At 61.1% G+C, this 55451-nt stretch carries 55 protein-coding genes and 2 pseudogenes (1 of these 57 running past the window's edge); 29 read left to right on the top strand and 28 right to left on the bottom strand.

Annotation, left to right across the window (positions count from 1 at the left end; translation table 11 throughout):
* Both ACWGPT_RS14280 and ACWGPT_RS14275 read left to right on the top strand, forming a co-directional pair.
* A protein-coding gene (locus ACWGPT_RS14280; RefSeq protein WP_452606279.1) for an ATP-binding protein crosses the window boundary here: on the top strand, positions 1-1348 show its 3' portion. Its footprint begins 1343 nt before the window's first position; the window shows 1348 of its 2691 coding nt (coding positions 1344-2691); the start codon falls outside the window, past its left edge; its stop codon occupies positions 1346-1348.
* Positions 1345-2034: a response regulator gene (locus tag ACWGPT_RS14275; protein ID WP_452606278.1), complete on the top strand. Its 690-nt coding sequence runs from the start codon at positions 1345-1347 to the stop codon at positions 2032-2034. The genes ACWGPT_RS14280 and ACWGPT_RS14275 overlap by 4 nt, the downstream gene beginning before the upstream one ends.
* A gap of 10 nt (positions 2035-2044) precedes the next feature.
* Here the strand turns inward: ACWGPT_RS14275 and ACWGPT_RS14270 are convergent, their stop codons facing one another.
* The 7 genes from ACWGPT_RS14270 to ACWGPT_RS14240 all read right to left on the bottom strand — a co-directional run bounded on the left by ACWGPT_RS14270 (position 2045) and on the right by ACWGPT_RS14240 (position 10790).
* On the bottom strand, positions 2045-3718 hold the full coding sequence (locus ACWGPT_RS14270; RefSeq protein WP_452606277.1) for an ArnT family glycosyltransferase: 1674 nt from the start codon (positions 3716-3718) through the stop codon (positions 2045-2047).
* Entirely contained in the window at positions 3715-4797 is a 1083-nt protein-coding gene (locus ACWGPT_RS14265) for a glycosyltransferase (RefSeq protein WP_452606416.1), read from the bottom strand. Before ACWGPT_RS14265 ends, ACWGPT_RS14270 begins: the two co-directional genes overlap by 4 nt.
* Before the next feature lie 444 nt (positions 4798-5241).
* Positions 5242-6615, bottom strand: coding sequence for an ATP-binding protein (locus ACWGPT_RS14260; RefSeq protein WP_452606276.1), 1374 nt, complete (start codon positions 6613-6615; stop codon positions 5242-5244).
* The gene (locus ACWGPT_RS14255; protein ID WP_452606275.1) at positions 6615-7352 is read right to left on the bottom strand and encodes a response regulator; all 738 of its coding nucleotides are present in this window, start codon (positions 7350-7352) and stop codon (positions 6615-6617) included. The genes ACWGPT_RS14260 and ACWGPT_RS14255 overlap by 1 nt, the downstream gene beginning before the upstream one ends.
* A 121-nt stretch (positions 7353-7473) precedes the next feature.
* A complete protein-coding gene (locus tag ACWGPT_RS14250) occupies positions 7474-8613 on the bottom strand; it encodes an amidohydrolase family protein (RefSeq protein ID WP_452606274.1) in 1140 nt (379 codons plus the stop codon).
* A gap of 346 nt (positions 8614-8959) precedes the next feature.
* Positions 8960-10075 carry an ATP-binding protein gene (locus ACWGPT_RS14245; RefSeq protein ID WP_452606273.1) on the bottom strand — a complete coding sequence of 372 codons (1116 nt, stop codon included), beginning with the start codon at positions 10073-10075 and terminating at the stop codon, positions 8960-8962.
* A 16-nt stretch (positions 10076-10091) separates the two neighbouring features.
* Entirely contained in the window at positions 10092-10790 is a 699-nt protein-coding gene (locus tag ACWGPT_RS14240; protein ID WP_452606272.1) for a response regulator, read from the bottom strand.
* 70 nt (positions 10791-10860) lie between these two features.
* Between ACWGPT_RS14240 and ACWGPT_RS14235 the strand changes: the two genes are divergently transcribed.
* Complete coding sequence (locus ACWGPT_RS14235) at positions 10861-11628, top strand: phosphatase PAP2 family protein (protein WP_452606271.1); 768 nt, start codon at positions 10861-10863, stop codon at positions 11626-11628.
* 126 nt (positions 11629-11754) lie between these two features.
* On the opposite strand, the gene ACWGPT_RS14230 is transcribed toward ACWGPT_RS14235, so the two are convergent.
* Positions 11755-11994 carry a hypothetical protein gene (locus ACWGPT_RS14230; RefSeq protein WP_452606270.1) on the bottom strand — a complete coding sequence of 80 codons (240 nt, stop codon included), beginning with the start codon at positions 11992-11994 and terminating at the stop codon, positions 11755-11757.
* 3 nt (positions 11995-11997) lie between these two features.
* Here ACWGPT_RS14230 and ACWGPT_RS14225 point away from each other — a divergent pair, with 3 nt between their 5' ends.
* The 7 genes from ACWGPT_RS14225 to ACWGPT_RS14195 all read left to right on the top strand — a co-directional run bounded on the left by ACWGPT_RS14225 (position 11998) and on the right by ACWGPT_RS14195 (position 17415).
* On the top strand, positions 11998-13026 hold the full coding sequence (locus tag ACWGPT_RS14225; protein ID WP_452606269.1) for a LacI family DNA-binding transcriptional regulator: 1029 nt from the start codon (positions 11998-12000) through the stop codon (positions 13024-13026).
* Between the two features lie 97 nt (positions 13027-13123).
* On the top strand, positions 13124-13792 hold the full coding sequence (locus ACWGPT_RS14220; protein ID WP_452606268.1) for an amino acid ABC transporter permease: 669 nt from the start codon (positions 13124-13126) through the stop codon (positions 13790-13792).
* A 10-nt stretch (positions 13793-13802) separates the two neighbouring features.
* Positions 13803-14459, top strand: a complete 657-nt coding sequence (locus tag ACWGPT_RS14215; protein ID WP_452606267.1) for an amino acid ABC transporter permease — start codon at positions 13803-13805, stop codon at positions 14457-14459.
* A 49-nt stretch (positions 14460-14508) separates the two neighbouring features.
* Positions 14509-15309 carry a transporter substrate-binding domain-containing protein gene (locus ACWGPT_RS14210; protein ID WP_452606266.1) on the top strand — a complete coding sequence of 267 codons (801 nt, stop codon included), beginning with the start codon at positions 14509-14511 and terminating at the stop codon, positions 15307-15309.
* A gap of 23 nt (positions 15310-15332) precedes the next feature.
* Positions 15333-16112 carry an amino acid ABC transporter ATP-binding protein gene (locus ACWGPT_RS14205; RefSeq protein WP_452606265.1) on the top strand — a complete coding sequence of 260 codons (780 nt, stop codon included), beginning with the start codon at positions 15333-15335 and terminating at the stop codon, positions 16110-16112.
* Between the two features lie 31 nt (positions 16113-16143).
* Entirely contained in the window at positions 16144-17082 is a 939-nt protein-coding gene (locus ACWGPT_RS14200) for a 2-hydroxyacid dehydrogenase (RefSeq protein WP_452606264.1), read from the top strand.
* 12 nt (positions 17083-17094) lie between these two features.
* A complete protein-coding gene (locus ACWGPT_RS14195) occupies positions 17095-17415 on the top strand; it encodes a hypothetical protein (protein ID WP_452606263.1) in 321 nt (106 codons plus the stop codon).
* Between the two features lie 78 nt (positions 17416-17493).
* Here ACWGPT_RS14195 and ACWGPT_RS14190 read toward each other — a convergent pair whose 3' ends face one another.
* The 3 genes from ACWGPT_RS14190 to ACWGPT_RS14180 all read right to left on the bottom strand — a co-directional run bounded on the left by ACWGPT_RS14190 (position 17494) and on the right by ACWGPT_RS14180 (position 19748).
* Positions 17494-18570, bottom strand: coding sequence for a linear amide C-N hydrolase (locus tag ACWGPT_RS14190; protein WP_452606262.1), 1077 nt, complete (start codon positions 18568-18570; stop codon positions 17494-17496).
* A gap of 181 nt (positions 18571-18751) precedes the next feature.
* Positions 18752-19204, bottom strand: coding sequence for a linear amide C-N hydrolase (locus ACWGPT_RS14185; protein WP_452606261.1), 453 nt, complete (start codon positions 19202-19204; stop codon positions 18752-18754).
* Positions 19161-19748 carry a linear amide C-N hydrolase gene (locus tag ACWGPT_RS14180; RefSeq protein WP_452606260.1) on the bottom strand — a complete coding sequence of 196 codons (588 nt, stop codon included), beginning with the start codon at positions 19746-19748 and terminating at the stop codon, positions 19161-19163. The genes ACWGPT_RS14185 and ACWGPT_RS14180 overlap by 44 nt, the downstream gene beginning before the upstream one ends.
* 298 nt (positions 19749-20046) lie before the next feature.
* Between ACWGPT_RS14180 and ACWGPT_RS14175 the strand changes: the two genes are divergently transcribed.
* Positions 20047-20598: a transglutaminase-like cysteine peptidase gene (locus tag ACWGPT_RS14175; protein WP_452606259.1), complete on the top strand. Its 552-nt coding sequence runs from the start codon at positions 20047-20049 to the stop codon at positions 20596-20598.
* A gap of 215 nt (positions 20599-20813) precedes the next feature.
* The gene (locus ACWGPT_RS14170) at positions 20814-21341 is read left to right on the top strand and encodes a DUF995 domain-containing protein (protein WP_452606258.1); all 528 of its coding nucleotides are present in this window, start codon (positions 20814-20816) and stop codon (positions 21339-21341) included.
* Positions 21342-21787: 446 nt separating this feature from the next.
* Here the strand turns inward: ACWGPT_RS14170 and galE are convergent, their stop codons facing one another.
* From galE to ACWGPT_RS14130, 8 genes are all read right to left on the bottom strand, one after another.
* On the bottom strand, positions 21788-22780 hold the full coding sequence (gene galE, locus ACWGPT_RS14165) for a UDP-glucose 4-epimerase GalE (RefSeq protein ID WP_452606257.1): 993 nt from the start codon (positions 22778-22780) through the stop codon (positions 21788-21790).
* Between the two features lie 283 nt (positions 22781-23063).
* Positions 23064-24077: a glycoside hydrolase family 26 protein gene (locus ACWGPT_RS14160; RefSeq protein WP_452606256.1), complete on the bottom strand. Its 1014-nt coding sequence runs from the start codon at positions 24075-24077 to the stop codon at positions 23064-23066.
* Positions 24074-24574, bottom strand: coding sequence for a DUF995 domain-containing protein (locus tag ACWGPT_RS14155; RefSeq protein WP_452606255.1), 501 nt, complete (start codon positions 24572-24574; stop codon positions 24074-24076). The genes ACWGPT_RS14160 and ACWGPT_RS14155 overlap by 4 nt, the downstream gene beginning before the upstream one ends.
* Before the next feature lie 83 nt (positions 24575-24657).
* Complete coding sequence (locus ACWGPT_RS14150; protein WP_452606254.1) at positions 24658-26061, bottom strand: UDP-glucose dehydrogenase family protein; 1404 nt, start codon at positions 26059-26061, stop codon at positions 24658-24660.
* 16 nt (positions 26062-26077) lie between these two features.
* The gene (locus tag ACWGPT_RS14145; protein ID WP_452606253.1) at positions 26078-28039 is read right to left on the bottom strand and encodes a glycosyltransferase family 2 protein; all 1962 of its coding nucleotides are present in this window, start codon (positions 28037-28039) and stop codon (positions 26078-26080) included.
* 4 nt (positions 28040-28043) lie between these two features.
* Positions 28044-29018 (bottom strand): UDP-glucuronic acid decarboxylase family protein, encoded by a 975-nt coding sequence (locus ACWGPT_RS14140; protein WP_452606252.1) that lies wholly within the window; start codon positions 29016-29018, stop codon positions 28044-28046.
* 345 nt (positions 29019-29363) lie between these two features.
* Positions 29364-30185 carry an acetoin reductase gene (locus ACWGPT_RS14135; protein WP_452606251.1) on the bottom strand — a complete coding sequence of 274 codons (822 nt, stop codon included), beginning with the start codon at positions 30183-30185 and terminating at the stop codon, positions 29364-29366.
* A gap of 194 nt (positions 30186-30379) precedes the next feature.
* On the bottom strand, positions 30380-31255 hold the full coding sequence (locus ACWGPT_RS14130) for a DMT family transporter (protein ID WP_452606415.1): 876 nt from the start codon (positions 31253-31255) through the stop codon (positions 30380-30382).
* Between the two features lie 189 nt (positions 31256-31444).
* Here ACWGPT_RS14130 and gcvA point away from each other — a divergent pair, with 189 nt between their 5' ends.
* Positions 31445-32344, top strand: a complete 900-nt coding sequence (gene gcvA, locus ACWGPT_RS14125) for a transcriptional regulator GcvA (protein WP_452606250.1) — start codon at positions 31445-31447, stop codon at positions 32342-32344.
* A gap of 424 nt (positions 32345-32768) precedes the next feature.
* Here the strand turns inward: gcvA and ACWGPT_RS14120 are convergent, their stop codons facing one another.
* On the bottom strand, positions 32769-33371 hold the full coding sequence (locus tag ACWGPT_RS14120; protein WP_452606249.1) for a TetR family transcriptional regulator: 603 nt from the start codon (positions 33369-33371) through the stop codon (positions 32769-32771).
* Between the two features lie 116 nt (positions 33372-33487).
* Between ACWGPT_RS14120 and ACWGPT_RS14115 the strand changes: the two genes are divergently transcribed.
* A complete protein-coding gene (locus ACWGPT_RS14115; protein WP_452606248.1) occupies positions 33488-34546 on the top strand; it encodes an NAD-dependent epimerase/dehydratase family protein in 1059 nt (352 codons plus the stop codon).
* Positions 34543-35169 carry a class I SAM-dependent methyltransferase gene (locus tag ACWGPT_RS14110; RefSeq protein WP_452606247.1) on the top strand — a complete coding sequence of 209 codons (627 nt, stop codon included), beginning with the start codon at positions 34543-34545 and terminating at the stop codon, positions 35167-35169. Before ACWGPT_RS14115 ends, ACWGPT_RS14110 begins: the two co-directional genes overlap by 4 nt.
* Before the next feature lie 189 nt (positions 35170-35358).
* Here the strand turns inward: ACWGPT_RS14110 and ACWGPT_RS14105 are convergent, their stop codons facing one another.
* On the bottom strand, positions 35359-36282 hold the full coding sequence (locus ACWGPT_RS14105; RefSeq protein WP_452606246.1) for a LysR family transcriptional regulator: 924 nt from the start codon (positions 36280-36282) through the stop codon (positions 35359-35361).
* Between the two features lie 120 nt (positions 36283-36402).
* Between ACWGPT_RS14105 and ACWGPT_RS14100 the strand changes: the two genes are divergently transcribed.
* Positions 36403-37095, top strand: coding sequence for a type 1 glutamine amidotransferase domain-containing protein (locus ACWGPT_RS14100; RefSeq protein WP_452606245.1), 693 nt, complete (start codon positions 36403-36405; stop codon positions 37093-37095).
* 325 nt (positions 37096-37420) lie between these two features.
* The gene (locus ACWGPT_RS14095; protein WP_452606244.1) at positions 37421-38449 is read left to right on the top strand and encodes a linear amide C-N hydrolase; all 1029 of its coding nucleotides are present in this window, start codon (positions 37421-37423) and stop codon (positions 38447-38449) included.
* Between the two features lie 795 nt (positions 38450-39244).
* Here ACWGPT_RS14095 and ACWGPT_RS14090 read toward each other — a convergent pair.
* Positions 39245-40132, bottom strand: coding sequence for a benzoate/H(+) symporter BenE family transporter (locus ACWGPT_RS14090; protein WP_452606414.1), 888 nt, complete (start codon positions 40130-40132; stop codon positions 39245-39247).
* A 919-nt stretch (positions 40133-41051) separates the two neighbouring features.
* On the opposite strand from ACWGPT_RS14090, the gene ACWGPT_RS14085 reads away from it, so the two are divergent.
* The gene (locus tag ACWGPT_RS14085) at positions 41052-41852 is read left to right on the top strand and encodes a DUF2243 domain-containing protein (RefSeq protein ID WP_452606243.1); all 801 of its coding nucleotides are present in this window, start codon (positions 41052-41054) and stop codon (positions 41850-41852) included.
* A gap of 118 nt (positions 41853-41970) precedes the next feature.
* Positions 41971-42501 (top strand): DUF4142 domain-containing protein, encoded by a 531-nt coding sequence (locus ACWGPT_RS14080; RefSeq protein ID WP_452606242.1) that lies wholly within the window; start codon positions 41971-41973, stop codon positions 42499-42501.
* A gap of 77 nt (positions 42502-42578) precedes the next feature.
* Here the strand turns inward: ACWGPT_RS14080 and ACWGPT_RS14075 are convergent, their stop codons facing one another.
* Together ACWGPT_RS14075 and ACWGPT_RS14070 are read right to left on the bottom strand one after the other, a co-directional pair.
* Complete coding sequence (locus ACWGPT_RS14075; protein WP_452606241.1) at positions 42579-42950, bottom strand: DUF6766 family protein; 372 nt, start codon at positions 42948-42950, stop codon at positions 42579-42581.
* A 217-nt stretch (positions 42951-43167) separates the two neighbouring features.
* Entirely contained in the window at positions 43168-43923 is a 756-nt protein-coding gene (locus ACWGPT_RS14070; protein ID WP_452606240.1) for an SDR family NAD(P)-dependent oxidoreductase, read from the bottom strand.
* Positions 43924-44019: 96 nt separating this feature from the next.
* Between ACWGPT_RS14070 and ACWGPT_RS14065 the strand changes: the two genes are divergently transcribed.
* From ACWGPT_RS14065 to ACWGPT_RS14055, 3 genes are all read left to right on the top strand, one after another.
* On the top strand, positions 44020-44967 hold the full coding sequence (locus ACWGPT_RS14065; protein ID WP_452606239.1) for an AraC family transcriptional regulator: 948 nt from the start codon (positions 44020-44022) through the stop codon (positions 44965-44967).
* Positions 44968-45589: 622 nt separating this feature from the next.
* Positions 45590-46414 (top strand): manganese catalase family protein, encoded by an 825-nt coding sequence (locus ACWGPT_RS14060; RefSeq protein ID WP_452606238.1) that lies wholly within the window; start codon positions 45590-45592, stop codon positions 46412-46414.
* 199 nt (positions 46415-46613) lie between these two features.
* Positions 46614-46871 carry a hypothetical protein gene (locus ACWGPT_RS14055; RefSeq protein ID WP_452606237.1) on the top strand — a complete coding sequence of 86 codons (258 nt, stop codon included), beginning with the start codon at positions 46614-46616 and terminating at the stop codon, positions 46869-46871.
* A gap of 6 nt (positions 46872-46877) precedes the next feature.
* On the opposite strand, the gene ACWGPT_RS14050 is transcribed toward ACWGPT_RS14055, so the two are convergent.
* The 3 genes and pseudogenes from ACWGPT_RS14050 to ACWGPT_RS14040 all read right to left on the bottom strand — a co-directional run.
* Positions 46878-47312, bottom strand: a complete 435-nt coding sequence (locus tag ACWGPT_RS14050) for a hypothetical protein (protein ID WP_452606236.1) — start codon at positions 47310-47312, stop codon at positions 46878-46880.
* Positions 47313-47557: 245 nt separating this feature from the next.
* Positions 47558-48097: a GXWXG domain-containing protein gene (locus ACWGPT_RS14045; protein WP_452606235.1), complete on the bottom strand. Its 540-nt coding sequence runs from the start codon at positions 48095-48097 to the stop codon at positions 47558-47560.
* 382 nt (positions 48098-48479) lie between these two features.
* Positions 48480-48665, bottom strand: a pseudogene (locus ACWGPT_RS14040) (GMC family oxidoreductase N-terminal domain-containing protein); the annotation flags it as partial.
* A gap of 14 nt (positions 48666-48679) precedes the next feature.
* Between ACWGPT_RS14040 and ACWGPT_RS14035 the strand changes: the two are divergent.
* Both ACWGPT_RS14035 and ACWGPT_RS14030 read left to right on the top strand, forming a co-directional pair.
* Positions 48680-48921, top strand: a pseudogene (locus tag ACWGPT_RS14035) (SulP family inorganic anion transporter); the annotation flags it as partial.
* Between the two features lie 621 nt (positions 48922-49542).
* Positions 49543-50580, top strand: a complete 1038-nt coding sequence (locus tag ACWGPT_RS14030; RefSeq protein WP_452606234.1) for a fatty acid desaturase — start codon at positions 49543-49545, stop codon at positions 50578-50580.
* A 180-nt stretch (positions 50581-50760) separates the two neighbouring features.
* Here the strand turns inward: ACWGPT_RS14030 and ACWGPT_RS14025 are convergent, their stop codons facing one another.
* Entirely contained in the window at positions 50761-51555 is a 795-nt protein-coding gene (locus ACWGPT_RS14025) for an AraC family transcriptional regulator (RefSeq protein ID WP_452606413.1), read from the bottom strand.
* A gap of 53 nt (positions 51556-51608) precedes the next feature.
* Between ACWGPT_RS14025 and ACWGPT_RS14020 the strand changes: the two genes are divergently transcribed.
* The 5 genes from ACWGPT_RS14020 (at position 51609) to ACWGPT_RS14000 (ending at position 55241) form a co-directional block, all read left to right on the top strand.
* Positions 51609-52526 (top strand): NADP-dependent oxidoreductase, encoded by a 918-nt coding sequence (locus ACWGPT_RS14020; RefSeq protein ID WP_452606233.1) that lies wholly within the window; start codon positions 51609-51611, stop codon positions 52524-52526.
* A gap of 999 nt (positions 52527-53525) precedes the next feature.
* Positions 53526-53735 carry a cold-shock protein gene (locus tag ACWGPT_RS14015; RefSeq protein WP_452606232.1) on the top strand — a complete coding sequence of 70 codons (210 nt, stop codon included), beginning with the start codon at positions 53526-53528 and terminating at the stop codon, positions 53733-53735.
* A 131-nt stretch (positions 53736-53866) separates the two neighbouring features.
* A complete protein-coding gene (locus tag ACWGPT_RS14010) occupies positions 53867-54145 on the top strand; it encodes a hypothetical protein (RefSeq protein ID WP_452606231.1) in 279 nt (92 codons plus the stop codon).
* A 549-nt stretch (positions 54146-54694) separates the two neighbouring features.
* Positions 54695-54949, top strand: a complete 255-nt coding sequence (locus ACWGPT_RS14005; protein WP_452606412.1) for a DUF1488 domain-containing protein — start codon at positions 54695-54697, stop codon at positions 54947-54949.
* Between the two features lie 34 nt (positions 54950-54983).
* The gene (locus ACWGPT_RS14000) at positions 54984-55241 is read left to right on the top strand and encodes a hypothetical protein (protein WP_452606230.1); all 258 of its coding nucleotides are present in this window, start codon (positions 54984-54986) and stop codon (positions 55239-55241) included.
* The last annotated feature ends 210 nt before the right edge of the window (positions 55242-55451 follow it).

Genomic DNA, 55451 nt, shown 5'->3' with positions numbered 1-55451 from the left:
TGCGGCCTTTGCCGCGGCCGCCTTATCGGCGCTGGCTTACAATTTCCTCTTCATCGACCCCTTGCACACCCTTGCGGTCGCCACCCCGCACGAGGTCTTCGCGCTTCTCGTCTTCTTCGCCGTGGCGATGATCGCCGGCGGCTTTGCCTCGCGCATCCGGGAACAGGCCGAGGTGGCGCGGGTGCGGGCAAGGGCGCTGCAATCGCTCTACGATTTCTCCCGCAAGCTCGCCAGCACCGCCAGCGGCGAGGATGCGATATGGCTCGCCGTGTCGAAATTGCAGGCGACCCTGAGGCGCAACGTCGTGCTGCTCGTGCCGCGCGCCGGTGACCTCGGCGTCGCCGCCGCCTGGCCGCCGGATACGGAGCTCGACGTGACCGACCTGACGGCTGCCCGATGGAGCTTCGACAAGCGGGAGCCGGCGGGCCACGGAACCGGCACGCTGCCGAACAGCCGTTTCGAGTTCCGTCCCCTGCTTGGGCCGCATGGCATCGTCGGCGTCTGCGGGGTCGAACATGCCGGCGCGCGTCTCGACCAGAATGCCGAACGCGCGCTGACCGCCATCCTCGACCAGACCGCGATCGCGCTCGACCGCGCGCGGCTGGCGGATGAAACGGTGGAGCAGGCCGCAAGGCTCGAGGGCGAGCGGTACCGCGAGGCCCTGCTGTCCTCGATCTCGCACGATCTCCGCACGCCGCTCGCGACGATCACCGGTGCCGTTACCGGGCTTCGCCAGTTCGGGGAGAAGATGGCGCCCGAGAACCGCGACGACCTGCTGCAGTCGATCGAGGAGGAGAGTGGCCGCATGAGCCGCTTCATCGCCAACCTCCTGGACATGACCCGGATCGAGGCCGGCACGCTGATGCCGAAACGCGACTGGGTGGATGTCGCCGACGTCGTGCAGTCGGCCGTCGAGCGCACGCGAAGACACGCACCCGATCGCCGCATCGAAACCGGCATCGCGCCCGACCTGCCCCTCATCCGCGGCGACAGCGTGCTCCTGGGGCAAGTGTTGTTCAATCTGCTCGATAATGCCGTCAAATATGGCGGCCGCGACCCCGTGAACGTCTATGCCCGTCGCGACGGCAAGGATGTGATGATCTCGGTCACTGATCTGGGAAAGGGAATCCCATCGCAGGATCTGGACCGCGTCTTCGAAAAATTCTATCGCGGAGGGAAGACGGATGGCCGCGCGCCCGGTACCGGGCTCGGGCTTTCCATCGCCCGCGGCTTCGTCGAGGCCATGGGCGGCAATATCCATGCGGAAAGCCCGGCCTTGAAAAAGCGGGGCACGCGCATCGTCTTGCGCTTCCCTGAGATCGAAGAGCCGAGGGGCGAGGCCCGATGAACCAGTCGCGTATCCTGGTGGTGGACGACGAACCGCAGATCCAGCGCTTCCTGAACCCATCGCTCAAGGCTGCCGGCTATGACGTCGTGGTGGCCGGCACCGGCGCGGAAGCGCTGAAATCCGTTGCCACCCAGGCACCTGATCTCGTCATCCTCGATCTCGGCCTGCCCGACATGGACGGCAAGGAGGTGATCGCGAACCTGAGGGGCTGGTCGGACATCCCGATCGTCATCCTCTCGGCCCGTGACCGCGAGAGCGAAAAGATCGCGGCGCTCGATCTCGGCGCCGACGACTATGTCGAAAAACCGTTCGGCATCGGCGAACTGACTGCCCGGATCCGCACCGCACTTCGCCATCGCGGCCGCCGCGATGCGATCCCGGTCGTGATGGAAATCGACGGCCTCGGCATCGATCCCGTCAGGCGGCTCGTCTCGCGAGACGGACAAACCGTGCACCTGACGCCGAAGGAATACGACCTGCTGCTGCTGCTCGCGCGCCATGCCGGCCGGGTCGTGACCCACCGCACCTTGCTGACCTCCGTCTGGGGCCCGGCCCATGGCGACGACCTGCATTACCTCCGCGTCTTCATCGGCCAGCTGCGGCAGAAGATCGAGCGCGATCCGACGCAACCGAACATTGTCCGCACGGAACCGGGCGTCGGCTATCGGATGGCCGAGCCGGAGTGAAGCCGCCCGATCACCGGCCCGGATAGGGCGACGAAAAGGGTGATTTCAGCCGCCGGCCCAATGCAACGTCCACCTGGAACAGGGTTTGGTCGCCGATCAGGACCGGGATGGGTGCCTTGCGGTCGATGCGGGCAAAATGGGGTTCTACGGCCTCAAGACCGCGCGTTAAGGTGCCGGGGCGACCGATGAACAGGACGTCGCGGCCGAGCCATTCGACCGAGTCGGCGAGAAAGGCGAATCCGCGAGGGTCATCGCCAATCGCGATAACTGTCGCGCGTGACCCCAGGACCTCGGCGAGGCGCGCGGCATCGATCCAGCGGAAGGCAACGACAAGTGGGCGCTCCTTCGGCATGGTCGTTCGTTGAGATGTCGTCGGAAGCAGGCCTCGCTCCGTCAGGCTGTCCGCGAGCCCGCGCCAGGTCATCGATTCCTGCAGGAAGGTGCCGAGCCCGAGACGCGCGATAACGGTGGGCGACGGCGGGGCGAACCGGATCAGCGTCACGGCGACAATGACGAGCGCAAGCAATGCTGCCGCGGTGGCGGCGAATGACCTTGCCAGACGACTGGGTTTGCGATGGCGGGTTTCAAGCTCCGCGATGGCGTGGCCGAGCACCGGCAACAGGAAGAGCCAGCCCGGCATCTGCCAGTGGGGCAGGGCAGCACCACCCCAGAGTGGCACCATGGTGAAGACGACGATCGTCGGCAGGCCGATCGCCGCCAGTAATGCCGTTGGGCCGCTCCGGCTATCCTCGGCCCGAAGGCGCCAGGACAAGGCGGCGATCGAAGCGACCAGCGTCCATGGGCCGAGATAGGCCAGTTGCCCAAGCAACGCGCGGGCGAACCCCGCCCAGTCCGGGCCGTCTGAACCAAACCCGCGCGACGATTGGAAAGAGAACGAGACCCAGTCATGTTCGGCGTTCCAGAAGAGGATCGGCGACACCGTGGCCCCCGCGATCGCGATTGCCAGCCAGGGTGCCGACGTTTTCAGCTGGCTTCGATGCGGTGTCGCGAGAATGAAGGCGGCCGCCCCGAGGGCGAACAGGAGGGCATGGTATTTCGAAAGCCCGGCAAGTCCGAGGGTCAGTCCGGCAGCCAGCCAAAGGCGTCGTCGACGCGCCGGCTCGGACGCGGAATAGAGGATCTGGTCGAGCAACCAGGCCGTCAGGGCAAGAAACAGCAGCAACGGACCGTCGGGCACCATCCAGCTTCCCGCCGAAACGAGGAAGAACGGCGCCAGGCTCAGCGCCAGCCCCATCCACAATCCGGCCCTCGGCCCCCACCTGCGAAAGGTGAGATCGAACATCACCAGGCTCGTTACGGTGAAGGCGAGGACAAAGGGCAGGCGCAGGACGACAACAGGCACGTCGTCGCCCCAGAACGGCTGGGCCAGCTCGCGCATCGCCTTGACCCACCAGAAGGCCATCGGGGGGTGGTCGAACCAGGAGAGCTGCCATTGCCCGGCGACCGCCATGGCGTAGGCCTCATCGACGCCAGGATCGAGCAGCGCCGCGAGACCCAGTCGGACAAGCGCGCCAGCCACAATGATGATCGTGGCGGCTCGCAGCAGAGCGGCGCGATCGTCCAGATCGTGCGCCATGGAAGGAGGGGGCCCGTCGCCGGCGGGACGGCCGAAGGGGCGGCGGGGATCGTCGGTAGCGTGACGGGCGGTGAATTCCGCGGTCATCTTACGCGCCATGTGAGTGCGGACGTAATGACGTAATTGAAGACGGCCCCCATGCAGGCGCCCGCAAGACCTGCCAGCCACCACCTGGACGAATGGTCGTGGAGGAGTTGCCCGATGCCCACATTTGCAATGACGCCGATGCTGCAGACCACATAGAACGAGGCGAGACCGAAGATCAGCCGACGGCCCTTCAGCCTGCGGTCCCGGTAGGTCAAGGTATTGTTGAGGAAGAAGTTCCCCGTCATCGCGACATAGGCCGCCGTCATCTGCGCCAGCCAGAAGGCGAGGCCGCATGCCAGCGCCGCCTTAAGGGTGATCAGGTGCACGACGACGCCGGCTCCGCCGATGAGCGAGAACAAGAGGAAGCGGAGCGAGAAGACATCGCCCGTCGATTTGGCGAGCAGCAGACCGAGATATTCGACCGCCACGAGATTATCGAGCTTGGAAACGCCGTTCTGACGTGCGCGGAAGCGAAACGGTATCTCGCTCGTTCGCAGCGGGGTGGGCGTCGAAGCGAGGATGTCCATCAAAATCTTGAAGCCCTGGGTGGAAAGGCGCGGGGCGAGCGCTTCGAATACCGGGCGGCGGATGGCGAAGAACCCGCTCATGGGATCGCTGACGTCGATTTTCAGCAGCGTTCGCGCCAGGCGTGTTGCCACGCGGCTCCCTGCAAGACGCGTGCTCGAAAGACCGTCCGAGGCGCCGCCCTCAGCGCCCGGGACATCGCTGAAACGGCTCGCGATGACGAGATCGTCGCCGGACCGGATGCGCCGAAGCATCTCCGGCAACAGCGTCTCGTCATGCTGCAGGTCACCGTCCATGATGACGACGACGGGCGCCGACGAGGAGAGCATGCCTTCGATCGAAGCACCGGCAAGGCCGCGCCTCCCGAGCCGGCGGACGCAGCGCACCCGCGCATCCCGGTCTGCAATGGCCCTTACACGATCGGTCGTGCCGTCGGGGCTGTCGTCGTCGACGAATATCACCTCCCATGAGATGCCGGGCAACGACCTGTCGAGGGCGTGGATCACAAGATGCACGTTAGCGGCTTCGTTGAATGTCGGGATGATGATTGACAGTTCCGGCGGCCGGCGGCCGGGTTCCGATGCCGGCTGCCCAACAAACCCGCAAGCGAAGGAAGCCTGAATTATTTCAGGCTGTTCGCTTCCTGAGACGCTGTGCACCACGCATGCCGACGGCAGACGGCGATCACATGGAAGCAGGCGTGTGGCATCGCAACCGGATGCTCCCCGGATCACCGGGTAGTGGGTGCGCACTCGTCCGACTGTCATTTCCTGCTGAGCGAATGGATGGTCTTCCTGCGAGCCTGTAAACGGCGGTATGGCCATAGTCGCGCCTGCCCTGAGAGTTCAGACGTCGTTATAGGATCGCGCTTTCGACCGGTGTGCTTGGTCTTGTTGAGAAACATTACGAAACATGAAGGGCCGGATGGCGGCCGTGTCCATCGACAGGCCAAGGCTCAGGTCTGCGAGCCTATGTCGTTTTACACGGCGTTCCCGGCCTCACCCGGCGCGGGCAAGATCATCGGCCGACGGCTTCGAGACGATATCGCTCGCCGTGCCGCCTTCGGCCGGAAAATCCATCTGTGCCGCAAGCCCGTGCGGTGTTCTGTTCAGGAGTTCGATCGTGCCGCCGTTGGCCCGCACGATGTCTTCGACGATCGAGAGCCCGAGACCGAAGCCGCTACGATCCGACGTCGTTCGAGCCGTGCTGGCCTTGAAAAACGGTTCCAGCACCCGCGTCCGCAAGCTGTCGGGAAGGCCCGGACCGTCGTCGGCGACAATGATCCGCACGGTGCCGTTTGGGAGGATCGCGAGCTCCACCGTGATTTCATGCGCGAACTTGGTGCCGTTCTCGACGAGGTTGGTGATCGCGCGCCCCAGTGATCGCGGCTTGCAGCGATAGGCGAAGCGCTCCGGGCCGACATACCTCACGTTGAAACCCACATCGGAGAAGTCCGAACAGACGGTCGTCAACAGGCTGGGGAGGTCGGCATTGACCGGCTTTTCGGTCGCCGTTTCCTTGCTGAGATAGGTGAGCGTATCGTTGATCATGTCGCTGAGCGCGGCGATATCCTTCAGGAGTGCTGCCTTCAGTTCCGGCTGGGTGGAGCGCTCCGCCCGCAGACGCAGCCGCGTCAGCGGCGTCCGGAGGTCGTGGCTTATCGCGCGCAGCATGCGCGTCCGGTCATCGATCATGCGGCGCAGGCGACTGCGCATGTCGTTCAGCGATCGCGCCAGCGTTCGAATTTCGGCTGCGCCGCTTTCCTTGAAAGGCCGGTCAGGCCCGTCGTCGGGCTTCAACGTCTCCGCGGCCTTTGCAAAGTCGAGGAGCGGCGCAGAAATCACCCGCGCCGCATAAAGCGACAACAGAACCACCGGCAGGACGAGGACCATCATCTGCAGAACGACGTTGACCTGCTGGTCGCTGATCCAGGCATCGGGAGGAGGTGGCGCTGGAAGAAACGCCAGGGCCCGGTCGGCGTCGATCGCGACGACGAGCACGTCGTGAAGTTTTCCGTTGGGGGTCTCCCCGCGAAAAGCGGTGGTGAAACTCTCCGGCAGGTTCTCCTGCACAAGGTGGCGGACCTCATCGACGAAGATCGTCGTGTCGCGCCTTGAAAGCTCTTCCGCCGCGACCTCTTCGACACGAAGCCCCGTGCTCGACGTCGCCTGAAGAATGGCTTCCATCTGTTCCGGGGAAGTGGCGGCGCGAACCTGGTCGACGACGGTCTCGATCTTCAGCGCCGTCGCGCGGGCATAGGAAACACTCTCCAGGTCTTCGCGCAACAGCCAGTCGGAAATCGCTCCTAGGATGAGGAGGCCGCCGATAGGGCCGATGGCGAGCGCCGCGATCTGCCGGCGGAGAGTGGACATTACCCCACCTCGACTTTCGGGGTGAACATGTAGCCACCCAGCCGTACCGTCTTGATCACGGTCGGCTCGCGGACATTGGGTTCAATCTTCTGCCGGACGCGGCTGATGTGAACATCGATGCTGCGTTCGACCGGACCCGCAAGCCCGGCATGGGTCAACCGGAGCAGCTGTTCGCGCGTCATGACACGACCCGGATTCTGGCAGAATGCCAGAAGGATGTCGAACTCGGCCGTCGTCACGGAGACGTGCACCCCGTCCGGATTGACCAGTTGCCGGAGGATGGAATCGATCTGCCAGCCGGCAAATCGCATTGCCGTGGGCTGCTGGGGTTTGTCCGCCCCATAGGAAGCGCGCCGGAGGAGCCCCTTTATGCGCGCCATGAATTCCCGCGGATGAAAGGGCTTGGTAATGTAGTCGTCCGCGCCAAGCTCGATGCCGACCACGCGGTTGATCTCGTCGCCGAGGGCCGTGAGCATGATAATGGGCACGGTCGAGGAGGCCCGCAGCCGGCGGCAGATACTGAACCCGTCCTCTCCCGGCAGCATGGCGTCGAGCACGATCAGGTCGAAAGTCTGCTTCCTGAGTGTCGCGTCCATGTTGGCGGCGGAGCCGACCGCAACAGCCTCAAGGCCATTTTCCGTCAGCATCTCGATCACCATTGCCGCAATCTCCTCGTCGTCCTCGACGAGGAGGACGCGAGGCACCGTCTCTGGCGCGACGAGATGTTGAGCGGTCATGGGTCATCTCTGCAATACGCTTGATGGGTTCAAGAACGTACATTGTTGCAAAACCGCGCCGAAAGTCACGAGGTGAAGTTGTTTTGATATGTTAAGCGAGACCGGAGGTCGCGACGGTTGCTCAGGCCTTTATGCCGAAAAGTTTTTCGGCATTCCGGTAGGCGATTTTTTCCTTGGCCTCGCGTGGCAGGTCCACTGCACGAAACCAGTCGGTGCCTTCCTTCATGTTCGCAAACGGGTAGTCGGTCGCGAACATCACCCGATCCACGCTGATATACATCAGCAGGAGGTCGAGCAGCTCGTCCTGAAAGAATGCGCTGGTGGTGAACCAGAAATTGTCGTAGAAATACTGCTCGAAGGGCTTGTTCAGCGTGCTTTTGGTCACTTCCCCCATCTTTTCCACCACGCGCTTGTAGAAGAAGGGAAGGCCTTCGCCCATGTGGCCGATAATGATCTGCAGCTTCGGGAATCGGTCGAAGACGCCGGACGTGATCATTCGAAGGCATTGGGTAACGACTTCCTGGTGCCACCCGTAGGCCGAGATGCTGAGAACCTGGTCCTGGTGCTGCCGCTGATATTCCGGCCGCATATTGCTGTAGTAGATCTGGAAGACTTCGTCGGGTGGCAGGCCCGGATGGATGTAGATCGGCACGTCGAGGATTTCGGCACGCGCCAGCAGGGGCTCGAAATCGGGATGGTCGAGAAATTTCTTCCCGATGATCCCATTGGTCAGGCACCCCAGGAAGGCATCTTCCTGAACTGCGCGTTCCAGCTCGTCCGCCGAGGCCTCCGGGTTCTGCAGCGGCAGGGTCGCAAACGCCTGGAACCGCCCCGGATAGGCGGCCATCGGTCCATCGGCGATCATCTTGTTGAGACGATAGGCAAAGTCGATGCCTTCCTGACCCGGGACATTCTGCACGCCCGGCGTATGTGCGGAGAGGACTTGGACGTTGATCCCCGCCTCGTCCATTGCATGGATGCGGCGCGGCCCGATTTCGGCGAGACCGGTATCCTCCAGGAACAGCCGGTCGTTCAGTTCCATCAGTTCACGGGTCGAAAACGTCTCTTCCGTGCCGATGAACAGGAGGTCTCTGTCGCGCGCCGAAATGTCCGAAGTCTCTTTGGCGGCGGCGCGGGCAATGATGGCGGGCGCCGACAATCCTGCCCCGAGACCGAGCGCCGCGCCAAGTGCGACCGCGCCACCCAGAAAATTGCCGCGTCCCATCACCAGTTTCTCCAGGGGGTTAGCCACGAGCTTCATCTCAGTTTCCACTCCGATGGTTGCGCAGTTTCAGTGCGGCTTTCGGCTGAAAGGGAATTCAGCTCGACCCTGACGCCAATGTAACCTGCCGCGCCGCGGGTCAGGCTACATGCCGCCGGTCCCTTCGCGATGCTGGATTTGGCGAGACTACGTCCCATCGTCGTTGGTTTGGGTCTTCTCTTGTTAAGAGATGTTGCGGGCGATGCGACGACCGGTCCGCGGCAGCCATGGGCGATACCCGTCGGCTGACGTCCGGGGGAGCTTGTGAGGCGGCTCTTCTTCAGGGCAGGGGGCGTCGACCTGACCCTTCCGTCGTCGATCGTGGAGGCATCGGAAGGCCGCTTCCTCAGGCCGGGAACACGATCTTGGAATAGGCGCCTCCGTCGCGGTTATTGCCCACTTGCAGCTGCGCATCATGCCCTTCCGCAATTGCCTTGACGACCGTGAGACCAAGACCTGAACCCCTGATGCCCCGGTCGTTGAGGCTCTCGCTTCGCCAGAACATGTCAAAGGAGGAGTGCTGCACGTGGGAGGGCAGTCCCGGTCCTTTGTCCTGGACGGAAATGAATGACCGCCCTTCCTCGTCCACACCGGTGTAGACGTCGATAGGGCCGAAATCGCCCGCGTATTTGCGCGCGTTTTCCAGGAGGGCCAGCAGCGCCTGGCGGAATCGGTCCGGATCGATCTTCGCCGGCGCGGAGCGAAGATGGGTTCGCAGATCGATAGCGTCGCCTGCGGAGGTCTGGAAGAGGGTCACCGTGTCGGAAACATGAAGGGCGAGGTCGGTCGTCGTCGTCGCCGTGACGAAGTTGCCGGTGCCTGCCAGCGACAGGGTATTCAACTGGTCCACGAGACGGGAGATTCCCTGGGTCTGCTCCAGGAGAGCCCGCACTCGCTCCTCGGTGGCCGCAAGTACACCATCGGCCATGCCCTGCAGATTGCCCTGAAGCACGGTCAGCGGCGTACGCAATTCGTGTGCGACGGCGCGGGTGTTGAATTTCAGGCGGGTCTCCAGCGCCAGCAACTCGCTGGCCATTCGATTGATCGTAACCGCAAGGGTTTCCACTTCCTTGGTTGCACCGGGTTCCACCGTGACCTGAAAATCGCCCTGTCCGATCTTTTCCGCGGCAGCCGTCAGGCGGGTCAGCGGTGCGACGATCCGGTAAGCGAGCACCACCCCTATTCCGCTTGTGAAGACGATCAGGATGGAGCCAAAGGCCAGAACGCCCTCGACAGCCGTCGCGTCGGTGGCGTCCTCCAGATACGGATAAAGCGGCGCCAGGGCCGCGAGAGCTCCGGGATCGGGGATCTCGCCATCGTTGATGCTCACCCAGGCGGTCTTTGCATCAGGAGGGAGAGTTTCCAGTGCCACCGCTTCGGCATGGTCGATATACCAGTCGACCAGGATGTAGAGGAGCGCGATCGTTATGAGCTGGATGACGGACACCAGCGCGGCTGTCATCGTTGAAAGCGCCGGTCTAGACACCTGTCGACCTCGCGAAACGATACCCAATACCTCGGACGGCCTTTATGTACCCTTCCTGACCACGCTCCGCCAGCTTTCTCCTCAGATTGGCGATATGCGTATCGATGGTTCGGTCGAAGGCTTCACTTTCGGGCAGGCAGACGTCCAGCAGCGATGCTCTTTCGAAAGTCTTGAAGGGAGCGCGTAGAAAGCAGACCAGAAGACGAAATTCCGTGGCCGTCAGCGGCAGTTCGAAACGGCCGCTCTCCGTTACCGCAATCGCCATGTGCGATTCCAGTTGGACTTCTATTTCCTCGTATCGGATGACCTCGTTGCGGGTAACGCCGGTGGCGCGCTTCAAGACTGCGCCCACCCTCGCCACGACTTCCTGCGGGTTGAACGGTTTCGTAACGTAATCGTCCGCGCCCAGCCTCAGACCCAGCAACTTGTCCGTGCTGTCATCCATGGCCGACAGGAATATGACCGGTACGACGGAGTTCCCCCGGATCTTCGCAAGAAGATCGAAGCCGTCGATGTCCGGCAGGCCCACATCGAGCAGGACCAGGTCCGGCCGAAGCGTCTGGAGATGCTTCAGCGCGGTCTGGCCCGTCGATGCCTTGATCGTCCTGTAGCCGGCCCTGCCGAGATATCTTTCCAGGAGAAGTGCTATTTCGTCGTCGTCCTCGACGACCAGCACGAGAGAAGAAATCATGTTTTGACTCACTGATTTGACATGCCCTTCACCGGCTCTTTGTCGAAGCTTGACAATCCGGCGACAGAACGTGGTCCTCACCGAGGAACCACCGATGAACGTAACTGACCTCAGACAATCCCGAAAGGCGATTTCAACCCCCGCGAGCGACAAGCCGAAGGACTACCTTCCGCAGGCGTTTATACTTCTGGGCTTCGTTTCCCTCATTTTTGCGGCAGTGCCGGAAGTGGACCTGATGGTAAGTCGATTTTTCTGGACCCCGGGGTCAGGCTTTGAGTGGAACAACAGCAACGCCCTCATCGGATTTCGTGACACCAACCGGTTTCTGCCGTGGATCGTGATCGGGATGGCCGCGGCATTGCTCATCCCAAACCCGTTTCTGAGGCATCTGAAGCAGCCTCCCGCACCCCACAAGCTGGTGTTCGTCCTGACATTTTTCGCGGCCGGTCCGGGGCTCGCGGTTCACCTCATCAAGATGCTCGTCGGCAGGGCACGCCCGAGAATTCTCGAGGAATTCGGCGGGCACGCGTTCTTCACGCCTCCGTGGGAACTGACCAACCAGTGCGCAAGGAATTGTTCCTTCATCTCGGGAGAATCGGCAAGTGCCTTTGCGCTCCTCACGCTCGTCGTCTTCGTCAGGCCAAGGTATGCCGGTGTATATCTCGTCGCGATCGGAGTTCTCGCGGCAGCATTTTCGTTCACCAGGGTCATCCACGGGGCACACTTCCTTTCGGATGTGATGATCGCATGGAATGTGATGCTGGTTCTGGCGCTCGTCCTGTGGCGAATATTCTCGCGCAACGCACCCCAGATCGACGCAATGTTCGCCACCAGATAATCTTGGTCCGGAAGTGGGCGGCTTTCGCCCGGCCGGGAACTGATCACCAGGTCGCCTTCACATGCGGCGGCGCGGTCATGAACGCGATCCTCAGGGAGGCCCGGGCAGATGACCCTTTTCGTAGCATCAGGTCGCCTGGGCGCCGCCCGCGTCGCTCGAAAAGGCGAATTGAAGCGCTTCGTCGAGATCGATCGGCTTCGTGTCGCCGAGCCGCTCGATATCGCCCGTCACGATATCGTAGGCGCCGAGCCAGGGGCCAGCCTGGGGTGCGCCTCGAAGGCAGGTCTGGTCTAGAAAGCCGCTGTTGCTGCTCTTGCTGTCCCACGTGACGCCCATTAACGATTGCATCTCTGTGGGGGATGCCATCCGATGTCCATTAAGGATCAGAGGCGGAACAAGGTAACGCTGCTCGATGTTGCGAGACATGCCGATGTTTCGCGGGCAACGGCATCCCTTGTCGTTCGCAAGAGTCCGCTTGTCGGTGCGGAGACGCGACAGCGGGTCGAAGCCGCGATGCGTGAACTCGGCTATGTCTACAACATGGGCGCAGCCAGGTTGCGCGCGGACCGCAGCCATACGGTGGGTATCGTCGTCCCGAACCTCACCAACCCTTTCTTCGCCGAACTGCTCGGCGGCATGGAGGCCTCGCTGGATGCGGCGGGGCTGGTGATGATCATCGCCAATAGCGGGGACACCCCGTCGCGGCAGGCCACAGTCGTGCAGCGGTTGCGCGAGCATGGGGTCGACGGAATCATCCTGTGTCCTGCGGCCGGTACCGCCGGGGATCTGGCAGACCAGGTCATGGAGTGGAAGCTGCCACTGGTGCAGGCGCTGCGCCATGTAACGAACGAACTCGATTACGCGGGGGCGAACTATGCGGCGGGCATGGAGCAGGCCGTCGAGTACCTCGTCTCGCTGGGACATCGCGTCATCTGCTTCGCAGTCCACGGCCCCGTCCACTCGGCCTATCATGAACGCATCCAGGGCTTCCGCGACGCAATGACGCGATTTGGATTGGCGCCTGACCTCGTTACGCGAGTTCCGAACCGTCTCGACGAAATCGCCCGCGGGGCCGATATGCTCTTTGAGCGGATGGCCGGACCGACCGCCGTGATCTGCTTCAACGATCTCGTTGCGCATGGACTGGCAGCCGGTTGCCACGACCGCGGCCTGCGGATCGGACACGACATCTCATTGATTGGCTTCGACGACGTGGCGGATGCCGAAGCAATGAGACCGCGTCTCACGTCCGTTTCGACAGCGCCCAGCGAGATCGGGCGAAATGCCGCCGCACTGCTCCTTGATCGCATGGCGACGCCGTCGCTGCCGCCGCGTCGGCTGATAAACCCGGCGCGCCTCCATGTCCGGAATTCCTGCGGTCACCTGCCGGTTTCGTGATCTTGCGTGCACCATTTTGATGGTTGACTAGGCATCTGCTGAAATTTAGATCGATCTAACAGCGCGCCAAGGACCGCGCTTGCCTCGGGAGTTCTTCGTGTACGATTTCACCTTCGCGCCGGTGCTTGCTTCGTTCGACCAGTTGATGGTCGGCGCTTGGTTGACGGTCCGCCTGTCCTGCGCCGCCATGCTGCTGGGCCTGGTCGTCTCGATCGTCTGCGCCTGGGGAAAGACATCGGGTCCCTTCCCGGTCCGCTTCCTCATCAACGCCTATATCGAGATCATCCGAAACACTCCGTTCCTGGTGCAGATCTTCTTCATCTTCTTCGGCTTGCCCTCGCTCGGCCTCCGCCTGTCGCCAAACGAGGCGGCCTTGCTGGCGCTGGTCGTAAACTTCGGCGCCTATGGCACGGAGATCATTCGCGCAGGCATTGAATCCATCCACAAGGGGCAGGTCGAGGCAGGAACGGCGCTCGGTCTCTCCAAGCTGCAGATCTTCCGCTACATCATCATGAAGCCTGCGCTGAGGACGGTCTATCCGTCGCTTACCAGCCAGTTCATCTACCTGATGCTGACCTCGAGCGTCGTGTCCGTGATCTCCGCGGACGACCTCGCCGCCGCGGGCAACGACCTGCAGTCCTCCACCTTCGCAAGCTTCGAGGTCTATATCGTCATCACGCTGATGTACCTCGCCCTGTCGATCGGCTTCTCGGCGATCTTTGCCGCGATCGAACGGATGGCCTTCAAGTACCCGCTGAGCCGATAGGAGCGCCACGATGATCAGACCCTTCGGCTGGAACGAATTCCTTATCATCGTCATGGCGGCGCAGTGGACCATTGCGCTTTCCGCCATCGCCTTCGCCGGAGGCGGCGTCGGCGGCCTGATGATCGCGCTCGCGCGCGTTTCCGATATCAAGCCCCTCCGGATCGCCGCGCTGGGCTTCATCCGCGTGTTCCAGGGTACGCCGTTGCTCATGCAGCTCTTCCTGGTCTTCTTTGGAATGAACATCATGGGGCTAGCCATCAATCCGTGGATTGCGGCGTCCATCGCGCTGACGCTCCATGCCAGCGCCTTCCTCGGCGAAATCTGGCGGGGATGCATCGAGGCGGTCCCGTCCGGACAGCGCGAAGCCGCGACGGCGCTTGGGCTCCGCTACTACAACCGCATGCGCTACATCATCCTGCCGCAGGCGGCACGCATCGCCGTGGCGCCCACGGTCGGCTTCCTGGTTCAGCTCATCAAGGGCACGTCGCTTGCCGCCATCATCGGATTCACGGAGCTGACGCGGCAGGGCCAGATCATCAACAATGCCACTTTCAGTCCGTTTCTGGTCTTCGGAACCGTCGCGGCGATCTACTTCGTCCTGTGCTGGCCGCTTTCGCTCCTGGCGCAGAGGATGGAAGTGAAGTTTTCCCGGGCAACACAGCGTTGACGGGCCCAGCCGGCGGGGAGGCCGGCAGAGCAAGAAAGGGTAGGAAACAATGAAAATTTCAAGACGCGCAGCAATGGCAGTGATTGGCGCCGGCCTCGTCGCAGGCATGATCTCCGCTCCCTCGATGGCGCAGACCGTCGAGGGCATCAAGTCGAACGGCACGGTCAAGATCGGCATGCTCGTGGATTTCCCGCCATTCGGCATCATGAACGAGAGCAACCAGCCCGATGGCTATGACGCCGATGTGGCGAAGCTTCTCGCCAAGGAACTGGGCGTCGAGGCTGAAATCGTGCCCGTTACCGGCCCGAACCGCATTCCCTATCTGCAGAGCAGCCAGGTAGACCTGCTCGTGGCGTCGCTGGGCATCACCGAAGAACGCGCCAAGAGCGTCGATTTCTCCGAACCCTATGCCGGTATCTCGGTAGGTGTCTTCGGCGCCGAGGGCGTGGACGTTTCCAAGCCGGAAGATCTTTCCGGCAAGACCATCGCCGTTGCCCGCGCCAGCACGCAGGACACCGCCGTCACCAAGGTCGCCCCTCAGGACGCGACGATCCAGCGGTTTGACGATGACGCCAGCGCCGTGCAGGCCCTTCTTTCTGGTCAGGTGGATCTGATCGGCGTGTCCAACGTGGTTGCCGCCCAGATCGAAAAGGCCGCACCCGGCCGCTTCAACCAGAAGATCGAACTGAGCCAGCAGGTCCAGGGGATCGCCGTACGCAAGGGTTCGACGGAGCTTCTCGAAGCCGTCAACGCCTTCATCCAGAAGGTCAAGGCAGACGGCCAGCTCAATGCCATCCATGAAAAATGGCTCGGCTCGCCGCTGCCCAACTTCGTTGCTGAAGCAAACTAACTTAAAGAACAGGAGCTCCTCGCATGACTGAGGTGAACCCCAACACACCGAAAGCAGACCTGCGGGGAGCGTCCGGTCCGGCCGTGACCATGGAAGGCGTCAACAAGTGGTACGCCGAGTTCCATGCACTGAAGGACATCAATCTGTCCGTAAGCCGGGGAGAGCGCATCGTCATCTGCGGCCCCTCCGGCTCCGGCAAGTCGACCCTTATCCGCTGCATCAACCAGCTTGAAAGCATCCAGAAGGGCAGGATTGTCGTCGATGGCCACGACCTGACGGCCGGCGGAAAGAACGTCGATATCGTCAGGCAGGAGACCGGCATGGTCTTCCAGAGCTTCAATCTCTTTCCCCATATGACGGTGCTCGAGAACTGCATGCTGGCGCCCATGAAGGTGCGCGGCATCGCCAAGGCGCAGGCCGAGGCGACGGCGATGAAGTTCCTGGAGCGTGTGCGCATTCCCGAGCAGGCGCGCAAGTATCCTGCCCAGCTTTCCGGCGGCCAGCAGCAGCGCGTCGCGATCGCCCGCGCCCTCTGCATGAACCCGAAGATCATGCTTTTCGACGAGCCGACGTCCGCTCTCGATCCGGAAATGGTCAAGGAAGTGCTCGACACGATGATCGACCTCGCCAACGAAGGCATGACCATGCTCTGCGTGACGCACGAAATGGGATTTGCGCGCCAGGTGGCGGACCGGGTGATCTTCATGGATCGCGGCGAGATCGTCGAGGTCGGTCCGCCGGAGGAGTTCTTCGGCGCCCCGAAGCACGAGCGGACCCGCAACTTCCTCGGCCAGATTTCCTGAGCATAACCCGCCTCGAGACGGAGCATCCAAGATGAAACCGCAAATCCTGCTGGTCGAGCCGATGCTCGACGCGATCGAGGCTCGCCTTGACGAAGCCTATCTCGTCCATCGGCTTTACGACCCCGCCGCGCAGGCCGCGACCGAGGCCGCACGGCCAGACATTCGCGCAGTCGTGACCGGCGGGGGCAGCGGTCTCCCGAATGACGAGATCGACCGTCTGCCGGCGCTTGGCCTGATCGCGATCAACGGTGTCGGGACCGACAAGGTGGATCTCGTCAAGACGCGCGGGAAGAACATCGACGTCACCACGACGCCGGGCGTTCTGACCGACGACGTGGCCGACATCGGCATTGCGCTGATGCTTGCCGTCTTCCGTCATGTCGCGAAGGGCGACAGCTTCGTGCGCGAAGGTCGCTGGGCGAGGGGGGAAGGCTTCCCGCTGGGCACCAGCCCGAAAGGCAAGCGTCTCGGCATCCTGGGACTCGGACAGATCGGGCGCGCGCTTGGACGCCGTGCCGAAGCCTTCGGCATGTCCATCGGGTACTGGAACCGTTCACCGCAGGACGAAACCGGCTGGACCGCCTATTCCACGCCCGTCGAACTTGCTGCCGCCAGCGACGTCCTGGCGATCTGCATTGCCGCAAATGCGGCCACGCAGAGCATCGTCAACGGCGAAGTGCTTGCAGCACTTGGATCGAAGGGCATTGTCATCAATGTCGCGCGCGGAAGCGTCGTGGACGAGAATGCGCTTCTGGACGCCCTGACGAACGGCACCATTGCGGGGGCAGGCCTCGACGTCTTCGTCAGCGAGCCGCGCATCCGCGAGGAGTTCCTGACGGCGCACAACACCGTCCTGATGCCGCATCAGGGAAGCGCCACGCGCGAGACCCGGATCGCCATGGGCGAAATCGTCCTCGCCAATCTCGAGGCATTCTTCAACGGCGAAAAGCCGCCCACAACCGTCAACTGAATCGGATAGATCATGATCATTCGCCAGGCGCTGTTCGAAGGCCGGATTCACGAGGGCAAGGAGGACGCCTTCAAGGAATATGTGGCGGAAAAGCTGATGCCGATGTGGCTGGAGTTCCCGGGCGTTCGTGAAGTCCGGGTGCTTTACGCGGTCGAACGCGATGAGGGCGCTCCCGCCTTTCCGATGGTGCTGTCCACCATGTACGATAGCCGCGAAGCGCTGGCCGAAGCACTGGAATCGCCGGTCCGCTACGCGAGCCGCGACATGACCAAGGGCCTCCTCGCCATGTTCGACGGCGTCATCCATCACCATGTGTTCGAGCTGAAGCCGTAGTTCCTGCCGACGGAACGGCCTTGCCCGCGCGCAGGTTGGCCCTGCACGCGGACATATCGGGGGTGGTTCTCTTCTTCGTCAGTCCTGTGATTTGGCGAGCGGGAACGGCTCCGCTTCCCGGTATGACCCCGTCGCATCACCGGCGAAGACGTTCCGCTGCTCGGGGCCCAGATCCAGCTTCAGCACCTTTCCCGTTTCCTTGGAGAAGTCGATCTGGTTGAGATCGGTCCAGAACGTATTCGGGGAAAGCGCAGATTCGAAATAGTAGAGGCGGTTCTTGTGATCGTAGACGACGCGCCAGCGCGTAGACGAAATCTCCGGCTGCTCGGGCGTCGAGATCCCGAGCGGGACCGAGATGTTGCGGATGATCCCGTACACGCTCGCCAGGAGTTGGTCGGGCGGGCCATCGGGCGCGATCGCCTTCACGTAGAAAGCAGCGCGTGCAAAGCGATCGGAGGCGCGGCTGGTACCGGGCAACATGACGGTGCCTCCTATCTGGGTCCAGTAGGAAGCGAGAGCAAGCTGCTGTTCATAGGTCGGGGAATTGGTCAGCACCTGGAATTGTCGGCCGTGATGGATGACTTCCTTGCCATCGATATACTCGATGATCGCGCTGTCGCCGGTGGAATCGGACAGGGAAAGGTGCACGGTGAAGGGAAGCTGAACTCCTGGAATGTTGCTGGTAACCAGCGTGAAAGGCTTCTTCTCGAATTCCGCGACCGCTTCAGCGACGGTGGCGAAGTTGTCGAGGGCATATTGTGCCCAGGCCGATATCGCCAGCCCTGGAGGTCCAGCCTCAGCCACCTCGGGATACTGCGACTCCTCCAGCCAGAGTATATTGGCCATCAGGCCTTCTTCATTCACGCCGTCCGAGGTGAACGAGTTGAACACCGGCGCGACCAACGATCCGTATTTCGACGTCCATTTGATAGAGTTCGGGCCGACGCCGCCGTCGCGCTCCATGCCGGCGGGAAGGACATAAAGATTGGTATCGATGGGTTTTGCCCAGTCCATCGAACGGGCGGTGAAGATATTGCCGTCGTCGCCAAGGTAGACAAAGCGCGAGCACGCCGCTGCCGACGTGAGGCTCGTCTGAAACGCAGCCACGATCATCAGCATGGATATGGCGATTCGAATTGTCGTTGCCTGCCGCATAGCGATCCTCCTTTTGCAGCCGCCAGGTGGCGCGCAATCTTTCCATGGGTCGAAATCTGGAGCCTCTCGGAGCCTCTGACGTGTTCATCTGTCGAGAAACGACGTCGCGCGTGTGACCTGGAAGAGAGGCCGTCCGTCTGTGCATGCAACCAGGGCGAGGGCAGCGCTGACGTGCAGCGCTTCATTTCGCTTCGTTGAATTTCTGCGTGATGTCGCCCGCAAGCGAAGTGTCGTAGGCGTCCAGCGTCTTCCCGCTGCTGCCCGGCTCGAAGTCGATCTCTTCCAGATCAACCCAGTACACATTGGGAGAAGCGGCAGAATGGAAGATGTAGGTCTTGTTCGTGGAGTCCGACAAGGTGAACCATAGGGTCGGCCAGGCATCTTCGGCCTCGCTGCCGGACGTATCCACGGCGCCGCGGGGGACGGCCACGTTGCGCCCCAGTGCCTGAGCGTCGGCTATTGCCTGCTGCGCGCTGTCGGCAGGCGGCAAGGTCTTCAGATAGGTCGCGGCCCGAACGAACCGGCTTTCCGGATCGATGTCCCCTGGGAGGGCTTTCGTGCCGCCGAACAGCTTGTATTCCTTGAGGTTCTCAAGCTGCGTTTCCAGCGGCGGCTCGAACCACCCTCTGGCCATCGACGAACTCGATGACCGCCGAATCCCCTGAGGCATCGGAAATCGCGAGATGCAGAGGCCACTGCGTGCCGTTGAGGGCAACAGGAACGACCTGGACGGACTCCAGCCCTTCCAGGGCCTCGTTGACGGTACTGAAATTGTCGAGGACGTACTGAGCCCACATGAAATTGGACAGGCCCGGGCGGTCGTCGCGAGGCTCGTAGTCGGTGTCGCCGAGATAGAGCAGGTTGGCGACCAGTCCGTCTTCGTTCATCCCATCGGTTGTCGACGTGCCACGGGACGTGACCGCGACGCTTCCATGTTTGGAGGTCCACTCGAGAGGCTTGCCGTCCCCTGTGTCGGAAACTCGGCTCATCCCGCGTGGAAACACCGCAAGCTGGGCATGATCGGGGCGGTCGAGGTCCATCGTCCGGGCGACAACAGTCGCCTGACCGTTGGCGTTGGAGAGGATGCGGGAGCATGCCATCGCATCCACCGATACTGTCGCAACCGATAAGGCTGCAACCAGTCCTGTCGTGGCGAAGGAATTAAAGCGGGTCGACATGATCGCCTCTTTCATCTCCAAGAGGTTACAGTCCGGAAGTCCTGCCTGATGATGCTCCGATCGGACGATCCAGTCATTGCGTCTGATCAATACTAAACCTGTGACTGCCATCCCTGACACCGACGCTGCCCTGTCTGCGAGGGAAGGTGGCTGCGTCCTCGTCGCAATCCTCGGACGCTGCCGGCTCCTGCGCAGAAAGCGCGCCCCGCTGCTTTCGCACGGTGTCGCCGCGAAAATCCGGATGATTTTGATCTGCCTCAAAAAGCTTGCGTCGCCATCGCGATAGAGCGCCCTTGCCATGCCCATTCGCTACGCATTCAGTCTGCTCTTTGTCGTGCTTTCTCTTTTCGTTTCAGCCGTGTCGGTCGCGGCCGATTCACCCCCGGCGGGGTACCAGATACACTGCCTCAAGTATCGCTGTCCGTCCGGCGGCGCTCCCTGGGTCCGGCTTACACCTTCCCGCGATGCCGAACTTGGCTTCGTCAATCGCTCGGTCAACCGAACGATCCGATATGTTCCGGATGTCAAGGATGAGTGGCGGCTTGGCGTCACTACGGGAGATTGCGAGGAATATGCCCTGGCCAAGCAGCACGCGCTTATCGCGCGCGGTTGGCCGCCTGCAGCCCTGCGCCTGGCGGTCGTCCTGACCAGGGGCGGCGCAAGCCATACGGTTCTCGTCGTAAAGACGGATGCAGGAGATCTGGTCCTGGACAACCGTCGTTCGGTAATCCTGCCGCTTCAGAAGACCGGGTACAAGCTCGTCAAGATGGCTACCGAAAACCCGAGGATCTGGTGGTCCCCGAAAGACGCCGTCTCCGGGGCTGATCACGCCCCAGCCGCCTGGAGCTAGACGTGCCGGGTAATCGTTGAGGTCCCCGGCTGCCGCGAGAGAGTTCTTCCGGAATACTCTACTGGACGCGGGCGGATTTTTTTCCAGCAAGGCTAATGCACCCACGAAGAGGGTATGATTTTCAAGGATGAAGCCAAAGCGGCCATCGTCCTTGTGGGAATCTTGGCCTGCGTGTTATGAGTACATTATCAAGTACTCACAGAAAGGCGACGCCGATGCCCAGGATTTCGTTCGCCCTATTCGCCGGAGTTGGCGGATTTTTACTTTCGCTGGTCGCCACAAACGCCGTCGAGGCGGCAGACATGGTGGAAGAACCGCGTGACGCGCAGGTATCGGAAACCCGGCCGCTGACCGTCGAAGATATCCACGACCTTTACGGCAACCGCACCTGGCTTTGGGACGACGGCGCGGGATATTTCGATGGGGGCGGGCGGCGCCGCTTTACGGCCTTTAGCGGAAGTGGCGCGACTGGCAGCTACGCCGATGGCCGTTGGTACGCGAGGGATCCGGGAAGGGCTTGCTTTACCGCCAGGTGGTTCGCCTCGGACGGTAACGGCGTGGCGACAACCTGTTTCGAGCACAAGAGCGACGGTCAGACGATCTGGCAACGGCGGCTGCCGAACGGGCAGTGGTACGTATTCGGTCACGTTCCTCCGCGCCCCGGCGATGAAATGCTCAAGCTGGAACCGGGCGATCGCGTCGCCGCCGGTTACGAGCGGAACAAGCGCGCGCTTTCCCGGTAACCGGGCGTTCCAGATCCGTCGTCATACGGAGCGGCCGCGACCGGTCACCATCGGCGGCTGAGCTGACGGCGGCTTCAGCGGGAACGGCCGTTCAAAAAGCAGGCCTGCGCAGCACGCAACGCCCCATTCGGCCAAAGCCGCTTGGCAGGCACACATAGGCGGAACCCGTCATCTTTACCTTCTCCCGGATATGGGGCGTGTCGGGCTTGTTCTCCGCCCGGGATTGCGTCGGTCGCTTTGGCTCGTTTCCGGCAAGGCTTGGCGTGGCTGCCAGTGATATGCACGCTGCTGCAAGGATTGCGTTCATCAACATGGCGAGGCGTCGGGCGGGGCGGCCCGATGGGCTTGTATTCATTGTCTTGTCTCTGCTGTATGTCGGCCGTCGCGGGATGATCTGGAGGCCCGCCACCGACCTGTGCTCCATGTGAACTGATGACGACGCACCGTCAACCGGCCAATCGTCGCGCCTTCTTCTTCAGGTGCCAGCGCCACGCCGTCTCGACGATCTGCTCCATGCTGCTGTGAGCTGGTTTCCATCCTAGGACGGCATGGGCGCGCGAGTAATCTGCGACCAGCACGGCTGGATCGCCGGCGCGGCGTGCTCCAAGGCGATAGGGAACCTCGAGGCCCGTCACCGTCCGAACGGTCTCGATCACCTCCATGACGGACGATCCCCTGCCGGTACCGAGATTGAGCGGTTTCGACTGGTGGTCCGAGAACAGGCATTCCAGCGCCCTGACATGTGCATCGGCAAGGTCGGTGACGTGGATATAGTCCCGGATGCAGGTCCCGTCGGGAGTATCGTAGTCCGATCCGAACACCGTGACCTCGCCGCCGTCGCCGTCGGCCGCTGACAGGACCAGCGGGATGATGCGCGTCTCCGGGTCGTGGTCTTCGCCGATCTCGTTGTCCGGATCGGCGCCGGCAGCATTGAAATACCGCAATGCGATCCACTGCAGGCCATGCGCAACGCCGAAGTCCGACAGCATGTGTTCGACCATCAGCTTGGACATCCCGTACGGGTTGATCGGCCGCTGGGGGTCGGCTTCGGTGATCGGTACCTTGTCGGGAATTCCGTATGTGGCGCAACTGCTCGAAAAGATAACCCGCGTGATGCCCCGATCGATCATCGCCTCGAGAAGCACGATGCTGCCGCCGGTATTGTTCTGATAGTACTTGCCGGGATCTTCGACCGATTCACCCACATAGGCGAAGCCTGCGAAATGGATCGCCGCTTCAGGACGATAGCGCTCTATGATCGCATCGACACGGCGCCGGTCGCGTACGTCGCCGTGTTCGAAAGGCCCCCAGCGCACCGCTTCCCGGTGGCCGTTGACGAGATTGTCGTACGTGATCGGGCGGTAGCCGCGCGCGGCGAGCTCCTTGCAGACATGGGAACCAATGTAGCCGGCGCCACCGGTGACAAGAATGTTCTTCATCCTGGGGTCCGGCGTTCTCGGTGGGAGTGAGATTGGATTATATGAGTAAATAATGATGTATCAGACTTTCGACCGGATCACCAGCCAGGCGGCAGGCACGATGGTGATCGAGAGCGTAAGATCATGGCGGCATTCTCATCACGGATGATGAGAATTGCCGACGCCCGAATCCCCCGCATGCGCCCCGCTAGCAACGCTCCGGTTAACCGCTGACCAGCCTGAACGGGAAGGGCCTGCGCTATCGCAGGCCCTTCGTCTGCGCAATGTCCTTTGGCTCGGAGGCTCAGCCACGCTGGGAACGTTGCGCATACATCGGCGCATTTCGTACGACGCGCCAGTTGGGCAACCCGAGGCCGTAGGGCCAGGGCCAGACTTCCTTGTCATTGAAGTAGACGACTTCCTCAAGCGCCGGGTATTCGGGGTACTTGCGGGTAGCCTCCTCGACCCACTTCGTGAGGTAATCCTTGCCGCCTTCGTAGCCCAGTTCGGCGACCCAGATCGGCTTGCCGAACCCGGCGGACAGCTCGTAGCCCTGTTTCAGGCTTTCGGCGAAGGAACGCGGTGCGCCATACTCTATCTTGTCGAATGGTTCGTAGCCAAACACGCTGAGGCCGACGATGTCGACGAACTTGTCACCGGGATAGTAGGCCTGGAGACCCTTCTCGCCACGTGGCGACCACATCATCTTGGCTTCCGGCAGCGTCTTCTTGACGATGGCGTGCATGCGCCGGAAGGCCTTGATGTAGTCTGCCGGAGGCCACAGCGACCACGTGAAGCGGCCATAGGGATTATCCATCTCCTGAGCCCACCGGATCGTTATCGGGCACTTGAAGCCGGAAAGCGCATCGCAGATGGCCTGCATGTTGGCATCATAATAGCCGGAAAGAATGCGCTGACGCAGCAGGTTTGAGGACACGTTCCAGTTCTGGTCCCATGACCAGGGCTCGATCGTGATGAGGAGCTTGCGGCCACGTTCATAGGCATAGTCGTCGGCGGTGCCGAGGTTCGAGAGATCGACGTCCTCCCAGGGAAGGAACAGATGTTCCGTGACGTCGCCCTTCTCGTCTCTGAAATCACCGTGGGGGTCGTAGGCTCCGAAACGGGATCCGTTCGCGTGAAGGATCGGCCGCTTGTCCTTCAGGACGTCCCTGGAGGGTGCTGCCTCCGTTGCCTGGACCTGTGCCTCTGGCTGCGCCAGTGACTTGCCGGCGGTCATCGCAAATGCTGCGCCCCCGGCAAGCATAGCGGCTGTCTGAAGCATTCCGCGCCGGGATATGTTGATGCTTTTTTCGCTCATTGTTGGTTGCCTTTCTGATTTGCTGTCTTCGCGTCCACCTCCGCTTTGATCTTTGCGACCTCCTCCGATACGAGGTCTTTGTCCGTAAACTTGGCGTACTCGTCGGTATCGAGCACCGGCGAGTGCTTGAATGGATACCAGTCGCCGCTTCCCTCGCGCCGTTGGTATATGACCCCGTCGGCCTCCTTGTGGAGGAAGCAGGTCTTGTCCTTCTTTGCGCCCGCAGGCGTGTGCCAATCCGCGACGAGGCAGAGCCGGCCGCTGTCAGTCAGCCGGAAGCGACCCTCGCCGTAGCTCGGGCCATCCTCGCCGCGGCTGAAGGCGATGAACCGTCTGCCATCGCCGAAGAAACGCCCGGCACCCTCGCTCCACTGCCAGGTGCGATCCTTGACCAGCAGGAGGAGTTCCGACGCGCTCAGCGGCCGACCATCGGTAGTGGAGGCCTGCGAGAGAGATGATCCGACCCCGCACAGGAGTATCGCGGCCAGCAGAGCCATGCGGCCAAATCGTGCGGGGGAGGCTGCATTCCGGATTTTGTCTTTCATCATAGTCATGTTGACACCTTGTTCTACTGTCCGTCTCACGCGAGTTCGCCTTGGGTTTTCCGCGTCAGGACGTTGATGTCGGATTCCATGAACCGCGGTTCGTATTGCCCGATCGCGTGTGGCTCCAGGCCGGTTCGCCCGATGGTTTCGACCGAGAAGCCGTGGTTGGCAGCCTCTTCGGGGGGATAGACGCGGCGCAGGTCGATAAGCACGTCCCTGCGCATGACCGAGGCAAGTCTGGCGAGATCGATGTGCCGGATGTTCTCCCAGTCGGTCATGATCACGACTGCGTCGGCACCCTGCGCGCATTCATAGGGATCGTGATGGTAGGTGACATTATCCAGCACCTTCTTGGCCTGCTCGATCCCCTCGGGATCATAGGCATGCACCTCGGCGCCGGACCTCTGCAGCAATTCGATCAGCGGAATGGCCGGTGAATCGCGCATGTCGTCGGTGTTGGCCTTGAAGGTAAGGCCGAGTACGGAGATCTTCTTGCCGTCCACATCCCCGTGCAGGATATGGCGCACCTTCTGGATCATCCGCCGTTTGCGGGCGGTGTTTGCGGCTACGGTCTGCTCGACGATCCGCAGGTTGACGCCGTACTCCTGCGAGGTGCGCACGAGCGCCAACGTGTCCTTCGGGAAGCACGAGCCACCGTAGCCGGGTCCTGCCTGGAGGAATTTCGGTCCGATGCGGCTATCTGTGCCCATGCCGAGCGCAACGTCGGCGATGTCGGCGCCGACCGCTTCGCAAAGATCGGCCATCTCGTTGATGAAGCTGATCTTTGTCGCGAGAAACGCGTTCGAGGCATACTTGATGAGCTCGGCGCTACGGCGTTTGGTCTTGATGAGGCGGTAGCCCTTCGCCTGCAAGGGGGCATAGACCTCACTCAGGATGTCCTCGGCCGCCTTGTCGTTGCATCCGATCACGATGCGGTCCGGCTCCAGGAAGTCGCCGATTGCGGATCCCTCGCGCAGGAACTCCGGGTTGGACGCGACATGGATCGTAACTCCGGGCCGCGTTTCAGCAACGATACGCTCGACCGCATCGCCGGTGCCGACGGGGACCGTGGACTTGTCGACGATCACCGAGCCCGGCTTCAATACGGCGGCCAGGTCGCGGGCGCATTGGAAGACAAAGGACAGGTCGGCCTCACCATCGGTCTTGCGAGGTGGCGTGCCCACGGCGATGAAGGCGGCGTCGCACTGCGCCGCGTCGGCGATCTTTGTCGTGAATTTCAGCCGTCCGGCGGCAACGCCCTCGTGGACGAGAGCCTCGAGCCCCGGTTCGTAGATTGGTATCCCGCCCTTTTTAAGGGTCTCGATCCGCTTCGCGTCACGATCGACGCAGATCACGTCGTGGCCAATCCTGGCGAAACATGCACCTGCGACCAGACCGACATAGCCAGTGCCGACGACTGCCAGTTTCTTGCTAACCATTGCTTGCACTCCGGTATCAACTTTCCTGATTGCTGGGGTTCCAACGCGGCGCGAATCTCAGGTCCGGCTCGTCGGCCAACGACTTGCCGGCGCCGGTATAGGAGTAGACCGGCCGCGTCAGGGTGAACGCATCGATGCCCTCGTTCCAGGCTGCCACGCCCCTCAGACCGTTGTTGTGGATCGCCAGGCTGGTGGCGCTTCCAACGGTTGCGAGCAGGATTGCGACGAGCAGGCCCTGCGGGCTCAGAGGGAGGAAGCCGAGGCCGTTCTCCAGACTGTGCCGTATCAGCACGAGGAGGGTGAGGCCGCCATAGATGAGGGCATTGATGATATTGAACAGATAGAAGCCGGCTGCCGTGCCGGGATCGCGCACCAGCCACGCGGTGGTCGCCGAAACGAGCGCCAGGAAGAGATAGGGGGCTATCACCCTGAAGGGCAGATGCGCCGTGCTTTCGCGCCCTTTGGGCGTAACGCGGAAGTCGGCGACCCGGCCGCGGAGATGGTCGATGATCGCGGCCGCCGTGCCGAAAAGCGACCAGGGCCACCGCAGGAACAGGAAGGCCATCCCCTCCCAGGAGAGAATTCTGGCATCGGCGGGGCGGAACATCCCCGTCGAGCGCCACCAGTAGGCCATGACCAGCACCGTGGTCGAGGCCGGCAGCATGTGCACGAAGAAATCCAGATAGGTGGTGTTGACCATCGGCATGCCCGTCAGCAGGGCATAGACGGGCATCGCGTACATCATCGCCATCATGATCGAGAACAGCGGGTACCAGAACTGGGAGAACAGGAACTGGAATCGTATCCGGCCGTGCAGCTTCGGCACGTAGGTAGGCGAATACTTCAGCAGGATCATCATCAGGCTTCGAGACCACTGGAATTCCTGGACGACAAGGTCGGTAAAGGTGGCAGGACCCTCGCCATGGGCGATCGCGTCGATCGCATGGACTCCGCGCCAACCCCCGGCGTTGAACAGCAACGTGGTCGAATGATCTTCGGCAAGTTCGGGGCCGAGGCCGCCGATCTCCTTCAGGGCGGCAGTGCGGACCGTATAATGCGAGCCGATGCAGAGTGGCGCCCAACCGGCATTGTATCCAGCCTGCAATGCCCCATGCAGGCTCGCCTCCACATAGAGGCGGCCACGGGCCGCCCAACTCTCGGGAGCGTTGGCATCGCATATGCTCGGCGCGGAAACATAGCCTACGCGCGGATCGGCGAACGGGGCTACCGCGTGCCGGATGTAATCGGGAGAGGGCACGTGGTCGGCGTCGAACTGCGTGACGATATCGTATTGCGTGTAGCCGTACTGATCGTAGAAATAGGAGAGGTTTCCCTCCTTGCAGCGTGCCCGCCGCGGCCAGTCGGGCCGCTGATAGTCTGCGATCCCGTTCCGGGTCGACACGCTTACCCCGTGCTCGCGGCACCAGGCGAGCGTCGCGGCGTCCGGCTTCTCATCGGCGAGCCAGACGTCGCAGGAGACGCCCTCCTGCTTCAACGCTCCCAGAAGCGTCTTCTGCACCACGGCCAGGGGCTCGGACGGTGCCTTCGTCACCACCGCGGCTAGGCGCATGTCGGACGGTACGGGCGCGTTCTTCGGCGGTATCTTTGCGAAGGCAAAGATGAAGATGAAATAGGCCGGGGTAAACGTGGCCCAGGCAAGCGCGACGGTCACCGCGATATAGCGGGGATAGGTCTCGACATGACCGGGATCGAACCACCAGGCACCCAGATAGCAGACGCTGGCCACCCAGACCGCAATGCCGACCCAATTGACGGCCTTGCGCCAGCCCCGGAAAACCGGCTCCAGTCGTTCCGATGCCGATGCCGATGCCGATGCCGATGCCGATGCCGATGCCGGTCGCGGGCTGCGGACCTGTCCGACCCTGTCGGCGCGGCTGGAGGACGCGCGCTCGCTCCGGTCCGTATCCACCCGTCGCAGGTGATCTGCGGGTATGCCCTGATCTTCGAGAAGCAGCATGGCGTTACGTGGTGCGGCAAATCTTTTCCGCAGGCTCCGCCAGCTGGCGCCGGAAGTAGTCAATCGTCTCCTTCAGTCCGTCCTCGATGCGGACTTTGGGCTTCCAGCCGAGCAGCTTCGTTGCGCGGGTGATGTCGGGGCAGCGAACCCGAGGGTCATCGATGACGCTCGGGAGATGGATGATGCCGGAACGGGAGCCCGTCTCGGCGAGCACCAGCTCCGCCAGATCCTTGATGGCGATCTCGTGCGGATTTCCGAGGTTGACGGGCGCGGGGTGATCGCCGTCCAGTTCCATCAGGCGCAGCATCCCGTCGACCAGATCGTCCACGTAGCAGAAGGATCTGGTGTAGTTGCCGGTGCCATAGATCGTCAGGTCCTGGCCCGTAAGAGCCTGGACGATGAAATTCGAGACCGCCCGTCCGTCGTCGGACCGCATTCCCGGGCCGTAGGTGTTGAAGATGCGCACGACGCGGACGTCTGCACCGCGAAGCCGGTGATAGTCGTGGAGCAGCGTCTCGGCGCAGCGCTTGCCCTCGTCGTAGCAGGCGCGCGGTCCCATGGTATGGACGTTGCCATTATAGCTTTCCCGCTGCGGGTGCTCGAGCGGATCGCCATAAACTTCCGACGTAGACGTGTGCAGGATGCGGGCGCCGTTGGTCACGGCAAGCTCCAGCATGTTGCGCACGCCGAGCACGCTGGTGAGGGTCGTCTTGATCGGATCGGCCTGATAGGCGGGGGGAGAGGCCGGGCAGGCGAGATTGAAGATGCGGTCGACCTTCAGATCGAGCGCATCGCATACGTCGTGGCGGATGAACTCGAAATTGGCATCCCGACGCAATTCGTCCACATGTTGCGGCATTCCCGATGTCATGTCGTCAACGCAGACGACCTTGTCACCTCGTCCGAGCAGCTTCTTGCAGAGATTAAACCCGATGAAGCCGGCACCGCCGGTGACCAGCGATACTTTGTGAGACGTCATAGCGGTTTCCTAATAAAGATAGCGCGGCGCCGGGTTTCCATCTGTCCGAACGCCAAGGCAGCTACCGCGCCGATATATATCGCGAGAAACTAATATATGTTGATCTAAATCAATTCGCCAGGGGAGAAGGCCGAACGGGATCCGGCTCGGAATGATAGGAACCCGTCCGGGTGCTGTTTCCTCGGACAGGAGCATTCAAGCGCGCGTGAACGTGAGGAAGTCCGCGCACAGACGTGGCTCGTCACATCCGGAACGGAAGCGACGGGATCGACGTGGCGCTACCGGCATCGACCGTCGTCCGAGCAGGTGGGGTGTTGACCTGGGCGTGTTGGCGAGGGCTGGCGCTCAGCGATAGACCATGCCGCCGTCCGTCAGGATTGCCTGTCCCGTGATGTAGTCTGCGTCGGAGCTGGCCAGGAACGAGACCAGTGCTGCGACGTCTTCGGGCGTTTGCGCGCGACCGAGGGCAATGCCTTGGACGAACTTTTCGTAGGTTGCGCCCTTCGGCGCGCCGGTGAGCTTGGAGAATCTTTCGTCGATCTCCACCCACATGTCCGTGCCGACCACGCCGGGGCAATAGGCGTTAACGGTAATGCCATCGGCTGCATATTCCTTGGCGGAGGCCTGGGTGAGCGCGCGCACGGCAAACTTGGTCGCCGAATAGATTCCGAGCATTGCATAGCCTTCATGGCCGGCAATTGACGAGGCATTGATGATCTTGCCCTTTTGCCCTCGAGCCTTGAATTTCTTGGCGGCGGCCTGAATCCCCCACAACACGCCCTCGATATTGATCTTGAAGATTTTCTCAACGTCTTCCGGCAGGACGTCCTGGATCGGCTTCACCTGGGCGATGCCGGCGTTGTTGACGATGACATCGAAACCGCCCAGTTCCGCCTCCGCGTGATCTATGGCGGCATAGACCTGTTCACGGTCGCTGACATCGGCGGCGAAGACCGATGTTCTGGGACCGATGGCCTGGATCTCCTTGGCGACGTCGCCAAGCTTGTCCGCCTTGAGGTCCACCAATGCGACATCGAAGCCGTCGCTGGCCAGCCGCAGGGCAATGCCTCGGCCAATCCCTTGTGCGGATCCGGTGACGAGGGCAACTTTAGCTTGATGAGACATTTGCCGTATCCTTTTCGTTGCCTGAGGAACCATCCCCACCATGGGTCTTCGACCTATGATGGACGATCGTTTGCCTTGAACTCGGATACTGAACCGCATCCGCGACCCAAGCACATTGACGGAGATCAGCCCGCAGAATGAAAGTTACGGGCACGCCTCGGACGGACGAAGAAGCCTGCCCGCATGGACAGGCAAGGTCCGCTCTCGAGTGGAAGAGCGGAGGGTAAGGCTGCGACCTACTCGCGGGTCACGGCTGGCTCGGCGACAGCAGGCTTGTTCGAGACCGCCAGTACGAGGCCGGTCAGGATGACGGCCACACCGGCCACGAACAGGAGACCGAGCCGATCGCCGAACATGAAGGAGGCCGCAGTGATCCCGAACACCGGCTGAAGGTACTGGACGCTCGCCGCGACCCGAGCCGGAACGGCCCGGAGGATATGGAGCCACAGGAAAAGGCCGGCGACGGTCACCATGACACCCAGATAGACCGCGGCCCATATGGCCTGGGCCGTGAGTTCATAAGAGGCGCCCTCCATCTCGAACGCCGCAAGAGGCAGGATCGCGACGAAGCCTGCAAGGGCGTTCCATGCGGCGACAGGCAGCATCCCGTACTCCTCCGCCAGCTCGGCACTCCAGATGTAGTAGAAAGCGATGGCGAGAGCCGAGACCAGCATCCAGGCGACGCCTGTCATCGTGGTCTTCGACAGGTCGTCTGCCCCTGCGCCGCTTCCGGCGGCCACCAGCGCAATGCCACAGAAGGCAAGCAGGAGACCCGTCCAGTGCCTTCCCGCGACAGGCTGCCCGAGCCGCATCGCCGCGAAGATGACGATGAAGATCGGAATGGTGGCCGATATGATGGTCCCGACGGACGCGGACGTGCCCTGCACCCCGAAGGACTGGGCGACATTGCCGAGCGTGATCCCCATAACGCCGAGTGCGACGATGCCGGGAACGGCCCGGAGCGGAACCCGAAGCCGGCCCGCTGCCAGGATCAGCAGCAGGGGTATTGCCACCACGAACCGCAAGGCGGTGAACATCAGCGGCGGGACGGTCTCCAAGCCGAGCTTGGTGATCGGGATCGAAAGCCCCCACATCACGGCCAGCAGCAGCATGGCAAGGACGCTTCTCGTGGAAGCAGAAGGTTTGCGGGCGGCGCTGCCCGCCATGGGAAGGCTGTCGGTCATCGGCGTGGGTTCATCGTGATGGAAGCGTGCGTTGCCGTCATTCCTATGCTACGGCTCACGCAGCTTACAAACGATAGGTTCTCACAGGATGCGTGATCCCTGTTCACGCATGAAGTCATGGTCGACCATCTCCCGCCGCTCCAGAACCTGCGCGCCTTCGAGACAACGGCAAGACGCCTCAGCATGACGCTCGCGGCCGAAGAACTTCGCCTGACGCACGGCGCGGTCAGTCGCCAGATAAAGGCGCTGGAAGAAAATCTCGGAACCCCGCTCTTCCGGAGGCTGACCCGGAAATTGGAACTGACGGAAGCCGGCTCGTCCTTCTTCGGCGTCGTGACCCGTCTCCTGTCGGATCTTGCGCGGGAGGCGGAGGCAATCCGGAGCCGCAGCGATACCCAGCGTCTCGTCATAAGCTCGGGCGTATCGTTCGCCAGCAAATGGCTGACGCCGCGCCTGCACAGGCTCATGGCCCTTTATCCGGAGTTCGATGTCCATCTCGAGGTTACCGATATCTCGGTAGACTTTGCCAGGAGCCAGATCGACGTGGTCCTGCGCTACGGACCGGGCATCTATCCCGCCGCCACGGCGGAGCGGATCATGAACGAAACGGTCTCACCCGTCTGCGCGCCCGCCTATCTGGACGAGGTGGGAGGGCTGGCGGACCTTGCCGATCTGGCAAGGTGCAAGCTCATCCACGAGGTCGGAATGACGGCGACGTGGGAACGCTGGTTCACGATGGCGGGCCTGCCTTACCCGAAGGCGCGTGGCCCGGGCTACAGCCACGGCAGCATGTCCATCGAGGCTGCCATCCGAGGCGAAGGCGTGGCGCTCGGCAGGAGTGTCCTGGTGGCCGAGGACCTCCGTCAAGGCCGCCTCGTCGCGCCGTTCCCGCAGGCAAGGCTGGATGTCGAACTGGGCTACGATCTCCTCTACAGAACCGGCAGCCGGGATCATCCCAAAGTCCAGGCTATCCGAGCCTGGCTCGCAGACGAGGTTCGAAACACTGGGGCAGGGTAGGAGCCATGACGTCCGCTCGTGACGCTTTTGAGGCCTGGCACCACCTTGGGCATCAGGTCGCCAATGACGCCAAAACGGGATCCGGCACGACTAGAAAAACAAGGGAATCAGGGCTTTTCGGGAGAATTGGCTGGGGAACCTGGATTCTCACATGATTTCAATGGCTTAGCTTAAAAGCCTCGAAATTCCCTCTGTTTTCCGATCGCGAGCGACCGTGGATGCCACCTTTGTGCCCTGGCTTTGGGCATCAGTCAACTAGACGGTCGAGCGGCAATAATTTCCGCACTCGCGAAGAAAGTTACAGTGCCCGGGATGGCCGCTTTGCGCCACAAGCGGACATTCGCTTTGGATCACCTCAACCTGATTGGGGCCCGATAGTTGTCTGTCCGGAGCGGAATGAATGACCGATTTGCACGGATACGTATCACGCCGGCTTTGTGGCCGCGAAAGCCACCGCCAATGCATCCATGACTGCTTGAAGCCTTGGCTCCATATCAATCCCGGCCACGACAGCCTGTTCCACATGGGCGGGGTGTACGAAGACCGTAACGGCGTCTCGAACCACACCGGCAGTAGCGTCGAGATCGAGGGTGCGGAATTCTCCCCTTGCGACCCCATCTTCCAGCACCTGCCGGACGAGCCCTGTCATTCGTCGCGCATAGTCGGCGACAAGGTCCGGACGCTCCGTCACGATTCGGCGGTACAGACCATGGATTTCGGGGTCGTCTCCCAGCTTGGCGCGTTTGCTGCGATGGAGTGCCAAGACGAGACCGCGCAACCTGTCGCCCGCAGACCCATCGGCGTGCACGAAACGGGCGGCCAGCTCGGCTTCCTCGGCCATGGTCCGTGCAGCCAAGGCATCGAAGATATCCGCTTTGGAACGGAAGTGCCGGTAGATGGCGGAATGGGACAGGCCCATGGCCTTGGCGATATCGACCACGTTGGTCTTTGCCTCGCCAAAGCGACGAACCTGCTCGGCAGCCGTGTCGAGGATGCGGTCGCGATGATCGGGCGCGTCATTTGTCATGCGCAGGTCTTAGCCGACAAAAAGACGAACTGCAACACGTAACAGATTTCATATTTTGTATTGTGTATTATGCGCGCGTGTGGCACCTTGGGACTAACAGAACCCAGGAGATCGTCATGAGCAGCATCTTACCCCCGCTTTCACCCCGCCTCGCCCTTGTCACTGGCGGATCCGGCTTCGTTGGTGGACATCTCATCTGCCGGCTGCTTTCGGACGGCTGGCGCGTCCGAGCGCTCGGCCGCAGCACAGAAGCACTGGCAGGCGTGAAGGCGCTGGGTGCTGAACCGGTCGCTGGCGACCTTCTGAACCACGCCTCGCTCACCCATGCCATGGAAGGAGTCGAGGTTGTGTTTCATGTCGCGGCGCATTTCAAGCTCTGGGGACCGATGTCTGAGTTCCGTCGGATCAACGTTGACGGCACCCGCAATGTCGTTGAGGCGGCCGAGCGGGCCGGCGTGCGCCGCGTCGTCTATGTCAGCGCCGCTGCTGTCGTGATGGGCCGTCCCGAACCGACGCAGGGCGCGACCGAGGCCATGGCCCTGCGCAAGATGGCGTTTGCCCCTTATGCAGCCTCCAAGGCCGAAGCAGAGGAGGTGCTGTTGGCGGCGAATGGTCGGCGCGCGGGATTTTCCACGGCGGCCATTCGTCCTCCCTTCATCTGGGGGCCAGACATGCCGGCCCTTGACCACATGATCGAGACCGTCCGCAAGGGGCAGTTCCAATGGGTCGCCGGCGGCGGACAGGCCCTGTCCACCTGCCATGTCGATAACCTGTGTCACGCACTGATCCTCGCCGCCAACCGTGGATCGGGCGGCGAAGCTTTCTTTGTGAGTGATGGCGAGGACACCACATTGAAGTCGTTCCTGACGCGGCTGCTCGGCAGCCGCAACGTCACACCTAAGGAGCGCAGCGTGCCGTTCGGCGTTGCTTGGGTCATGGCCGGCCTTATGGGTGCGGTCTGGCGAGCCTTCCGCCTCAAGGGCGAGCCTCCGATCACCCGGCAGATGCTGCGCCTGATCGGCAAGGATTTCACCATCGACATAACTCGCGCACGCCAAGAGCTTGGCTATGTTCCGGAAATATCGCCAGCCGAAGGTATGCGTCGAATGCGGCCAGATGATGCCGCTGCTACTGTCATGGCCCTCGATCAGCCCCTTCTGGCGGCAGCGTCATGAGCCTCACAGCAACCTTGGTCGGCGGCGACGGTGCAACCTTTTTCCGGGCGTGGCTGTCGGACCCGCTGGCGATTGCCGCAATCGCCCCTTCAGGAGCCGCCCTGGCCGCCCTGATCACGTCGAGGATAGGGCCACAGACGGGGCCGGTGATAGAGCTTGGACCTGGCACCGGGGTCTTCACCCGCGCGCTCTTGGGACGCGGAGTGGAACCGCAACAGTTGCTGATGATCGAACAGTCGCCCGCCTTCACCCTTCTCCTGCGACGCCGTTTCCCGGATGCCGATGTCGTTTGCGCGAGGGCAGAAGACCTGGCACGCCATGCGCACGCACGTCTGGCAGAGGCACCAGGGGCCATCGTCTCGGGCCTGCCGCTTCTGGCGATGAGCGTAGCATCTCAGATGCGGATCCTGTACGCAGCGCGGACCGTTCTGAGGCGGGGCGAACCCGGTCGCTCCCATGGCGCTTTCTACCAGTTCACCTACGGCCACGTGCCACCTGTCCGCAGGGAGGTGGCGCGACGGCTATCCCTGGAGGTAAACTGCATCGGCAGGACAGCCTGGAACCTGCCCCCGGCATCGGTATATGAGTTGCGGATGTCGAAGGCGGCGCACGCAAGCGCCTGAGCGGGCGCAAACCGGTACCTTCGCAGTTGGACGCCGAATGGCCGCAAAGGGCCGACTCCGGACTTCCGCTTCCGCGCCAATTGCCGTCATTCACCGCCCGAAGTAGAATGATGTTGCGGTTGACGTTACGCCACAAGGCGTCACCTCCGGGCAACGGCCATCTGACAGATATTCGATGCCACCGCACCTTCAGATACGGCCGCTTCCCGATTCATCAGAGACAGCCTTTGCTACTTCACTGATCAGAGACCGCAGCCAGCGATGAGCGGGATCGGCACGGTACCGGACATGCCAAGCTAGCTCCACAGGGAACGTTCCGAAATTAGCGGGCGCGGGCAGAACCTTGACCCGTGGATCGCGAGCGAGGCGCTGGCAGATGAGACGCGGCAGCGTCGCACAGTAGTCTGTGACGGCTACCATCTCCGGAACCGCCAGGAAGTGCGTGACCGAAACAGCGACTTCCCGGTGCACGCCCTGCTGCTGCAGCGCCTGAAACAGACCGACGCGCATCCGACCGGGCGGCAGCACGTTGACATGCTTCAGGCTCTCGTACTGCTCCTTCGAGATGCTCTCGCCGATCTCGGGATGCTCCGTCCGCACCACGCAGGCCAAGCCGTCATCCATGAGATGCTGCACGATCATGTTGTCAGGCGGATCGACAATGCGGCCGAGCACCATCTCGGTGGTGCCCGAGATCGCCCCCGTCTCGACAAGATCGTTGCCGAAAGGGGTCAAGCGAAGCTTGATCCCAGGAGCGCGTGCCCGTAGCCGCGCCACGACCTCCGGCATCAGGACGAACTCGACATAGCTGTTGGGTGCGATGGTGAACTGTCGTGTGGCAAGAGACGGATCGAACTCCTGCTGACCAAGGATGGCGTCGTCCAGTCCCGCCAACGCGGCGCGAACAACAGGAGCAAGCTCTTCAGCCAACTGCGTCGGCCTCATGCCGTAGCGCTCGCGGATGAAGAGCGGGTCACGCAAAGTCTCGCGCAGACGGTTGAGCGCGTTGGAGAGAGCGGGCTGGGTCATACCGAGCCGCTCGGCGGCGCGGGTAACGTTGCGCTCGTCCATCAGCGCCAAGAAGATCGGCAGGAGGTTTAGATCGTACTTCATTCAGATATTTTGCTGAGAGCATAACTGAGATCAAGAAGATAAATTTCAGAAATGAGCTGCATGAGCGCATGATCAGTTCATCCGAACAGATGCAGTCGTGATCGCGAAAGGATCAAGCACATGAATATTTTGATGGTTCTCACCTCCCACGATGAACTTGGTGACACGGGGCGCAAGACGGGCTTCTGGTTGGAGGAGTTCGCTGCTCCGTACTACGCCTTCCTGGAAGCAGGAGCGAACGTTACCGTAGCGTCACCCAAGGGCGGACAGCCGCCGCTCGATCCCAAGAGTGACGAGCCAGACTTCCAAACTGAGCAGACGCGGCGCTTCCAGGCCGACCCCGCAGCGCAGTCCGTGCTTGCGTCGACGGTGCCGCTTGCCTCGGTGTCTCACGAAGACTTCGATGCTGTGTTCTACCCCGGTGGCCATGGTCCTCTTTGGGATTTGGCGGAAGATAAAGATTCCATTGCACTGATCGAGTCACTGTACCGGTCGGGGAAGCCGGTCGCACTCGTCTGCCACGCACCGGGCGTTCTGCGCCACGTAAAGGCAGAAGACGGGACGCCGCTGGTCAATAGCAAGAAGGTAACGGGCTTCAAGAACACGGAAGAAGATGGCGTGGGCCTGACGGACGTCGTGCCTTTCCTCGTCGAGGACATGTTGAAGCAGAACGGTGGCAGCTATTCCAGCGGTGACGACTGGTCTTCCTACGCGGTTCAAGACGGATTGCTGATCACGGGCCAGAACCCCGGCTCGTCCGTGGAAACTGCTGGACTTCTGATAAAGACCCTGGCGTCCGCCGCGAGTTCTTGAAGCTCCTGCCAGCGCTGGATTAGGGCTAGTCAATCACGCGCACTCACCCTCACTTGGAAGGCGGCGTCCGCGTGCTTGATATCAGTGGGCGGAAGATGAGCTGCCGCAGCCTCTCCGTCACTGACTGGAATGGGCCGGTAGCCGTCATGTCGCCGAGCGCCAACACCGGACATTGAGGTCTGGGATGACGTCGCAGTCGCCTTTCCGAGTGAACAAGGCGGCGTCGGCGTCAGAGACGGCGGTCAAAGGTTTAGTATTGATCAGACGCAATGACGGGATTGTCCTACCGGAGGATTATCAAACAGAACTTCTGAGAGATGCGATCATGTCTACCAGCTTTAATTCCTTCGCCACAACCGGACTGGTTGCGGCTCTCTCGCTTGCGGCAGTATCGGTGGATGCAATGGCATGTTCCCGCATACTCTCGAACACCAACGGTCAGGCGACGGTCGTCGCTCGAACCATGGACCTGAATCGCCCCGATCACGCCCAGATAGCAGTATTTCCGCGGGGAATGAGCCGGCTCTCGGACACAGGAGATGGCAAGCCGCTCAAATGGACCTCCAAGTATGGCAGCGTTGGGGTCGTTACCGGAGGCAAATCGACACCCGACGGCATGAATGAGAAAGGGCTTGTCGCCAACACGCTTTATCTAACCGACACCGAGTATGAGCCTGCCGATGATCGCCCGGGCCTGTCCAACCTCATATGGGCTCAGTACGTCCTCGACAATTTCAGTACCGTCAACGAAGCCCTGAAAGGGCTCGAGTCCGTCCGGATCGTATCTGAAGCCTTAGGCGGGACCGACTGGCCTATGCATCTTTCGATCTCGGACTCCGAAGGAGATTCGGCAGTCATTGAGTACGTCGACGGCAAGAAGGTGGTCCATCACGGCAAAGAATTCACCGTGATGACCAACGAACCCCCCTTGGAAATTCAGCTCGGAAACCTCAAGAATTATGAGGCCTTCGGCGGGACGAAGTCTTTGCCAGGCGACATCGATCCGGAGAGCCGTTTTGTGCGGGCCTCGGCGTTTCTGAAGACTTTGCCGCCAGCCGATAGCGTGCAGCAGGCGATAGCCGACGCCCAGGCGCTGGGACGCAGTGTGGCCGTGCCGCGCGGTGCCTTGGATACGTCCGGCAGTGAGGCTGTAGATGCCTGGCCGACTCTATGGTTCACGTTGGCGGACTCCACGAACAAAACCTACATCTTCCATTCTGCCGCTTCTCCCAATGTGTACTGGGTTGATCTGGAAGAGATCGACTTTGATGCCGCTGACCGCCAGAAAACGTTGGACGCCTACGACACTTCGCTTGTTGGCGATATCACCGAAAAGCTCATGAGAGCGGACTGAAGGCACTGCACGTCAGCACACGTCGCCTTGTTGGATGATCAGATGGTACCTGCGAGGCCTCCGAGCGAAGCATCGGCAGATATTTGGAGATTCAGAACGACCCCCTGAAAGGAAAGCGATAGCCTAATCCTCGGGCGTGTGGGTCGATGGCGATGAGTTCGTCGGTGCCGCCCGTCTTGATCTCTCTGTGAACGGCAACGGGGTAGTTTGCACGGTTGCAATCGTCGCGGAGGGCCGCGGCAAGGTATCGGGCGAGCCATGATGACCGCCATCGAGACACTGGCAATGGCTCACGAAGCAGTCAGGTTAGAAGCCCACACAGCGCCAAACGCGATGGGTATGTACTGCACGATTTGTTGGGAGATTATCGATGCACACTAGCCCAATCAATCACGGTAGAACTTTTGCAATGACCGCTTCGGGCGGATTTCAGACGTCAGCGGTTTGAACTTAGAAGTTAGCTTTCCGTGTTGGGTGTCCTAGCAGCCGACGGTCGGCTGCCGGCCCCGTTGCGGTCATTGACCGCGGGTCCCCAGCCAATTTGCTAGCCGCCTTCGAACGCGACGGATGGCCCAAGGAGGTGCGGCCGAGATCGCCCAACGTATTGAGAAGACGCCACTTTTCCGAGGGGGAGATGATCGCCAATTTAGATCGAAAAATCGTTCCAAAATGACTTGCCTAGCGACCTTGGATTCTCACATTATTTCAATAGCTTAGAAGAAAAGCCTTGAAACTCCCTCTGTTTTCCCATCGCGATCGACCGTGGATGCCGCCTTTGTGCCCTGGCTTTGGGTCTTAGTCAACCGGGCGGTCGAACGGCAATAATTTCCGCTCTCGAACCTCGGATTGAAGCGCGTAAGCTGAGAAGGCAGCGACAATAGCCGCTCCCGTTCCGACCGAATAGATCCGCAACGGGAGCGACTTTGGTACCGACATCGGTAAATGGTAACCCGCGCTTACGCGGCCTGTCTCTCCCCGAGATTTCCGGCTTCGACCAGGGCCGAGACGACCACGCCGGCGACCAGGGCCCAGAAGGGGGCGCTGATGCCGAGGAGCGAGACGTTCGACATGGCGGACGGCGAGCGCCACGAAGGCGCCGGTCTGGTTGCCGAGCGACTTGCCGAAGGCGTTCTGGAAGGCGGACAGCAGCACCCCGATCATGGCAAGACCTGCCACCGTGCCGATGAGAGCCGAGGGGAGGCTGAGCACAACGGGAACAGCTGCGCCAGCCACGAGGCCGAATGCGGCGAAGAGCACGCCGTTGACGACGGTTGCGGCATAGCGCCCTTCCTTATTCTCGCCGGCCTGTTCTGATGAGCATATCGCCGTCATAGGGCCGGCAATATTGGCATTGTGGCCGCCCAGAAGACCTGCCGCGATGCCACCGATGCCGGAAATGATAGTCATCGCATTGACCGGCGGCCGATAGCCTTCGGCCATTAGCACGCCGGTCGCCTGCGCATTCTCAGCTCCGATGACCAGAAGTGCAAACGGGACGGCTATCGCGAAGAAGGCATCGATGGTGAACACCGGCATCGTGAATTCAGGAGCGGCGAAGGCGATGTTGGCGGCGCCGGCGCCGACGGCTCCCGTCGCGAACGCTGCGATCAAGCCTGCGACGAGAGCGGCGAGTACGGGCGGAATGGTCTTGGTCACGCGCATCGATACGAAGAAGGCGAGGATGGCGGCGCCAGCAATTAACGGCGCTGTACCAAGCGCGGTGACTATCCTGTCCCAAGGATTCGATCTGCCGCCCGGCCGGTACCGTCCACACGATCGCCGCGTCCGTCGAGGGACCAGCTCTTAGTCGCACATTTGCAGTCGTGTATAGACGCTCGGGAGATTGGAGCGGCTTCCGGATCACAGGCGCTGTTTACGGTGACGCTGCCGGGGTGACCGGTGGCGGCGGAGGAGGCCTCCGGATAGGAGAAGCCGGTACCTGCGGTCGGTTTAAGCTCGGATTGGACTGTGGCGGCCGCGTTTGCTGTTTATCATCGTTCGAGCCAAGCCACGCCAAGCATAGAATGCCTGCAACCACCCAGCCGAGCTTTCCGCCTTTGGCCATCCTCCAGCCCCCCGAAGGATGATGCCACGACCTACGAAAGAGTCGAGGCTCCAATACAACGTCGCTGCAATCGGTAAGAGACGGCCCGGCCCCGGAGACACCGCCGTGCCGTTACGGCAGGCAATGCCAACCTTCACTTTACCGTCCCGTCCGGCCTTGCTGCTTTACCGCGGTCTGGGTCCGCTCTCTCCTCCTCTGGCGTCCGCGAGGTATCCACGCTTTCTTTGAACCGCTGGTGCCCGTCGTTTCCGATGAAAGGCTTATCAGCGTCTTTTACCGTTCTCTCTGTCACTGCACCGTCTCCTTCCACGCCCTCCAACTCGCAAAGCCGGAAAAAGGTGCATCACGATTTCAGATGCGGCGGTTCGCAACATTGGGTGCGCCTCGAGCTGTCCGGGTTATCGCCGGCGATAAGGAACGTCTCTGCCCTTGGGAGCTTCGCTTAGGTCGTGTTTGTCCCGGCCCATCTCCCCCACGCGGAACTTCTCTGGACGGCCTCAGGTTACCGACCTTCGGTAGAACGATCGGGAGAACATCGTGAGCACGACCGCCAGGCCACTAGACGCGCCCTCCACTTTATCCTCCACCTTCCATTGGTCCGGCCACGCGCTCGGCTTTGCGCTCGGGGGCTTCTTTGATGGCATTCTGCTGCACCAGGTGCTGCAGTGGCATCATTTGTTGAGTGGCCTCCAGGAGGCAGGGAAGGATATCCGCTTCTTGATCATGACAGACGGGCTGTTCCACGTGCTCATGTATGTGATCGCCGCAGTCGGCCTTTGGCTCCTTTGGCGAAGCCGAGGGCAGTTTGCTTTGCGCGGCGCCGATCGTTCGCTGCTTGCCGATGCCCTGATAGGCTTCGGAGCATGGCATGTCCTTGACAGCCTTCTCTCGCATTGGATCCTCGGCATTCACCGGATCCGTATGGATGCCGAGAACCCGCTCTTTTGGGACTTGCTCTGGCTTGCCCTCTTTGGAGTTCTGCCCGCAGCGGTCGGTTTGATGCTGCGTCGGAGGGATACGGGCTTTGAGAAAAGCCGCGGCTTCCATTCCCACACGGCTCTGGTTGCGGCGATCCTCATCGCCGGCCCCTTGGCTGCGCTTCCGGCACCGGATGACGGCACGGCGATAGTGGTGTTCCGCCCTGGCGTATCACCCGCCGAAGCAATGGCCGGACTGGCAGCAGCCAACGGCCGCCTCTTGTGGTCGGATGCCGGCGGAACGGTGTGGGCCGTGGATCTCTCCGAGGGCGGCGATGTGAGCAGGTTCTACGCCTATGGTGCCCTTCTTGTCAGCAACTCCATCCTGCCAGTCGGCTGTCTCAACTGGACGGAGACCTAAGCCTAGGGCCACGGAAGCACCGCGCTCGCCTAGCGATCGGGCCACCACGAAGCGGAGGCTCGATCGGAACAAGCGCGTTCGTCGGCTGTTGGGTCGATCTCACGAAAAGGAGATCACCATGAAACAGCTTCTTGCCACCGCGTTCATCACTCTGATGGCCACATCCGCATTCGCGCAGTCGGCGGCCGAATCCACCGGGCTGAATTCCGTGACGGGGACGCCTCCCAAGACCGAAGACTTTGTGTTGGAAGCCGCCTCGGGCGATATGTTCGAGATCGAATCCAGCAAGCTTGCCGCCGAGCGTGCCCAGGGCAATGTCAAGGCATTCGCCGAGCAGATGCTCGCAGATCATCAGAAGACCTCTGACGAACTCAAACAGTTGGTTACGAGCGGCAAGGTTCAGGCGACACTGCCGACCTCCATGACTGAGGAGCATCAGGAAACTCTGGAGGAACTGCGGGGTCTTCAGGGGGATGAATTCGTGGAGGCCTACGTGTCAGCTCAAGAAGACGTCCATGAAGATGCCGTGGACCTCTTCAAACGCTACGGAGAAGAGGGTGACAACGCGGAACTGAAGGCCTGGGCTGCCAAGACGGCACCCGCCCTTGAACACCATCTGCAAATGGTGGAGCAACTCAACGCCAACTAGGCGAGGAGAAAGAGAGCCTCACCCTCCAGGTGGGGCTCGACTGGTTGGCGGCGCGAAGCATCTAGATCGGGGAATTGCTACGGGCCATCCGTACGCATGAATTTCTTGTCTATCTCGGCTATGAGTTGGTCGGCCTTCTCGCCGGCGTTCAATCTGATCAGAGCGTCGAGCTTCGCTTCAGTCCTGTCGTTGCTCTCCTTGGAGGACGGGGAGCCGATGTAAAGGAAGTACGCCAGCCCCACGACCTGCCAAAGCAATTGCAGGAACTCCGACTGCCAGTTCTCAAACGTATCCCTGCTCATTTCGGCAAGGTAAGCCGCGAATTCCGGCGTACGCCCGTGGTCCATCTGCTCGTTCACGAATGCGAACCATCCAAAGATCCAGTGGCCGGCGAAGGAGAAAAGAAAGAAGCCCAGCGTGATCCAGGCATAAGCGTATCTTTTGAACATACGACCTCCCGAAGCCCCCTCCGTCGAGATAGTGCGCAGAAACTCCCCGTCTAGAAGGTGCTCTTGCGGCGCGTCGGCGAAAGATGTCGGTCACCGTCTTCTGCTGCCGCCCCGACGACAGGCGATGCGCCAACTGACGCGCCCGGATTAGAGCAAATAGATTGGGGCGACATCACGAGGTGGGCCGCCGGGATCATTGCCGGCGGCTTCCGTCTGGCTACCACGGGTAGGCTTCGTTGACCGAACCCGTGAAGCTACCCGTTGTGGGATCGCCGCTGAGAGCGACGCGGACCGCTTCGGCAGCACCTTGCTGGACGGTCTCGGTACCTTCGTAATTGTTCAGCGCAGTGCTGGTGAAGCCTGGGGTTACAGCATTCACCTTTATACCCTCGGCTTCCAAGTCGATGGCAAAAGCCACTGTAATGGCGTTGAGCGCTGTTTTCGAAGCGCCATACCCGGGGTTGAATGCAGCCCGATAAGGATTGGGAGTGGAGTTGATGGTCAGCGAGCCCAGGCTGCTCGATACGTTGACGACGCGTGCATCTTCAGACTTGCGCAGCAGGGGTAAGAAGGCCTGAGTAACGGAGAGGACGCCGAACACATTGGTCTCCCAAATCGTCCTTACCTCGTCTACCGAGATAAGGGTTGCTCGCGAGCGTTGAATATAGTTCTCCATCGTCTCCGTTGCCTCCCCGTTCGCCCGGGAAATCGCGGCATTGTTGATGAGGATGTCCAGACGACCAAACTGCTGTTCAACTTGCGCAACGGCGGCATCAATCGAAGCTGCGTCCGTCACGTCAATCTGGATGGGGTGAACGTCACCAGATATGTCTTGCGCGGCCGCCTTGCCGCGTTCGAGGCTGCGCGAGCCCAGCAGGACTGTGAGACCGTTGGCGGCGAGGTCCGTTGCGATCTGAAAGCCGATGCCTTGATTGGCGCCGGTGACGAGGGCGATGCGAGAGTTTGAGGCCATGATTGGATCCTGTTGTTATTGTGCCAACAGGAGATAGTGACAGGCTTCTGAACGTTCTATATTTAAACATCCACGAAAATTTCGCGAGAGTCCAGAATGGCAGACCCACTAGCGCAAATCGTCAGCTTGCTCCAACCGGGCGTGCCGTTCTCCAAATGCGTCACCGGCTCGGGCCCTTGGCGAGTGCGACGCACTCAGTCACCGAACCCCTATTACGCCGCGGTGCTCAGGGGAAGCCTCCGGTATTGGGATCACGAAAGCGGCGAAGTTGACGTAAATGCAGGTGACTTCATCCTCATCCCCTCCGCGCAGGATTTCATGATGTTCAGCGAGGTCCCGAGCAGCGACAGCGACATGGTGGTGGATCCCGTCATCCTGCCCGGAGGCGGATATCGCGTGGGCAGCGTCAGCGGTCCAATCGATATGCGGGCACTGGTCGGCTACTGCATCTTCCAGTCCCACGACGCCACCCTGCTATCCTCCCTGCTCCCAAAACTGGTCATTGTGCGTGGCGAACGACGCTTGGCCATGCTGATGGAATTGCTAGGTGAGGAGGTCATCGGGAATAAGCCAGGACGGGAGGTCGTGTTACAACATCTGCTTGAGGTCTTGCTGTTCGAGGCTTTGCGAACAACAGCCGAACCCGGCAGTTCGCCCGGCCTCCTGCGGGGCCTGTCGGACGAACGCCTGTCGATGGCGATAAGAGCCATGCATGCACGGCCGAACCGCAACTGGACCGTAGCCGAACTGGCCCGGGAGGCGGCCTTGTCACGATCGGGTTTCCATGAGCGGTTCCTAACCGTGGTCGGCATGGCCCCTATGGAATACCTTACATCTTGGCGGCTGGCTTTAGCGAAAGACCTGCTGCGCAAGCGAGAGGCCAGTGTGGGAGAAATCGCACGACAGGTGGGGTATGGCTCCGCTAGCGCTTTCAGTGTTGCATTTACTCGCGCCGTAGGGGTTTCGCCAGCACGCTACGCACGCGAAAGCGCTGACGCGTTCCCCGGTGTTGGGGCAGAGGAGTTTGAAGGGGCCATCGCCTGACCGAAGCGCCGGCAGTGGGGCCGACCTAACCGCCGCCCTGCAGAAGCAGGGTCGCTCGCCCAACAGAAACCTACGCCACCGGTTCTTGGTCCGTACCTGCTCAGCAGGAATGCCGGAAGAGCTTTGAGTGCCCGACCAATACGGCCACATCTGCGAGCTTGTCTGTGTCGACCAGGCCGCGCCTGTAAAATTTGAGAATGATACGAGCAACGAGTTCGCTCTCGATTGCGACCCCATCGGACGCCAAACGCTGGAGCGCGTCCCTCACAGCGACGCTCATTCGAGCTAGGTCTTCCGGAAAAAGGACGCCTGCAAATCGGGCGTCGGGTAGCTCAATGTTCATCGGGTTACTCCCAATGCTTGGGGCGAGAACTGCCAACATCCTAGCGTCAGCGCCCTCAAAGATGTGCCGAGCGATGCCTAATACTACCCTCACAAGATGTGATGTCGAGTCAAGTTCTGTGAACGAGCCCTCACGAGTGGATGAGCCTTCTCGTCTGCCCGCCCCGCCCGCCCTGGCCCGGGCCTTAGCGCTTCGGCTGGGTGCGCGGCTCGAATTATCCAGGAACCTTCGCAGCCTCCTCATGTTCGGCACCCCGTTCCCAACAAAAAGGAGACAAGCATGTTCTATACCGACGGCAAGCTGCAGTACCCGGTGCGTGTCGAGACCCCAGATCCGATGTTCGCACGTGCGCTCCAGCAGGCAATCGGCGGCGTCGAGGGCGAAATCCGCGTTGCCATGCAGTACTTCTTCCAGGCATGCGGCGCCCGCGGCAATCCCAAGTTCCGCGATCTGCTGATGAACACGGCAGCCGAGGAACTCGGCCATATCGAGATGCTGGCGACCGCCGTGGCCATGAACCTTGAAGGCGCGCCGCTGAGCCTGAAGGAGGAAGTCGCGGCCGACCCGGTCGGCGGCGCGGTACTAGGCGGGCTCAACCTGAAGAACCTCCTCTCGGCGGGGCTCTCAGCCATGCCGGTGGATTCCGATGGAGTTCCCTTCGACATGTCGCACATCTATGCGAGTGGCAACATCGCCGCGGATATGACCGCCAACGTCGCGGCGGAATCGACCGGGCGGGTGCTCGCCGTTCGCCTCTACAACATGACAAGCGATCCAGGCATGAAGGACATGCTCTCCTACCTCATCGCCCGCGACACCATGCACCAGAACCAGTGGATGGCGGCGCTGGAGGAGTTGGGCGGTGCAGGCAGCGTCTTCCCGATCCCGAACAGCTTCCCCCAGGAAGAGGAAAAGCAGGACTTCAGCTACGCCTTCCTCGGCTTCACCCTCGGCGACGAAAACCCGGCCCCCGGCCGCTGGGCGGAAGGAAATTCGATCGACGGAAAGGGCGAGTTCAAGGCAACGCCCATGGCGCCCCTCGGCGAAAAGCCGGTCCTCGGCCCGGCAAAGCCAAAGAGCGGCGCCCAGAAGGAACAGATGTAGGCAGCCAGACTGCGCGGGGGATGCGGACGTACGGCTCCGTCCGCGTCCCCAACTTGAATCCCCGGAGGGAGGGCTTCGCCAGGGAATGGCGGAAGGGAAAGAAGATCGATTGGTGTAGCTGACGCCACGTCGTTACTGCCAAACTTCGGAACCGACGCGACCGTCACAAGTTGAGCGGCCTCTGATACAGGAGCATCACATGCTACGCGTCCTTGTACCAACAATGCTGGCCCTTGCTTTGGGCGGATGCAGCGTCTCGCCGCTCGAACCAGTTCCCGGCAGCATCACTTATGGTGGCCAGCCAGCCACGCGCCTGACCAAGGCGCCGATCGGCAGCACAGTGACAAACCGATTCCGCGACCAGTTCGGTCAGGAGTGGGGTGAGCGATATATCATCCAGCCGGACCGCTCATTGAAACTGGTGAGCCGTCAGAGGATCGAGTATCCGAACGACTAATCGGATCTATCGAAACAGGGTCTGGCAAGCTGCGCCTGCGTCCCTTGTCAAGGCCAGGATGGTCAGGAAGTCACCCGCCAGCGGTGAAGGCGGTTTGTCGATATCAAGCACATCGGCACGACCTGCCTCCGTCGTTACGTACGCGCCCTGCCTGCCTGCTTTCTCGTTCAGTGCGAAAAAAACGCCGTCGATGTAGGCCAGGCGCGGGCCGGAGAGGCCAGTGCAGAAAAGCTGGATGTTCTGGATTGATGGATAGCGCTCCTTGATCGCAGCGGTCGTGGCGGCACCAAGCTCCGAAGACATGACATCGGTGAACCTCTCGAAGCGCCCGGGAGCGTAAGGGAAGCCGAAGCTCTCCACCTCGACAACTTCGGCCTTGGCCGCGCTTTGAAAGAGGAGGAGGCAAGCGGCCAGAGTAAATTTCGCGCGGGTTTTCCCCATTTGCAGTCCCTGTTAAGCGGACATCAGCCTACCGATAACTCACCCACAACAAAAAAGTCACCGCAGGTGATCTGCTATCGGGAAAAAATGAACAACTTGATGCTCAACCGATCGCCTCGCCTATCCCGCCCGATACCGCTGGATGCGAAGCTCTTCGCGAATCCTGTCCGTCTGGATCCCAAGTTCGACTTCCTCGAACGACACCTCTGGCTGCGTACCCGCGGATGACTCTTGAGCCAGTCTCTTCATTCGCCGGCTCCGGCCTCAACCCTCGTCAGTCGGAAGTAGTACCTACGGGGGTCATGCGTGACGACCATCATTCCGGCGATCTCGTGCTCGTTCACGCGACGAAAGTAATCGGCGATGGGCTGCCGGTCGTAGACCATTGCCGCGGTCATCACGCCGTCGTTCACCAACCTCCGCAAAGTCGCTGTCGTTCCTCGTGCGCGGACCCGGGGCTTGACGTGCGAGAACAGATTGCGTGCGGGGGTTGACCGGCCGAACGCAGCAAACCTGATTGCGAGCCTTATAGGGAAGAACTTGGGATCAATCGGAACCAGACGGCCGTGTTCTCCCTCGAACAGAAGGGCGTCTGCACGCAAATCGGTATTAAACCGCTTCCCGAACCAGTGCAGGTTCTCCAGCACCCCGTCGAGAGGATGTCCGGAGCGGTGACCGACGCCCTTCCAGATCCCTATCATCTCTTCTGGCCGCACTGGATCAAGTGAATGAAACCATCGAGCAACCTCGGCCTGCAAGGTCGCTTGCAGCGTGCTTTGCTTCACGTGCGGGCTCCTTCCGGACAATGACCTGCCTGATACAGTACCGACGTAGGCAAGGGAATTCGGTGGAATGACGGGCTCCTCGTTTTGTTCCTTCACTGACGAATGACTGGCAGACCGGCTTCTCTGCGACTGCCAGTACTGAATAGCCCCGAGTTTCGTAGAGGCCCTCGGGTCTATGTTTTCCGCACGCGCTCATAGAGCGAATGCTGGCTGACCCCGAGCCGCTGCGAAACCTCCGCTACGGGGTAGCCGCGCTCGGTGATCTAGAGCGTTTCGCCTTTTGACGGAACCACCCTGCATTGGCAAAATAGTTTTCGCACTCGGCCGGCTGGATAGTCTCGACCAGCCTGCCGATATGCCGCCAGTGTCGTCGCTGGTTCGCAGCCGCGCTCACCCTACGGCCACGTCGTTGGTTCACCTGATAGTAGCCGAAGCCGTCCTGACGATCTCCGTTATAGTCGGCACTGCGTTCGTAGCCCGCGCTCTCCGCCGCAGAGATGAACGCTTCGGCGATTAGCGGGCGTTCCTTGACTTCAGTGACTGGCAGCGGACCACCTCGCGCACGCAAAGACGAAGCGGGGCACCGCCGCGATGGCGGCCCTGATGGTGACGCTCGTGCGCGACCACGGGCTTGAGTACCTCTTGGCAGCGACCGTTCTTGAAGGCATCTGCAGATCGTCGCGGGCTTGCGGAAGCTCGCCTACCTGATGCGCTTCGTGTCTAAATCGGTGATGACCGGCTTCGTCAACGAGCTGGCCATCCTGATCTTCATGGCGCAACTGCCGGAGCTGACGAATGTCCCCCGGGACAGCGTCATACTGATCACCGGAGACGGGAAGCTGGTGCCTCTGTGCCTCGCGCTGGATCATGCCCTTAATCATTGCGCACGACGCCCGCCGGGTATACTGTCAAGTCTTCGGTAGCCATTGTACGGGCGCTGCCGCTTCAGGGCCATCCCCTGGCCCCAATGAAAGGAGGACACCATGTCTTCCTACCTCCGACTAGAACGAAACCTCGTCAGCGTTAGCGGCTTTGGCTATCGCGAGAACATCCTGTCAGGCATAGCAGTCTCCTCTGAAACTGCCCCTGCGACACTCGCCTTGCGATGCCGGATGATACGCTTGGAGCCTCAGATGCTGTTCCAACCTCTGCCAATCGTCGCAGGACTGCGCGACGCGTCCTCTCTTAGTGGCGGTGGAGCGGGAACGACAAATCCCTAACCGTGATTCAAATGCATACTCCGTGCGTACGGATGGTTTGCGGTTTACCCATCTATTCAACAGAAAGAATTACCATGGCCAAAGGCCAACTAAGAAGCAATCGCGAGGCTCGCAAGCCGAAGAAGGAAAAGGGTCTGGCGGTAACACCCCCGGCTTTTGGCAGTCAGGTTAAAGGTGCCAGCGATTCGCTGAGCCTCGGCAAGAAACAGAAATAGACTTCCGCTGATGAATATTGCCGTCCGTCAATCGTCGAGGCCGACCGACCTCGATGCCTCCGCCTGGATGAAGACGCTGTCTCGATATCGGCAGCCTCAAGTGCGCCGTAGCACCTTCGAGCTACTTGTCACAGCCTTCCCTTTCGCCATCTTGTGGGTGCTTGCTTACTTCTGCATCACTCATAAAGTCTGGCTCGGCCTCATTCTTGTGGTTCCGGCCGCATCAGCCTTCCTGTTGCGGCTGTTCACAATCCAGCACGATTGCGGACACGGGTCCTTCTTTGCTCGTCGGAGCCTGGACGACTGGACTGGACGCGTTCTCGGCGTCTTGACCCTCACGCCCTACGACTACTGGCGTCGCGCCCACGCCATCCATCATGCCTCGGCTGGGAACCTGGACGAACGCGGGATTGGCGACATCACAACGCTTACGGTAGCGGAATATCGTGCGCTGTCGCGCTTGCGCCGACTAGCTTACCGACTTTACCGGCACCCACTGGTGATGTTCGGGATCGGGCCAATATGGGTCTTCCTCTTGAAGCAACGACTACCATTCGGGATGATGCGCTCTGGCGCACTGCCTTGGGTCTCAACCATGGCGACCAATCTCGCCGTCGCTCTTCTTGTCATCATATCGGCATGGGCCATCGGAATCGGGCCCTTCCTGGCAACCCACCTCCCAATCGTGCTGCTGGCAGGGGCGGCAGGCGTCTGGCTGTTTTACGTCCAGCATCAGTTTGAGGACACGCACTGGGCGAAGGATGACAATTGGCATTTCCCCGGCGCAGCCCTTCACGGCGCTTCGCATTATGATCTGCCGCTGGTGTTGAGATGGCTTACAGGCAACATCGGGATTCACCACGTGCACCACTTATCAAGCCGCATTCCTTTCTACAGGCTACCCGAGGTCCTACACCAACACCCGGAACTCGCCGCCATTGGACGGGTAAGCCTTAGGGATAGCCTGCGCTGTGTGAGGCTTGTTCTATGGGACGAGGAACGCGCAAGGCTAGTTCGTTTTCGTGACATCCGCGGACGCCGAGCCTGACAGGCATCGACAGCGCCGGTCGAAGGAAGCTGCCCGTTAGCCTGCGCCTGGTCGTTCAGGTGAGGAAGTGCATTGCTGTGAGGACGCCGCGTGGCACGAGTTATACCGCTGGCTCTAGCAGTACACGTTCGCTATGGGCCGAGAGCAGTCATGCAGCAGCGACATTGCCAGAGGCCTACCTCAGCGATCGTGGTTTTGGGGTTCCCCGACGAACGCGCTGGGCGTGGTTCCCGTCACTTGTCTGAACGCGCAGGAAAACGCGGCGGTGCTGGAGAAGCCTGTGTCATTCGCCACATTAGCAATCGCCTTCCCTTGGGCAAGTTTCTCCATGGCTCGCACGATCCGCGCTCGTTGCCTCCAAGCCTTAATCGTCATTCCTGTTTCCCGGGGGAACAGTCGGCTTGCGGTACGAATGGACGTTGCGGCTCGCGATGCAATCTCGGCGAGGTCCATGAGATTGCGATGATCGCCCAGAGCAATTTCGGCGACCCGCTTTGCCACAGGATGTTTGGGTAAGGGAAGGTAGGTTGGTGCATCTGACACGGCGCACAGTTCCAGGAGTATCAACCGCACCACGAGCTCCGCCTTGTCCGCCCGAGTATCATCGTCAACGGCCGCAGCCAGCAGGGAGTGCATCAAAGGGGTGACCCTCGATGCGAAAGCATGATCAGGAAAGCCTGCAGGCGTCCATTCTGCGATTGCTGATGCCTGCCAATGCACCATCCAGAGTTCGGCGTCCGTTATGATATCCAGGCGATGCGGAACACCTGCCGGAACCCACGCCGCACGCTGAGGAGGCACCAGCCAGACCCCTTCCTCCGTATGGAGTTGGATCATGCCTGACGCAGCAAAGGTCAGCTGCGCTTCAGTGTGGGTGTGCAACGGTAAGGCGGAACCACTTGGCTTCGCAACACGGCGAGCAGCAAAAGGTTGTTGCATGAGAAATGGCCTGTCGGCGATGCAGGTTGGCGTCACATCGAACAACTACTTCTATACCGTGAATTGGATCAAGGTTTGGGAGAATTCCAATGAGAGCCGCGGTAATTCGCGAATATGGATCCAACGATGTTGTGGACATTTCTGATGTTGACGCACCAGTGCCTGGGGCTGGCGAGGTTCTGATAAGAGTCCATGCCGCAGGCGTTAATCCAATTGACTGGAAAATTCGTGGTGGCATGGGGCAGCGCATGGGGATGACCCTGCCGATCCTCCTTGGAGGGGAGCTCGTCGGCACGATCGAAGCGGTCGGCACTGACGTCAATAGCGTGCAGCCAGGTGACACTGTTTTCGGGATGGTTCACACCGGTGCGTTTGCAGAATATGCAATCGCAAAAGCAGCGAACGTTGTGCATGTACCCGCCAATATGGACCCCATCCAAGCGGCGGCGTTTCCGCTGGCGGGTTCAACGGCATGGCAGGCGCTTTTCGATGAAGGTGAACTATCTGCCGGGCAACGTCTCCTGGTGACCAATAGCTCGGGCGGCGTGGGTTCGTTGGCCGTGCAGTTCGCGAAGGCCAAAGGAGCCCATGTCACCGCGGTAGCCTCGGGCCGCAACGAGCAGTTCGTGCGTGATCTCGGTGCTGACGATTTCGTTGACTACACGAGTCAACCCTTCGAAGACGCGGTAGGTGACATTGATCTCGTGTTAGATACGATGGGCGGCGAGACATTCCAGCGAGCCTTCAAGACACTGAAGAAGGGTGGACGCATAGTTACCGTGGTGGCCTTTCCCAACAACGAAGCCGAGCGCTTCGGGGTCAGCGTGAAGCGATCCTTTACCGTGCCCAGCGGACCTAACCTGAGGTCGATCAAGGAACTGGCTGAAGCTGGCAAGGTCGTGGCACATGTCGACAATGTCCTGCCTTTGGCCGAGATCAGACAAGCGCTCGCACTTTCTGAAGCTGGTCGCGCACGGGGCAAGATCGTTCTCGCCATTGCTGACTGACTTGTGTGTTCTTGAGGCTCTACTCTGCTGATGACCGCCTTGGGTCGCTTGGGTCCCAGAAGCTTCCGTAACGGAGACATCAGGTTTACGAACTATAAGAGGCGAACCGACATGCCCCATCAACAATCATGGGGCTACCGGTAATGAACTGAGACCGATCCGAGAGCAGGAAGTGCGGCTTGAGCATTTTCCAATGCCGACGCCATTCTTCTCATCAGGTGGAGGTCAGACACGAATTTCAAGGCTTCTGGGTCGCCTTCTCCACCCGCAGGGGTAACCGTCCCTCCAGGCAACAGCGCGTTGATCCGAAGTCGCTCGCTGGCGTGGCCAGCAGCAAGCGATTGGTGCAAGCCGTCACAAGCTTGCTTCCCACGCCTGATACTCGCGAAACCGTGCCCGCAGATCGACAACTCGTGGGAGCATACAGGGCGTACTCCGGCGTTCACGTTTGGTGGTTCATCGGCACCTCGCCGTTATTCAGAAAGGCAGCGCTACGTAGTCCCACGAGGTGGGAGGCGGTTGTAGTCGCTCTTCATGCTTCAGGCGGACTATCCGTGTGCGCACGGCCAGCTTCCCACGGGAGACGGCAGAAGAGATCGTCACGCCGAAAGGATGTTCTCACGATAGCCAAAGCCGCTAACGCTGACGAGGTTCTTGATAAATCGGGGGTCGGAAGACATCTCGTCCTCCTTTCGTTGGGGCTAGGGGACGCCCCTGAAGCGGCAGCGCCCGATCCGTGGCTACGATTGCCCGAAGCCGCTGCGGTCTTGGACGACGGAGGCCAGCTTTCCGGCTGCGATCGGACGAGGCCTCAAACTTGTGGTTGACTTTCCGATAGAAATCACTATTTTGAGTTTACCGATCTTTTTCTCGCTGAGCTTTGGTTATTGCGCGATTGGCACCGCGCCCTGAACGAACCTTTCCTTTAAAAACATCGCTGCACTCCCCAGGATGTCACCGACTTTCTGGCCGATCACTTATGCTAAGAAAGGGTTCATCATGACCACTGGCACAGTTAAATGGTTCAATTCCACCAAGGGTTTCGGCTTCATCCAGCCTGACAACGGCGGCGCTGACGCGTTCGTGCACATCTCGGCTGTCGAGCGTGCCGGAATGCGAGACATCGTCGAAGGACAGAAGCTCAACTACGATCTCGAGCGCGACAACAAGTCGGGCAAGATGTCGGCCTGCAATATTCAGTCCGCCTGATATCGGTATCTGCTCTCCCTTGACCACGGATGTACTGGCACTGTCGAGAGCGTGAACCAACCAAGGCCGGGCTAACTGCCCGGCCTTTTCTTTTTGGACCGTTGCGACGGCCAAGCCTGAAAGGCAACTCCATGACACAGACGTTCAGCAAGCCCCGTCAGCGGGCGGAAAGCGCCTTCAACAAAATCCAAAGCCAGTTCTTCGCGAAAGCCCGCGCGGCGGAAGAGGAGGATTTCGTCAAGCAGGCACGCGAGGCAAAAACCCTGCGCCTGCGTGAGGCCCGACTGGCCAAGGACGAGGACGACCGCGTCAACGCAGCCTCAGCTCTGATCCGGACGCGCTTAGAGGGCCGGACAATTCAGCAAGGCCTGTTCGCCTTAAGCCCGGGAGGCAACCAACATGATCACTAGAATACTTCGTGCCGCTGAAAGCCTCTTCAAGCGTAGCCTCAATGAACAAGGCTTAGATGCCGCAAAGCTCCAAGACATTCGCGGCAAGCTGGCTCTTCGCAAACGAGAAGCACGAATGGCCGAGCGGCGGCATCGCTTTGCGAGCCGTCAAGTAGATACACCCGATGGGTCTGCATCATGATCAGCGGCTCGCAGCGCACGCCCTCAGGCACACCAGCGATCGACCAGAGCCACCGGCTCCATTTCAACTACAGGGATGGCGCGAGCTTCTATCCGTGCCGGAGCAAACACAAAGGGAGCAGACATCGCTATCGGCGTTTTGAGACTGTAGCTGAGGCTCTGCGCTTTGCTATCGAAGAACTCCCAGTCGCACTCCTTCGGGGCTCTGTTCTGGAAGTCGATGAAGCAAGGTTCGACGGGGCGCAGATGCAGGCCATGTACGATGCCGACGCCTATCCCCTGATCCGGCACGAAATCACACGACCACCACGATGATGGGCGTACCTGGCGGCTTGTCCGCTCACCGTAGAGCCGAAAATGGAGCGCACGATGACACTTAGCTTTCCTAACATAAGCCGAAGCTTCGATAACGCCAGGAACGTCATTCGCTTTACGGGTTATGACGGGATGTTCGAGGTGAGGTTCTTCGTCGAAACTGGCGCTTTCTCGACCACGCGTTTGTCGGAACACGATTATTTGCGTGCATTTGACGTCGCTCGGTCAAAAATACAGCAGACCGCAATGAAGATCTACGACGGGAAGCGCGGCATGAGCTACACGCTGACGGCTACCGATCTACGCTAACTCCAGCAAAGCAAAGTCGCCCCAGGAGACAATCATGAACATCAAGACAAGCGTCAGGAAGGTCAGCTTCCAGAACGCGTTCCTTTTGCCGGGAATGGAACAATCGCATCCGCCTGGTGAATTCGATGTTCAAATTGTCGAGGAGCCTCTTGATGTAATGTGGGAAGGCTATCACCGCACGCTCACGATCATGTTGACGTCGGGTGCATTCACCAGAGCCTTCGCGGTCACAGAGACCGCTCTCGATGAGGCGCTTGCCAATGATCAGCAAGCGCGGTCGTCGGCCTCATAGCTCGAGCGGCTCCAATCGTCCTGAGGAACCAGTTTCATGAACAACCTTCAGCAGTTCTCTTCCAGCCCGAATGGGGACCGATGGTACCTTTTCACCGATGAAGCGACTCAACAAGCCTGTCAATCGGCGCGGAATATTGACCCCTTATCGGCGTCCAATATTGACCCCTCCTACAGACGATCAGCGCTTGGCCTGCCCGGCGCTGGCCGG

It is taken from the genome of Pseudorhizobium sp. NPDC055634, from assembly GCF_053618655.1.
The sequence above is the reverse complement of the archived record's forward strand: the minus strand, read 5'-3'. Positions and strand labels throughout refer to the sequence as shown.

Excerpts from the sequence above, each read along its gene's own strand:
- ACWGPT_RS14275 (WP_452606278.1), top strand. The coding sequence starts at position 1,345 with ATGAACCAGTCGCGTATCCTGGTGGTGGACGACGAACCGCAGATCCAG.
- ACWGPT_RS14270 (WP_452606277.1), bottom strand. The coding sequence starts at position 3,718 with ATGACCGCGGAATTCACCGCCCGTCACGCTACCGACGATCCCCGCCGC.
- ACWGPT_RS14260 (WP_452606276.1), bottom strand. The coding sequence starts at position 6,615 with ATGTCCACTCTCCGCCGGCAGATCGCGGCGCTCGCCATCGGCCCTATC.
- ACWGPT_RS14255 (WP_452606275.1), bottom strand. The coding sequence starts at position 7,352 with ATGACCGCTCAACATCTCGTCGCGCCAGAGACGGTGCCTCGCGTCCTC.
- ACWGPT_RS14250 (WP_452606274.1), bottom strand. The coding sequence starts at position 8,613 with ATGAAGCTCGTGGCTAACCCCCTGGAGAAACTGGTGATGGGACGCGGC.
- ACWGPT_RS14245 (WP_452606273.1), bottom strand. The coding sequence starts at position 10,075 with ATGACAGCCGCGCTGGTGTCCGTCATCCAGCTCATAACGATCGCGCTC.
- ACWGPT_RS14240 (WP_452606272.1), bottom strand. The coding sequence starts at position 10,790 with ATGATTTCTTCTCTCGTGCTGGTCGTCGAGGACGACGACGAAATAGCA.
- ACWGPT_RS14230 (WP_452606270.1), bottom strand. The coding sequence starts at position 11,994 with ATGGCATCCCCCACAGAGATGCAATCGTTAATGGGCGTCACGTGGGAC.
- ACWGPT_RS14225 (WP_452606269.1), top strand. The coding sequence starts at position 11,998 with ATGTCCATTAAGGATCAGAGGCGGAACAAGGTAACGCTGCTCGATGTT.
- ACWGPT_RS14215 (WP_452606267.1), top strand. The coding sequence starts at position 13,803 with ATGATCAGACCCTTCGGCTGGAACGAATTCCTTATCATCGTCATGGCG.
- ACWGPT_RS14210 (WP_452606266.1), top strand. The coding sequence starts at position 14,509 with ATGAAAATTTCAAGACGCGCAGCAATGGCAGTGATTGGCGCCGGCCTC.
- ACWGPT_RS14205 (WP_452606265.1), top strand. The coding sequence starts at position 15,333 with ATGACTGAGGTGAACCCCAACACACCGAAAGCAGACCTGCGGGGAGCG.
- ACWGPT_RS14200 (WP_452606264.1), top strand. The coding sequence starts at position 16,144 with ATGAAACCGCAAATCCTGCTGGTCGAGCCGATGCTCGACGCGATCGAG.
- ACWGPT_RS14195 (WP_452606263.1), top strand. The coding sequence starts at position 17,095 with ATGATCATTCGCCAGGCGCTGTTCGAAGGCCGGATTCACGAGGGCAAG.
- ACWGPT_RS14190 (WP_452606262.1), bottom strand. The coding sequence starts at position 18,570 with ATGCGGCAGGCAACGACAATTCGAATCGCCATATCCATGCTGATGATC.
- ACWGPT_RS14185 (WP_452606261.1), bottom strand. The coding sequence starts at position 19,204 with ATGGCCAGAGGGTGGTTCGAGCCGCCGCTGGAAACGCAGCTTGAGAAC.
- ACWGPT_RS14180 (WP_452606260.1), bottom strand. The coding sequence starts at position 19,748 with ATGTCGACCCGCTTTAATTCCTTCGCCACGACAGGACTGGTTGCAGCC.
- ACWGPT_RS14175 (WP_452606259.1), top strand. The coding sequence starts at position 20,047 with ATGCCCATTCGCTACGCATTCAGTCTGCTCTTTGTCGTGCTTTCTCTT.
- ACWGPT_RS14170 (WP_452606258.1), top strand. The coding sequence starts at position 20,814 with ATGCCCAGGATTTCGTTCGCCCTATTCGCCGGAGTTGGCGGATTTTTA.
- galE (WP_452606257.1), bottom strand. The coding sequence starts at position 22,780 with ATGAAGAACATTCTTGTCACCGGTGGCGCCGGCTACATTGGTTCCCAT.
- ACWGPT_RS14160 (WP_452606256.1), bottom strand. The coding sequence starts at position 24,077 with ATGAGCGAAAAAAGCATCAACATATCCCGGCGCGGAATGCTTCAGACA.
- ACWGPT_RS14155 (WP_452606255.1), bottom strand. The coding sequence starts at position 24,574 with ATGGCTCTGCTGGCCGCGATACTCCTGTGCGGGGTCGGATCATCTCTC.
- ACWGPT_RS14150 (WP_452606254.1), bottom strand. The coding sequence starts at position 26,061 with ATGGTTAGCAAGAAACTGGCAGTCGTCGGCACTGGCTATGTCGGTCTG.
- ACWGPT_RS14145 (WP_452606253.1), bottom strand. The coding sequence starts at position 28,039 with ATGCTGCTTCTCGAAGATCAGGGCATACCCGCAGATCACCTGCGACGG.
- ACWGPT_RS14140 (WP_452606252.1), bottom strand. The coding sequence starts at position 29,018 with ATGACGTCTCACAAAGTATCGCTGGTCACCGGCGGTGCCGGCTTCATC.
- ACWGPT_RS14135 (WP_452606251.1), bottom strand. The coding sequence starts at position 30,185 with ATGGTGGGGATGGTTCCTCAGGCAACGAAAAGGATACGGCAAATGTCT.
- ACWGPT_RS14130 (WP_452606415.1), bottom strand. The coding sequence starts at position 31,255 with ATGCTGCTGCTGGCCGTGATGTGGGGGCTTTCGATCCCGATCACCAAG.
- gcvA (WP_452606250.1), top strand. The coding sequence starts at position 31,445 with ATGGTCGACCATCTCCCGCCGCTCCAGAACCTGCGCGCCTTCGAGACA.
- ACWGPT_RS14120 (WP_452606249.1), bottom strand. The coding sequence starts at position 33,371 with ATGACAAATGACGCGCCCGATCATCGCGACCGCATCCTCGACACGGCT.
- ACWGPT_RS14115 (WP_452606248.1), top strand. The coding sequence starts at position 33,488 with ATGAGCAGCATCTTACCCCCGCTTTCACCCCGCCTCGCCCTTGTCACT.
- ACWGPT_RS14110 (WP_452606247.1), top strand. The coding sequence starts at position 34,543 with ATGAGCCTCACAGCAACCTTGGTCGGCGGCGACGGTGCAACCTTTTTC.
- ACWGPT_RS14105 (WP_452606246.1), bottom strand. The coding sequence starts at position 36,282 with ATGAAGTACGATCTAAACCTCCTGCCGATCTTCTTGGCGCTGATGGAC.
- ACWGPT_RS14100 (WP_452606245.1), top strand. The coding sequence starts at position 36,403 with ATGAATATTTTGATGGTTCTCACCTCCCACGATGAACTTGGTGACACG.
- ACWGPT_RS14095 (WP_452606244.1), top strand. The coding sequence starts at position 37,421 with ATGTCTACCAGCTTTAATTCCTTCGCCACAACCGGACTGGTTGCGGCT.
- ACWGPT_RS14080 (WP_452606242.1), top strand. The coding sequence starts at position 41,971 with ATGAAACAGCTTCTTGCCACCGCGTTCATCACTCTGATGGCCACATCC.
- ACWGPT_RS14075 (WP_452606241.1), bottom strand. The coding sequence starts at position 42,950 with ATGTTCAAAAGATACGCTTATGCCTGGATCACGCTGGGCTTCTTTCTT.
- ACWGPT_RS14070 (WP_452606240.1), bottom strand. The coding sequence starts at position 43,923 with ATGGCCTCAAACTCTCGCATCGCCCTCGTCACCGGCGCCAATCAAGGC.
- ACWGPT_RS14065 (WP_452606239.1), top strand. The coding sequence starts at position 44,020 with ATGGCAGACCCACTAGCGCAAATCGTCAGCTTGCTCCAACCGGGCGTG.
- ACWGPT_RS14060 (WP_452606238.1), top strand. The coding sequence starts at position 45,590 with ATGTTCTATACCGACGGCAAGCTGCAGTACCCGGTGCGTGTCGAGACC.
- ACWGPT_RS14055 (WP_452606237.1), top strand. The coding sequence starts at position 46,614 with ATGCTACGCGTCCTTGTACCAACAATGCTGGCCCTTGCTTTGGGCGGA.
- ACWGPT_RS14050 (WP_452606236.1), bottom strand. The coding sequence starts at position 47,312 with ATGGGGAAAACCCGCGCGAAATTTACTCTGGCCGCTTGCCTCCTCCTC.
- ACWGPT_RS14030 (WP_452606234.1), top strand. The coding sequence starts at position 49,543 with ATGAATATTGCCGTCCGTCAATCGTCGAGGCCGACCGACCTCGATGCC.
- ACWGPT_RS14020 (WP_452606233.1), top strand. The coding sequence starts at position 51,609 with ATGAGAGCCGCGGTAATTCGCGAATATGGATCCAACGATGTTGTGGAC.
- ACWGPT_RS14015 (WP_452606232.1), top strand. The coding sequence starts at position 53,526 with ATGACCACTGGCACAGTTAAATGGTTCAATTCCACCAAGGGTTTCGGC.
- ACWGPT_RS14010 (WP_452606231.1), top strand. The coding sequence starts at position 53,867 with ATGACACAGACGTTCAGCAAGCCCCGTCAGCGGGCGGAAAGCGCCTTC.
- ACWGPT_RS14005 (WP_452606412.1), top strand. The coding sequence starts at position 54,695 with ATGACACTTAGCTTTCCTAACATAAGCCGAAGCTTCGATAACGCCAGG.
- ACWGPT_RS14000 (WP_452606230.1), top strand. The coding sequence starts at position 54,984 with ATGAACATCAAGACAAGCGTCAGGAAGGTCAGCTTCCAGAACGCGTTC.